This is a genomic window from Bradyrhizobium sp. AZCC 1693 (assembly GCF_036924745.1).
Classification (GTDB): Bacteria; Pseudomonadota; Alphaproteobacteria; order Rhizobiales; family Xanthobacteraceae; genus Bradyrhizobium.
Map to the genome: position 1 here is coordinate 7,497,034 of NZ_JAZHSD010000001.1, position 57,167 is coordinate 7,554,200.

The following is a 57,167-nucleotide window of genomic DNA, read 5'->3' on the forward strand; positions in this document are numbered from 1 at the left end:
AATCCCCGTTCGCGATTTATGTGGCCGACGGCGCCATGAGGGTGCCATCTGACCATCGCGTTCACGGGGCAACGCTATCGGACAGAGGTGGAAAATACCGTTGTCGCGAAGCCCGGATTTGAGCGGTCGCGTTAACGGATCGTTCAGCCTGATCAGGCCTCAGCCGTCACGCCACCTCGGCGGCGGCGGGGGAGTTGAGGAATTTGGCCTCGAACTCGCTTGCCGGCATCGGCCGTCCGAAGAAATAGCCCTGTCCCTCTTCGCAGCCCATCCTGACCAGGAAGTCGGCCGTGGCCCGGTCCTCAATGCCTTCGGCGATGACGGAGAGGCCCAGTTGCTTGCTAAGCCCGATGGTCGAACTGACGATCGCCGCGTCATCGGGATTGGCCAGCAATCCGAGTACGAAAGAGCGGTCGATCTTCAGTCCATCGAGCGGGAATTTCTTCAGATAGCTGAGGCTCGCAAAGCCGGTGCCGAAATCGTCGAACACGAGGCGAACGCCAAGCGCCTGAATTTTCAGGAACGTATTCAGCGCGCTCTGCTCGTCGTGGAGCAGGATGTCTTCGGTGACTTCGAGCTCGAGGCTGGTTGGACTTAAACCGGTGCGGGCAAGAGCCTGCGCGACCGAGCTTGCGAGGTCACCGGACTGGAGTTGGGAGGGCGAAAGGTTGACGCCGATCCGGAGTTTTTGTCCGGCGCGCTCCCAGGCGGCTGCCTTGGCGCAGGCGGTTTCGAGAACCCACTCCGCTATCCGTTCGGAAATCGGTGAGGTGTTGACAACCGGCATGAATTCTCCCGGCGAAACCAGGCCCCGCTCGGGATGACGCCAGCGGATCAGGGCCTCGGCGCCGATCAGGCTGCCGTCGGCCAGATGAATTTGCGGCTGGTAGAACAGTTCGAATTCATGGCGCTCCGCGGCCAGCACCAGCTCCGCTTCCAGCGTCAGACGAGTTTCCAGTTCGCGGCGGATCGAGTCCTCGAACAGCACGTGACCGCCGCGGCTGGTCGCCTTGGCGCGGCTCAGCGCCAGATGAGAGTTGCTCAGGAGTTCAGCCGCCGTTCGCCCGTCGGACGGGAAGACGGCGGCGCCGATGCTGACCCTGACGCGGAGGTGACGCGTGCCGGCGAGCAGCGGCTCGTCGAAGCCCGCACCGATCTGCTCGGCAAAACGACTGACGTTTTGGCCGATAGCGTTGGTCGGAACCGCGATGGCGAATTCGTCTCCGCTCAGGCGCGCGATCAGGCCGGCCGTCGGCATCGCCGCCGTCAACCGTTCTGAAATGGCGCGAAGGACGAGATCGCCGATGGCATGACCGAGCATGTCGTTGACCTGCTGGAAGCCGTCGATGCCGATAACCAGCAGCGCTACCTTGCGGCCGTCAGCCCCGGCTCTGGCAATCTTCGCTTCAAGTTTGGCGTGAAGGGTATTGCGATTGATAAGGCCGGTCAGCGTGTCATGTTCCGCGAGATATCGAATTCTCTCGGCTTCGCGCTTGCGCACCGAAACGTCGCGAAGGATCGCGCCGAACTGAAATCCGTCGGTGCCCTGCCAGCCGGAGAAACTGGCTTCGACCGGAAACACCTCGCCATCGCTGCGGCGTGCGTCGAACTCGATCACCGTGCCGGCGGCGAGGTCTGCGGCATCCCTGACGGAAAAAGCTGGCGTATCGGCATCGCGGGCGCAAATCCAGTCAAACGGCCGGCCGATCATCTCCTCGGCCTGGTAGCCGAAGATAGCCGTCGCGCCGGGATTCCAGACCGTGATCAGGTAATTGGAATCGGTGCAGATCAGGCCGTCGCCGAGCGACATCGCCACGCGTTGAAAGCGGCTCTCGGCGACCCTGCCGAGCAGATCGCGGATGTCGATTTCGTCGAGCGCGATGGCAGCGATGTAGACGATGATGGCGATCTGAAACAGCGACGTGTCGAGAATGAGCGGGAATGCGGCCTGAAGGGTAAACGCGCCTGCCTCGATGGCGACAGCCGTTGCCGCGAGCAGCGCCACTCGCTTGCCGGCGGAAAGGCGGCGCCATGAGAACAGCATGAGCAAGGCTAGCAAGGCGAGGCCGGTCAGCGTGACGACGTGCGAAGTCCATTGTAGCGCGCGGTTCTGCAGCAGCGATTCCGCGGCCAGTGTCTGCAGCACGGGCCCGGACACGATCACGCCGTTCGGGACGCTGAAGCGATCGCCGAGTTCGAGCGCCGTGCCGCCGACGATGACCTTCTTGCCCTGCAGCTTTTGCAGTGTCGCCGGGTCGCCGCGCAGGACGTCGGCAAAGGACACTTTGGGGATTCCCGCGGTCCGGATGCTGAAGTCGATCAGAAAGGGCGTGCGCTTTTCATCGTATTGGCCGGCGAGCACGGCGGCCATCGCGGGCACGAATTTGCCGTCCAGCTTCCCGCCGAACGGGTAACGGCGGACGAGGCCGTCGGGTCCGACCTCGACATTGACGAGCGACGGCCAGGAATGTTCGGCGAATTGCTGCAATGGGCGATTGACGTGAAGCGTCGTCCTGTCGGTGCGGGGCTGCTGGAAGGCGGGCAGCACGACCGATCCGCCGGCGCCCTGGAGGGCTTCGGCAAAGTTTCGGTCCGACGACGCGTCGGAGGGCGTGGAGAAGTCGACATCGAGTGCGATGTCCTGGACGTCTGCCTTCTGAAGCTGCCGGATCAATTCGGCGTGGAGCAGGCGCGGCCATGGCCAGACGCCGATCCTGTCGATCGATGATGCGTCGATCGCGATCACCACAATATCGCCAGAGGCCTGTCGCGACTGCCAGCCGAACCGCAGGTCGGCCAATGCGTGGCGAAGCGAATCGTGCCAGCCGCCTGCCAGGACGATTGCCAACGCAATCATCACGAAAATATGCGGCCGGTATCGTTTCACGCGGTCACCATTCGGGTGTTCGAGTTTGAGGAGTCGTTCGGTTCCGGGGATCGCCAACTGTCGCAGTTGATTATGCGGCTAGTGGCCTCTTCCGTTTCCGCCGCCGTTGTTGGCATGACCGTTGCCACGGCCGCTCCCGTTAGCTCCGTTGCCGCTTCTGCTGGCGGCATTATCGTTGCCGCTGTTGTTGCCATTGCCGCTGTTGGCGTTGCCTCCGGCGACGGCCGCCACCGCGCTTGCATTGCCTCGACCGGCGGCACTCGCGGCAGCGCCGTTGCCATTATCTCCTTGACCATTGTTGGCGATGGCCGAGTCGGAGCCGGATGAGTTCCAGACCGTATTGGTGTCGGCCACGCCCCGCGCCACGCCCCCTGAAGACGTAGCGGCATGGGCGAGGCCGTTAGTGACGCGATGGAAGTTCACTCGAACTTCGCCGATTGACGAGGAGATCCGGGTGACGCCGTGCTTTGCCGGCTGCACGCTTGCATGCCGCAACGGCTGGACGCCCTGTCCATTCGTGGCGTGGCGGATTGCGGTAAAGCCTCCGCGCGGCACCGGAATGCGCTCGACCGACGGCGCGCGCGGCTTGCCTTGTTCGATCGGAGCGAGGGTGCCGGTGCCGCCCAGCGAAAGGCTGGTTTTGCCGTTGGCGAACGCCGTCGCATGTTGGCCCGCCATCACCTGGGCGATCTGACCCGATTTGAAATCTGCAACTTCAACCTGACCGCGGACCACGTCGACGGTGGTCTTCCCCGCGTTGACGGTGACGCGGAATCGCGTGCCCTTCACCACGGCCGCGAGGTAGGGAGTCTCGACCTCGAAATGCTTGACGTTGCGCTTTTCGACGTCGAGCAGGATTGAGCCTGCCTGCTGCTTGATCGTCGTCGAGAGTCCTTCCTTCTTCTCCGCGGGGACGCCGACCACGGAATTCGGCGAAACCAGGATCATTTCGTCGCCTCGCTTCAGCAGCACGCGCCCGGTGCGGCCGGTGCTGATGGTGTCCCCTGGCTTCAGCACGTCCTCCTGTCTCAGCGCCGCCTGCTGCACGCCGCTGCCCGTGAGCCAGACCTCGCCGGAGGATTTGCTGACCGTCCAGTCGCCGCCGTCAGCGGCGAAAGCGACGGAAGCCGCCGCCAGCGCGAACATGGTCGCGAGTGCTCTTGAGACGTGAGGGGTCGCACGCATGAAAACTCTCTCCGATTGCCGCTTTGTCCCGGCGATTACCGGAAATGTTTCAACATTGAGTGAGCGGGAATGGTGAACTGCGCGAGCCTCGTTAACGATTCATTGACCATAAAATTTTAAGAAAAATCATATGGGTAGGGGTTCCCCTAACGATTGGCGCTTGGCGTCCGTACTTGTACGGAAGTGCGCCCGTGCGGCTTTATCCCGGCACCGCCTGAGCACCGCAGGCTTCGTCCTCTGGACCCTGATCGCCTGCCTTCCGGCGCAGGCGCAGCAGGCGAACCAGCCGGGTTATGATCCGCGGCAGACGGAAAAACGTTTCGATGACCAGCAATCGAGCCAGGGCGCGAACGGGAGGCCGCGATTGCCGTCGCCGCAATTCGCCCGGCCGGAGGGGCAGGGGGATCCCAAGCCTCTGTTCGTGCTCCGCCACGTCTCGATCGCCGGCGCCGTCGCGATCCCGCAGGGCCGGCTGGTGACGACGTATCGACCCTACATCGGGAAAAAGGTATCGCAGGCCGATCTGGCGACTATCGCGGCCGCGGTCAGCGACGTCTATCGCGCCGAAGGCTTTCACCTCAGCCGGGCGATCGTTCCTCCGCAGGACATCCAGGGCGGCCAGCTTCGCATTCAAATCATCGAAGGCAGCATCACGGAACTGACGCTGAAGGGAGACGGCGTCGAACAGTTCGGCGTCCGGCCGATGCTCGAGGCCGTGCTGACTGAACGGCCCTCGCAGCTTGCGACGCTCGAACGGCAGTTGCTGCTGATCAACGGACGGCCCGGCGTGCGGATCGAGGACACCGCGATCGAGGAGATCGGCACCGCCAGCGGCCATTTTCGGCTGATCCTGTCTTTGAAAACCTGGCACTTCTTCACGTCGTTCGGCGTCGACAATCTGGGCTCGTCGTCGGTCGGACCGTGGCAAAGTTATGGGACCGCGGCGTTCAACTCCTATCTCGCGCCCGGCGATTCCCTGGTGTTGAACCTGTCGACCACGCCGGGCGATCCGCGGCAGCTCGCGTTCGGCCGCCTGTCCTACGACCTGCCTGTCGGCACCGACGGCGCCCGTATCGGCGCGTCGGGCTACTACAGCGAGGTGTGGCCCGGCGATTACCGCCATCTCTACAGCGACAACATCAAGACCGAGGCGTTCGAAGTTCGCGGCAGCATCGCTCCGCTGCAATCGCAGAAATCGAGCCTGACGCTCACCGCGGCGGCCGGTTTCACCAATGCCACCGAAAACGATGTGTTCGGCCTGATTTACGCCGACCGCATCCGCACCGCGAGCCTCACGTCGGACTACCGGCTGCAGGACAGTTTCGGCGGCGCCAATTATCTGACGGTAAATTATCGCCAGGGTCTCGACATTCTCGGCGCCTCGCACCGCGACGACGACTATCTGTCGCGCGACGGGGCGTCCGGCAAATTCTCCGCGCTGAACCTCTGGTTCACGCGCTACCAGACGCTGTCGGATGCGTGGTCGCTGAAAATCGCCGCGGCCGGCCAGACGGCGTCCGGCCCGCTGTTCACCTCGCAGCAATTCTATCTCGGCGGCATCGCGTTCGGACGCGGCTATGGCAGCGCCGAGATCAGCGGCGACAACGGTCTGGCGGGATCGGCTGAATTGCGCTTCGATCAGAAAACGAACCTTCAATATCTGACCGGCTACCAGCTCTACAGTTTCGTCGACAGCGGGGTGGCCTGGAATGACGGCTACCGCCTGAGCGACGGCCTTTCGCTGACATCGGCCGGCGGCGGCGTTCGCTTCTTCCTCGCCGATGGCCTGCAGGCCGACATCGGCGTTGCCGCGCCGCTCAGCTATCGCGCGCCGGATAATCCCACCCGCGGCGCACGGGTGCTGTTCTCGCTGACGAGCGCGCTGAAGCTTTGTCCGGTGCGGGCGACGACGCGCTGCCTGTAGCCGCTAGACCGGCTCGTAGCTCTCGGCATTGCAGGTATCCTCGGCTTCGACCTTTTGGCGATCGGCGATCACGCCGCCGGAAATCTCGACACGATAGGTTTGCGTGCCCAGCGGTTTGCCGGTCACCGAAACCACTTCGGCCTTGACGCAGGCGGTCCAGCCCGGTCCGCGGAGATTGGGGCGCGGCTCGGAAACGCGAACACTGGTCGGTTGCGAGGCCGCCGTGAATACCGCGTCCAGTTTCTCCTTCAGCACGCGCTTGACGTCGGGCACCGGCTCGAGCGCAGGCGGCTCGGGCGCCTTGGCGCGCATGAACTCGGGCACCGGCGAGCGGACGTCGGCAAAGCCGCACCCCGCAAGCGTCAGCGCCGCGCCCGCCATCAGCGCTATGTGAACCACGATCCGCCGCATCCGAGGGCGTTTTACCCCGGAGACGTCGTTTCGGACAGTGCTGGGCAGAATAACGATTCCGCGACTGTGATTCACATCACTGCGCGGGGGCTTGGGGCCTGCGACAAGATCGCCGTTGAATCGGGCTTTTCGCACGCCTCACATGGCGTGGCCGGCTTGAACCTTTGGCTTCGGGGCCATGACCAATCCGTAGCCTGCATTGCCGGGAGGTGGCATCATGTTCCGTCACGCACTGCTCAAGTTGATGATTCCCGCGGCGGTTCTTCTGGGAACACAGTCGGCTTCTGCCGAAGGCCGCCTCGCGCTGGTGATCGGCCAATCCGCCTATCGCTCGGTGCCGGCGCTGCCCAATCCGGCCAACGACGCCAGGGCGGTCACGCAATTGCTGACCGATTCCGGCTTCGAGGTCTCGACCGCGGCCGATCTTTCGCAAGGCCAGATGCGGGAGGCGGTCAGCGACTTCGCCGGCAAGGTCGCGGCCAGGGGCGCCGACACCGTAGCGCTGGTGTTTTATGCCGGCCATGGGCTGCAGATCGACGGCGAGAATTTTCTGGTTCCGATCGACATCGATCCGAAGCGGGAAGCCGACATTCCGATCCAGGCGGTGCGCCTCAATGATATCCTGAACACGCTGACGTCGGTGCCGAGCAAGATGCGCATCCTGATGCTCGACGCCTGCCGCAACAATCCATTCCCGGACCTCAAGACCGCCGGCAGCGGGCTTGCCATCGTCGATGCGAAGATCGGCGCTCCCGGCACCTTCCTGTCGTTCTCGACGTCGCCGGGCGCGGTCGCGGAAGACGGCTCCGGCTCCAACAGCCCGTATACGAACGCGCTGCTCGCGGCCGGCAAGGAGCAGAACATTCCGATCGAGGAGACTTTCAAGCGGGTGCGGCTTGCGGTGAACAAGGTCACCGAAGGTCGGCAGACCCCGTGGGACAGCTCCTCGCTGACCGAGGATTTCCGCTTTTCGGGCACATCCGTCGCCGGGCCGAAGCCTGCCGCGGCTCCGAAGAAGTCGGTCGCCGAGTGGACCCGCGACCTGAAGGGCAAGCCGGTCGAGGCGGCGAACGAGCTGATTGTGGCCGACGGCACCGACGAGGCGTATGAGGCCTTTGCCGGTCTCTTCCCGCAGACGGCGCTCGGGCGGCTCGCGCGCGACTGGCTGGTTCGGCACCGGCGCATGGTGGCGTGGAACGACGCAGTGCTCATCAACACCGCGTCCGGATATCGCTCCTTCCTGGCGAAATTCCCCGACAGCGATCTCAGCGCGACCGCGCGCAAGCTGGAGCAGCGGCTGCGCAACCGTCCCGAGTTCACGCCGGCGGTCGCCGCCGCCAACGCCGCCGTGCCGCAAAACGTTGCGCTGGCCGGGCCGACATGTCCCTGCAACGTGCAGCCGCCGGAGCAGCAGCCGCTGAAGGTCAATGCGCCGGTCAGGCGCGTCGAGCCGGATCCGCCGAAGAAGCGGGTCGATCGCAAGCCGCCGCGTCGGCGCGAGCCGGATGACGAGGTTGTGGTTGTTCGCCGTCGTCCGCCTCCGCCCGAGGTGTACGAGCCATCGCGACCGCCGGTCAGCATCGGCATCGGGATCGGTCTCGGTGGGTTTGGCGGCGGCCGTGGCGGCCACTATGGCGACCGCCGCGGTGGATACTGAGGTGGCGATAGGGTAATCGATCCCGCAAGCGTTGCGTCGCGCTTGCGGGGTAGGATGCGAAATCGGGTTCGTCTGTTCATTTCCTTCGTTGCCATCTTCTGCGCCGTCATCCCGCTACCGGCTTTCGCATGGGAGCATTGGGGCGGCGATCGCGGCGGTTCGCGGTTTTCGCCGCTCAACCAGATCACGCCTGATAATGTAGGCAATCTCGTCCGCGCCTGGGAGTTTCGTACCGGCGATCTCGACGCCCGCGCGCCCGAGGTAATGAAGCGGACCAAGTTTCAGGCCACGCCGCTCTTGGTCGAAGACAGCCTGATCTTCTGCTCGCCGTTCAACGAAGTCATCGCGCTCGATCCCGGCAGCGGCGCGCAGAAGTGGCGGTACGATCCGAAGATCTCGACCGCGCAGCGACCGGCCAACCGCTACACTTGCCGCGGCGTGGCCTATTGGGTCGACGAGCGCGGGGCTGAAAATGCCGCCTGCCGCACGCGGGTGTTCATGGGCACCAACGACGTGCGCGTGATCGCGCTCGACGCCAGATCCGGCATTCCCTGCGCCGATTTCGGCACCAATGGCGAGATCAGGCTGGAGACCGGTGTGCTGGAGTGGCCGGGCGAATTCCAGATCACGTCGGCGCCAGTGATTGCCCGCGGCGTCGTCATTGTCGGCTCCGCGATTGCGGACAATCGCCGGGTCGAGGCGCCGCCGGGCACGGTGCGGGCATTCGATGCTCGGACCGGACAGCCGCGCTGGAGTTTTGATCCGCTGGTGCACGGCGGCATCATCGCCGGCCACACCAATGTCTGGGCGCCGATGTCGGTGGACGAGGAACGCGGCCTGGTGTTCCTGCCGACGTCTTCGCCGAGCCCGGACTTCTGGGGCGGCAAGCGGCCCGGCAACAACGACTACGCCAATTCGGTCGTGGCGCTGCGCGCCGAGACCGGCGAGCGGGTCTGGTCGTATCAAACCGTGCATCACGATGTCTGGGATTACGATTTGCCGGCGCAGCCGACGCTTTCGCGGATCGATACCGGCGCAGGCCTGCGCGACGTCGTGATCCAGCCGACCAAGCAGGGATTTGTATTCGTGCTCGACCGCGATACCGGCAAGCCGGTATGGCCGGTGGAGGAACGCGCGGTGCCGCAAGGCGGCGCCGAAGGCGAGCAGCTCTCGCCGACGCAGCCGTTTCCAACCCACGTGCCACCGCTGCTGTCGCAGCAGATTTCGGCCGACGACGTGTTCGGCCTGATTCCGTTCTGGGAGCGCGGTGCCTGCCGCGCGCAGGTCGCGTCGGCGCGTAACGAGGGTCTCTATACGCCGCCGTCGACGCAAGGCACGATAGTGTTTCCGATGACCGGCGGCGGCGTGAACTGGGGCGGCGCCGCCTTCGATCCCGTCAACCAGATCCTTTACGCCAACATTTCGCGGGCGATCCATATCGTCAAACTGATTCCGCGCGAGGCCACGCAAGGGTTCGAGCCGCCGCCCGGGCACGATTTCGGACGGCAGCAGGGCGCGCCGTTTGCGATGACGCGCGCGGTCACGTTGTCGCCCTTGGGGCTGTTGTGCAACAAGCCGCCCTGGGGCGAGATGGTGGCGGTCGATCTGAAGGGTGGCAAGATTCTCTGGCGTTCCCGCGTCGGCACCACCGAGGATCGCGCGCCGCTCGGCATCGCCTTTCCGTTCGGCACGCCGCTCGTCAGCGGCGTCGCGATCACCGCCGGCGGTCTCGTCTTCACCGGCGCGATGGATGCTTATTTGCGCGCCTTCGACGCGCGATCGGGGCGGGAGCTGTGGCAGGGCCGGCTGCCGGTGCCGGGTGTCGCCAATCCCATGACCTATCTATGGAAGGGCGAGCAATATGTCGCGATCGGCGCCGGCGGTCATTCGGAGTCGGGCACGACCATCGGCGACAGCGTGGTGGCGTTCCGCCTGGCGCGGCCGGGCGAAGCGCCCTCGCTGTGGTCGCGCACCATCGACCGGCCCGGCGGGCGGTTCATGAGCGGGGCGATCGCGGTTGGGCTTGTGGTCGTGGTGATGGCGATGCTGGTGTGGCGCTGGCGGCGGAGCAGGGTGGGGAGGGCGTGAGGGTGGATTTCCGATTCGAATCTCAAGCAACTCTCCGCTGTCATCGTCCGGCTTGACCGGACGATCCAGTACGCCGCGGCTTATCGGTTTGATTATTGGCGTCTCTGGAATACTGGGTCACCCGCCGGAGCCTGTCATCGGGCGCGCATTCGCGCGACCCGTTGGCGGGTGACGACGACTTGAATATGAGGCGGCGATCTCGCGACGCATTGCGCCCGAGGTTTGCATCGTTGTTTGCCCTCCTCGAAATCAGATGGGGCAGTCTCGGCGAGGAACTAACGGCTTCATGTGGACTTGAATCCGAAAGGCCAGGCCTCCATGCTGGTCTGGCAAGTCCGCCGGTCAGTCGCCGACACGCCTGAAGGTGGGCTGTGCTCAACTCGGAGAAAACGTCGTGGCTGAACCCAGCAAACAGGAAATCGACGCGCGAGCGTATCAGCTTTGGGAGCAAGCCGGTCGGCCCGAAGGTCGAGAAGCTGAATTTTGGCACTTGGCTGAACAAGAGCTGCGCAACGAGGACAAAGGGTCGCCGATACGCACCCCTGACACGCTGTAACGCAGCCGAACGACATCGCCGATCGGGCGCGCGAGACCGATAGCGGAGGTGCGTCTTGGCCATCAGGCAAATTCGGGCTTGTGCTCAAAAGACAACGGCAAGCGACTAGCGTGTCAGGCCACTCTCATACGCTAGAAGGCGCTCGGTCAGCCCTTCCGCATTCGACAACGCGACGAGGTGGCCGCCGGGAATTTCCTCCACCTCCTTTCCGAGCCTTTCACGCGCGACACGCCGTTGAAATTCGATCGGGAAAAAACGGTCGTCTCTCCCCGCAAGAACATGAATGGGAATTTCGGGCCAGCGCTCGAAGCGACAAGCCTCGCCGAAAACGGTCTCAGCTTCCTCGCGTGGTTGTTCCGGGCCGGCGCGCAGCACGTCCTGCGGCACGTCGTGCAGAAAGTACGTTCCCACATCGAATTCCGTCGCATAGCCGCGGCGCGCCGCAGCTTGTTCTCGCGCTTCGGCCGCTCCTGTTGCGCCCCACCATGCACCAGCGGTCTCGTCGGGCTCGGGGATCATCGCGTTGACGAACACGACCATCCGCACGGGCGCACGCGCGCAAACAAGGGGCGCCGTGAAACCCGCTAGCGACTGAGCGACTAGAATGACGTCGCTTCGTTCCGCGATCGCGCGGATGACGATGTCCGCATACGCCGCGAGACCGGCGTGCCTGTCGTCGCCAGGCAGATCGATCGCGATGGGTTCGTGCCCCGCCGCGCGAATAAGCGGGACCACGCGGTGCCAATACCAAGCCATGCCGCCTGCCCCGGGGACAAGGACGAATGATGCCATATGAGTTCTCCTCCGTTGCTGCAGGATTAGTTGCTCAACGAGCTTGGCTTGCTTGATCAGGATTGATCTTGCAATGATGTCGGCTCGTTGCGAAACCAAAATCGAGCGGCCGGGCTGATTGTCGGCTCTGGGTCATTCGCGTCGGTTTGACCGGACCACGGCGACTTCCGGTCTACCCCGGTGAACGACATTCTCAGGATAGGCGGGCATGCCTCAAAGGTGGGCCACAACCCGACATCACCCGCTGGTCAGGACAGGGAAGGCGGGACCGCGGCGGCCGGCGCACCATGGATTATCTCCCACGCCGCGGAGGCCCTGCGTGCTATCGTTCTGAGTATCGAAAATATTGGCCTCAGCCCGGGACGGAGTTGCCATGAGTCGGCGTGAATTCATCGACGTTCTCGACGGCGCCTCCATCGCGTGGTCGCTCGCCTTCCCTGATGCGAGTGGGCAGGAATTGAGAAAGGCCTATCGAGCGGGCTTTCTAGCATTGTCTCAACTCAAATAGGATATTCTGGACATGTCGACGCTCACCCCGCATGGCGCGTGCTTGCTGTGGAGGCCGGAATTGATCTGGCTGAATGCCGTTTCCGACGCCATGCTCGCCGGCACCTTCTTTGCGACCGCGTTCGTCCTCGGGTTCTTCGTGTGGCGGCGCCGCGATCTCATGTTCCGCGGCGTGTTCGGGACATTCGCCGTCTTCGTCACGGTCTGCGGGATAACCCGCCTGCTGTCGATCCTCACTTTGTGGGTGCCGGCCTACGACATCGAAGGCCTCACCAAAGGCTTCCTGGCGCTGATATCGGTCGGGATCACGGCGGCACTGCTGCTGTCGCTGCCGCGGATCCTGGTGCAGCCGTCACGCACGCAACTTCAGCAGGCCAATGCGGCGCTTGAGGAGGAAATCCGACACCGGCGCAAGGCCGAGGCCATGGTTAAACGTTTTCAGGAGATAGAGGCCAACGAGGCCCAGGTCCGGCAAGCGCAGAAGATGGAAGCCGTCGGCCAACTCACCGGTGGTGTTGCGCACGACTTCAACAACATTCTGACCGTAATTACCGGAACCATCGAAATCCTCGGCGAGGCGGTCAAGGATCGTCCGCATCTCGCCCAGATCACCGATATGATTAGCGCCGCCGCAGCGAGGGGGGCCGACCTGACGCGGCATCTGCTGGCCTTCGCCCGTCGACAGCCGCTGCAGCCGCGCAACACCGACGTCAATGCTCTGGTCATCGATGTGGCGCGGTTGCTACGACCGACCCTCGGCGAACAGATCGAAATCCAATCGATGCTGGCGCACGATTCCGCGCCGGCCCTGATTGATCCCAGTCTGCTCTCGACTGCGATCCTTAACCTCGCACTGAATGCGCGTGACGCCATGCCTGATGGCGGCAAGCTGACGCTCGAAACCAGGAATGTCGTGCTCGACGAGAATTACGCAAGCATGAACAGCGAGCTTAAGCCGGGCAACTACGTCATGATCGCGGTGAGCGACACAGGGGAGGGAATCCCCGGCAGCCTGCTCGACAAGGTGTTTGAACCCTTCTTCACCACCAAGGAGGTCGGAAAGGGATCGGGGCTGGGTCTCAGCATGGTCTACGGCTTCGTCAAACAGTCGAACGGACATATCAAGATCTACAGCGAAGAGGGCCACGGCACCGCCGTGAAGCTTTACCTGCCGGAGGCGGCGGGTGTCCCAGACGCGCTGGCCGCCGAGGCTGGCATCTCGGGGGGCGAACACGGCGACGAATCCATCCTGATTGTCGAGGACGACGCGCTGGTCCGCGAATACGTCGTGACGCAGATCAGCCGTTTCGGGTACCACACGCTGGCCGCCGGCAATGCCGCCGAGGCGCTGGCAATCATTGATGGTCCCGAACGCATCGATCTGCTGTTCACGGACGTGATAATGCCCGGGGGACTGAACGGCCGTCAGCTCGCGACCGAGGCGCTGAAACGGCGCCCGGAGCTCAAGATACTTTATACGTCTGGATATACTGAGAACGCCATCGTCCATCATGGCCGGCTCGACGCTGGCGTTCTGCTGCTGCCGAAGCCTTACCTCAGCTCCGATCTCGCGCGGATGATCCGGACCGCGCTGGCATCGTGAATTCTTCTGGACCACGTGACTTCCGGTCTACCCCGGTGAACGGACATCATCAGTCACAACCGACTTTTGCAACAAAACCTTCACAGCAGCGGACGTTTGATGCGTCGACTACAACACCTGAAAAACATCTAGCGTTCGCGCATTCGCAGAAAGCGAGCCGCTGGCGATCGAGCAGATGTGGTTCATCCAACTGTACTTTTCCGAACTCGTCTGCCTCCTGACGACTAGCATCCGCCACAAGTTGCGAAGTGTGATGTAAGCCTTTCGGTTTAACTCGCCTACGCCGGAAGTATGCATCAGCGTGCCCATGTCCTTCCGGCAAATGGTGGACAGCCACAATCATGAGCAACCCGGACAGGTTCGTCGATCATTTCAAGCATTGTACACCGTCGACGTGGGGTCATCCGCGTCGGTTTGCTTTCGATTCTAGGCTGCTTTGCCCAGGCGCGGCTCTGTCCCAGCCAGTAGCCGCTGAATGTTGGCACGATGGCGCACAATCACGTAAATGCTGCCTGCAATCACCAGTAACCGATAGGGCAACGGCTGCTCCAAGCCGCAGATCAGGGCGATCGCAGTCAACGCCGCCAGCATCGAACCAAGGGAAACAATCCGAACAATCGCCAGCGCAACGCCAAAAGCCGCCGCAGCACCTAAGCCCACCGGCCAAGACATCGCCAGCAGCACGCCGAGCCCCGTCGCAGCAGATTTGCCACCTGTAAAATTCAACCAAATCGAACGGCCATGCCCCAACAACACGGCAAGTCCGGCCAAACAAACAACCCAAGGCATCAAGGTTTGCAGATCAAGCGCTGCCGGTGGCGTGACAGACGGCAATGTATAGAACCAGGGATAAAACCAGCGGGCAAAGACGATCGCCGCCGCACCTTTCAACACATCTACCAGGAGCACCGCCAACGCAGGCCATTTCCCCAGGGTTCGCAAGACGTTCGTTGCCCCAATGGATTTGGAGCCATGCTCTCGGATATCAATGCCCTTGAGCAGTTTCCCTGCCAGATAGCCCGTGGGCGTAGAACCGAGGAGATAAGCGATCGCCAATCCAGCCACACTCGCTATCCAGAAAACCATGTGGTTCACCTCGACGCTCTATTTTCAGGGCCGCGATGCGCGCCGCACGATGGCGGATTACGCTTTCGCTAATCCGCCCTGCCGCTTCGTTACAGCATCGCGAACGCGCTCGAGACCATCGCCACCGGCTTGCTGTCGGTGGCGGAAAGCAGCGTGACGCGGCCAAAACTCATGGTGCGCCCGAGGCGGACCACGCGGGCATCGGCCAGTACGTCGGAGGCCGAGACCGCGCGCATGAAATGCGTGGTCTGGTCGACCGTCGTCATTGGACGATAGCCGCGGTTGGCGGCGAGGTTGGCGATCACCATCGAAGTATCGGCGAATGCCATCAGCGCCTGGCCCGAGACCGTGCCGCCATTGCGGCACAGCCGCTCCGAGAACGGCAGGCGCAGGATCGCGCCCGGCTGCCAGTCGACGGCATCGCCTGATGGGGCAAAGTCGAAGCGCTCGATCGACAGATTGAGATCCATCACCCAGGGCGCAAATACCTCGCCAAGCACGCGCCTGGCTTCCGCGATGCCGAATTCCGTTGCTGGTGGCTGTTGTTGCATGAACGCCCGTTTCCCGCCTGATATTTTGTTGCCGGCCTATTGTAGTGGCCATTGCGGCGAAGGGAACACTGGCGGCGGGCCACAAATATGGCACGAAATCCTGCGAGTCCGGCCCGCGCTTCTCGGGCGCGTGGCCGCGTCGAACCAAAGGCTGGCGGCCCCAATGCTTGGCGAGGCGGTTGAGCCGGTGGTATCCTTCCCGGAAACGCAAAGTCAGCGTCCCAAAGGAGAGCGTCATGAGAATGCTGAGCGCGGCCGCAGTGGTGGTGTTGTTGATGGCGCCGGCCTACGCACAGATGTCGACCCCCAATATCAACCTGATGCCGGAGTTCAAATCCCAGACACCGGAAGAAAAGGAGGCGGATGCGATCAAGGAGAAAGCCTATAAGGATTCCTTGAGGAAGATCCCCGACGCCAAGGCCTCTTCCGATCCCTGGGGCACCGTGCGCAGCACCGACGCGCACAAGGACTCAGCGAAGGCCGCAGCGGCGCCCAAGAAGAGCAAGACCGGCAGCAACAGCCAGTAAGCTTCGCGTGGCGAGTAGGATTCGTTCGCGGCTACCCCTATATTCGACCTGTCGTCCTATGTCTGGAGTTACGACATGGTCTTTCGTCCGCGCGATCTCGCGAGCCGGATGGCCGGCCAGCGCAAGCCGGACGACGGCTATCTGCGCGAGACCTTTACGCTGCCGCGCGACAAGGCCAGGGCGAGGGCGCGCGACTTTCTCGATCGCTATCCCAAGGCGGCCTATATGAGCTCGGTCGAAAGCTGGCGCGAGCTGCCCGACGGCGACATCGAGTTCACGATGCGCCGGCTCGCGAGCGCCGATTAGGCAACCTCCGGCGCGCGCACCAGAATTGGAACCAACACCTCGATTTTTGCCTGATTCCGATAACTCGGTATTCAGGTATTCCGCCTAGTATTTCCCCGCGCAGGAGAAATCATGGCGAGAGACCGCAAAGATCTGGGTGCCCGCAAGTTCGTACGGATCGACTTGCGCAAGCGGGGATTCCTGATTCCGGCGCCGGATGCGCCATGGATCGAGTGCTACATCCTCGATATTTCCGAGAACGGCGCCTGCCTCGACGTGGGCGACCTCGCGGTGCCAAAAGTGTTCGGCCTTTCGCTGACCGCGGGCGGCGAGGTGCGGCGAGTATGCACGTTGATCTGGCGCAGGGGCGAATTGGTCGGCGTCCGATTCATCTCCGCCCGGGAGCTGCGAAAGGGCGTCGCGCCGGCCGGCGAGTCGGAGGCCGCTGCCAAGAAGGCGCACGCCTAGACCCTTTCCGGTTCTCAGAACCGGGCTCTGGATTCTTGTTTTGACGCGTTTTCTTGACGCGAACCGGTGTCCATCCACGGATCAGGTCCGAGAGCGTGCTTCGCTCGAAAACGCTATAGCGCTTTTCAATCGGTGTCCTGCAGCGTCTCCGCGACCAGGCGAATCCGGAATACCGGCTTCCTGGATTCATCCAGCAATTCCATCTGCCACTGGGCGTTTTCGGAGAGTCTTCGGGAAATGTCGGCGATCATGTCGCCGCAGACGCCGGTCATCTCCTTCCAGGCGGCGTTGAGATCGGCAAACTCCGCGCCGTCGTTGTTGACACATGCATCCTCGCCATGTCGAACGCTGAAGAAGAAGATCGGCATGGCAATGGACCAACGTCAAATGGGCCGCCGTTGGCCCTGAGAATGCGCAAATGCAGGTGGAGTGGATTCCTGGCACGGGGAAAGATCAACCCCGGGTTTTTACGGGCCAATTCCCGTTACCGTGCATATAAGTCGCGTTTAGTTTTAATATGCTGGGGCGACCGGGCGGAAGGGGCCGCCGAGCGGGCTATTCCCGTTCCGCTTTTTTCAGCTCCCGATCGATCCGAAGCTGGACCCGCCGGATGGCAAGCAGATTGAGCTTGGCTTCGGTCTTGCCCGAGACGACCCTCTCGCCGATGCGGAATTGCCATCTCCAGGTGCCGGGAGCGACCGCCGTCACGGTGTATTCGACGCCCTTGTAAATCATATAAAATCCCGCCGCGGCCCCAAACCGCTTCAAATCCTTCATACTTAAGGTTGTTGCGATAAATCAATACAACTATAAAACTATGCGAGACTTGTGCGCCGGTTGGACCGGCGAAGGGAGCGGAAAGGGGCCGGGAATAGCCCCGAAAAAGCCCGTGCGAACCCCAATCAGAACGTCAGTTGGCGCGCTGCGTTTTCCCGTTCCTCTGCATAACGGGAGCGGAACCTCAAAGTTCCATGGCTCATGCGCTGACGAATATCGTTGCCGCGCCCCGGCACGGCAGAAATTCCCCTGTAAGCGCTTCAACCCCGCGCGCGCCTTCGAATTCCCGGCCCGTTGCCGTGCGCGCAAAAAGCACTACGCCGCGCAAGCGGAATATGGTCGCTTGGCGGCGCAGGCCTAATCCCCGAGTGATGCAATGTCCCAGGCAAGATTTTGTCTGGGCGGAACGAAAAAGGTTCAACGGCCCCGGACGAAATTGCCGGGCAATCCGCGCGCTGAAACGGGGCCTTGCGCGCGCCTATTCCTGGCGCGTTGGATAAGGCTGCCGCGGTGGCATATGGGTTCTCGACGGCGCGTCCGGCCGGACCGGCGGCGGCACCCGCGAGGGCTCCGGAGCGCGGTTGAGGCTCACGAGCCATGTGAGGAGATGGGCGCCAAGCTGTTGAAGCATCGGCAGGGAGGGTTCGTGGGTAACGGCGGCCTGTATGTGCATGCAGCAAGACATAGCGTGCGCGTCTTGACGGACGGTTCAGGTGAAACTGCAAGCACGCCTAAAATTGTACCTGAAATTGTAAGTGACGCCGTCAGGTCTCGATTGGGCATGAATAACAATGAGGCCGCCCTGTCCGGCGGCCTCATCGCGAGAGCTAGCTTTCCGGCTGCTCTACATCAGGCGGCCGGGGGCTGGCGTCCGGCGCCTCTTCACTCCTGGCCGAAAGGTCGGCGGCCTTTTCGAGAAAGCCTGCGGCGACGTCCGGATCCGTGGTGGCCATTGCAAACTTCAAAAAGGTTGCTGCTTGTTCCGTTAGATATTTTTTTCCCGCCACAATCTGGTTCCCCGTTACTACCCGTTACTCTCAGTCGCTTCCGCTCCGATTACGCACTGCGGCGGAATCCGTTCCGGACAAAAGGTACAAAAGTGAACTTGAGGCAGCGCCAGGAAATGGAACCCGGCGGGCGTTCGGCGCCGGGCACAAAAGGGCAGGGCCGGAGGCGTGCGCCGGGTTCGCGGCGTCAGTCCTCGCCCAGGAGTTTTCCGGTTCTCTTGTGGATGAAATGAAGCCGGGTACAGGCGAGGCAGATGACGGAAACATGGGAATTGGAACTGGCCTCGTCCTCCGGCGAGGTTGCCGGAAGCCAATGCTGCACATTGGTGCCCAGCCGAGGGCATTTGAAAAGGATATGTCGGCCCATACACGGGAATATGCAGAACTTGTTTGGCGGGTCACCTCCGTATGGTTGCGTAGTTGGACGGTTCCAGCCGGGGAAATGCGAGATCGCGCCCTGCTTGGCGGCAGGCGGAAAGCGCCCCTCGCGGTGCTGGCCTGTTTCGACCCCTGGTGGCCGGTTTTGCAGTTACAGTTTTGCAGTTAACGGTGGCCCAATTTGATTTTGGGCTTAGGCTTGACTGCCTCACAACAAGATGAGGCAACGCCCATGAAGTCTCTCTCAACCAGGAGTTTCATCACAGGTTCGGCAATCTGTATGGCGTTTGCAGCTTTGGATGGAGCCGCCCTGGCGGAGTCACTGGGTTATCAATGCCGCGCCGCCGTCCGCGCGGAAATGAAGGGACCTGATTGCCGGATGGCGCTCCCCCCTAGCCCGACCAGTCACTGCAATATACCTGCTAACGCCGAGGTCGAGGTTATGGACAATAAAATCAATGAATGCGTCAAGCGGGGTGGTCCGCGACGACAATCAAAAACCGGATCATGATGGAGGTCCAGAGGCCGCCTGGCATCGAACCACGCCCCGGAAGGGCGTCTGGTCAAAACAGAACACGTAACGCAGCCTTACTTCTAGACGTGCTTTGATGGTTGAAGCCCCGGCGACGAAAGCCATTCGCTCATATGCGAGCCGGTTTCGGCTTGGCGGGCTCTGCGCAAAAGCGCCTCTCGTACAGCTGCGGATTCCGGGGATTGCGGCCAGGGATTCCGATTGAACGCGACCATGCGGTCCGATCGAATGCGGCCACCTGTTCCGACGAAGGCGGCCGGGGTGTCGTTGCCGGCGTGAGGAGTTGGGTCAGCTTTTCTTGGCGGCGTCAAGATTGGCACGTTGGGCAGCTATTTTTCGCATGCTGTCTCCTTTGAGGATGAGGCGGTGAGCGTTGTGGACGAGGCGATCGAGGACGGCATCGGCGATGGTCGGGTCGGCGATGACCTCGTGCCAATGCTCGATCGGCACCTGGCTGGTGATGATGGTCGATCCACGCTGGTGGCGATCGTCGACGACTTCGAGGAGATCGCGGCGCTGCTCGCCAGTAAGCGGGGCAAGGCCCCAATCATCCAGGATGAGTAAATCGACCCTCGATAGCGTCTTAAGGAGCCGCGCGTAGCGTCCGTCGCCGCGGGCAAGGGCCAGAGCTTCGAACAGCCTTGGCAGGCGATGGTATAAGACCGATCGATTATCGCGGCATGCCTTGTGGCCGAGCGCGCAGGCGATCCAGCTCTTGCCGACGCCGGTCGGCCCGGTGATGAGCAAATTTTGCTTGCGGCCGATCCAATCGCCATCGACGAGCTTGGCAAAGAAGGCGCGGTCGATGCCGCGCGGAGCGCGCAGATCGACATCTTCGACGATTGCGGTCTGCCGTAGCGAGGCGAACTTCAGGCGCACGATGAGCCTTTTGTTCTCTCGCTCGGTTGCTTCGCGATCGATCATCAGGCCGAGGCGCTGCTCGAAGGTCAGCGCGGTGACGTCCGGTTGGCGTTGCTGATCATCGAAGGCCTTGGCCATGCCGGCGAGCCCGAGAGCGGCGAGACGTTCGTGGGTGTGGTTGCTGAGCATAAGGTCTCCTTGTTGCTGGTCAGTGGTAGTAGCCGCGGCCACGGATGTTGCCGTGCTGGATGGGATCGGCGTCGGGGGTGGTGTCGGGAAGGAAGGCCTTGTCCAGGCCGGTCTTGAGGATCGAGGCGATCGACCGATAGCTCGCTGAGCCGATGCTGATCCCACGGCGGCATGCGGCTTCGAGACGTTGCGTCCCATAGGTCTTTTCCAACCGCAGGATGCCGAGACAGGATCGGAAGCCCTGCTCGGGATGCGGCTTTGTCCGCATGATCGCCTCGCACAGCGCGATCGTGGACGGACCGATCTGCTCGGCGGCGGCCAGCAGACGCGCCGGCGTCCAGAAGGCGTATCGGCGATGCGCGCTCGGCATGTGCTCGGGGATCGTGGTGTGGCGGCGCTTCACGCCCGAGCGGGCGTGGCTGGCGATGCGGGTGCCGCGATGGAACACCTCGATGGTAGCCTCGGTGGCCCGCACCTCGACGACCTGGCGGATCAGGCGGGATGGCACCGAGTAGAAGTGTCCCTGAACTTCGACGTGGTAATCCGGTGCCACGCGGGCACGACGCCATTCGGCGTACTGATAGGGCTCGGCCGGCAGCGGCATCAGCGCCGGACGATCGATGGTGTTGAAGAACTCGCGGCGGCTGGCACCGAGCTTGCGCATCAGGCGGGCGTTGAGTTCGTCGACCAGGATGCGGATCGCGACGTTCAACTCGGCGAGCGAGAAGAAGCGCCGGTTGCGCAGCCGGGCCAAAATCCATCGCTGGACGATAAGAACCGCCGCCTCGACCTTGGCCTTATCGCGCGGCTTGCGCGGCCGGGCCGGCATAATGGTGGTGCCGTAATGGGCGGCGAGATCCTGGTAGGTCCGGTTGACGCCCGGCTCGTAGCGGCTCACCACCGTCACCCCGGCCTTCAGATTGTCGCAGACGAGCGCCTTCGGCACCCCGCCCAGGAAGCTAAGCGCATCCACATGGGCGCCGATCCAGTCGGGCAGCGTCTCGCTGAACCGGGCTTGGGCAAAGGTGTAATTCGACGCTCCCATGACCGCGACGAAGATCTTGGCGGCGCGCACCTCCCCGGTGAGCCCGTCGAACACCGGCATGGTATCGCCGGCGAAGTCCACGAACAGCTTTTCGCCGGCCGCGTGGGTCTGTCGCATGGTCGCCGTGACCCCGTGGCGCCATTCGACGTAGAGGTCGCAGAACCGGCTGTATCCGTAGCCGTCGGGATGATGACCGCGGTATTCCTCCCACAGCAGCGCCAGCGTCACGCCGCGGCGGCGCAGCTCGGCATGGATCTGTCCCCACTCCGGAAGCGGCTTCGATCGCGGTGGGTTATAGCCAGCCGGCGCAAACAGCTTGCGCTCCAGCGCGGTGTCGTCGAGCTCCTCCGGTATCGGCCAGGTGATGCCGATCACCGCGGCGCGGCGGACATACTCCGCGATCGCCGTGCGGCCGATCCCGACCGATCGGGAGATCACCCGATCGCTCGCCCCACAGGCATACTTCAGGCGCAGAACTTCTCGAATCTTCCGCATCGGCAATCTCTCGGCGGGCATCAGACCTCCCATTGCGTGGACCGCAAAAGGAGGACCTTGCCCCGTTCAGATTGCCGACAACGCGCCCCGTCTCACCCTATCAACAGGGTGGCCGCCTTCGTTCGGATTGGCTGGCCGCTTTCGATCGGAATCGGTGACCGCTTTCCGTCGGAATCGGTGGCCGCCTTGCCTCGGATTCCGCATACAGCGCCAGGTGGAAGCAATTTGGCTTCCTTGCGTAGGCGCTTCGCCTCTTTGGCAAGTCGTTCTTCAAGGGATTGAGTCTGCTTGAAACGGCGACGCTTCATGACACAACCTCGTAGTTTTTTGCGGGTCCTAACCGCAGGGTTTTGAGGAAATACCGATCCTAATATGCCGTCGCCGGGCGATCCGTTCCCAGGTGAACAATTCACAAATTAGGACACCGCTAACTCTGAATTAGGACACGGGGCTCGGAATACGGACAGTACCGACCTTCGCGAAAAGAACATATTGCGAACATGGAACAAAGGTGGTACAGGATTCCTATACGCCATCGAATCCCGAAACCTGCCACCGCCCGTTTGTCCCGCTCGCGAATCCCCGCCATAAGGAGCACGTATTATGTCCGCCACTGCCCTGCGTATCGTTGAAGGATCCTCCATGGATAAGACCAAGGCCCTGTCCGCCGCGCTCTCCCAGATCGAGCGCCAGTTCGGCAAGGGCTCGGTGATGAAGCTGGGCAAGAACGACCGCTCGATGGACATCGAGACCATTTCCTCGGGCTCGCTTGGACTCGATATCGCGCTCGGCGTCGGCGGGTTGCCGAAGGGGCGGGTGGTCGAAATCTATGGGCCGGAATCGTCGGGCAAAACCACGCTGGCGCTGCACACGGTGGCGGAAGGGCAGAAGAAGGGCGGCATCTGCGCCTTCATCGACGCCGAACACGCGCTCGATCCGGTCTATGCGCGCAAGCTCGGCGTCAACATCGACGAACTCTTGATCTCGCAGCCCGACACCGGCGAGCAGGCGCTGGAAATCTGCGACACGCTGGTGCGCTCCGGCGCGGTCGACGTGCTGGTGGTCGACTCGGTGGCCGCCCTGGTGCCGAAGGCCGAACTCGAGGGCGAGATGGGCGATGCGCTGCCGGGGTTGCAGGCGCGGCTGATGAGCCAGGCGCTGCGCAAGCTCACCGCCTCGATCAACAAGTCCAACACCATGGTGATCTTCATCAACCAGATCCGCATGAAGATCGGGGTGATGTACGGCTCGCCGGAAACCACCACCGGCGGCAATGCCTTGAAATTTTACGCCTCCGTCCGCCTCGACATCCGCCGCATCGGCGCGATCAAGGAGCGCGACGAAGTCGTCGGCAACACCACCCGCGTCAAGGTGGTGAAGAACAAGCTGGCGCCGCCCTTCAAGCAGGTCGAGTTCGACATCATGTATGGCGAGGGCGTCTCCAAGATGGGCGAGATCCTCGATCTCGGCGTCAAGGCCGGCATCGTCGAAAAATCCGGCGCCTGGTTCTCCTATGACAGCCAGCGGCTGGGGCAGGGACGCGAGAACTCAAAAGCGTTTCTCAAGGCCAATCCCGACATGGTCGCCAAGATCGAGACGGCGATCCGCCAGAACTCCGGCCTGATCGCCGAGCAGATCCTCGCCGGCCCCGCCGAGCGCGACGCCGATGGCGAGGAGCCGGCGGAGGAATAAGTTTCCGACGCTTCAGGCCGATAAGGCTTGAAACGCGACAGACGGGCGCTGCGGACGTTGAGTTGCCGACGTCTTCAGCGCCCGTTTTGTTTCCGCGAATTATTTGTCTATTTGCGCCGTCATTCCGGGATGGTCCGAAGGACCAGACCTCAGATGTGCAACTACGCATCGGGGAATCTCGAGATTCCCCGATGCGTAGTTGCACATCTGAGGTTCGCGCTAAAGCGCGCCCCGGAATGACGGCCTTTCGGCCGTCACTCAGCCGCTTGCGCGTAGTCCGCGACCGGCGGGCACGAGCACACCAGATTGCGGTCGCCATAGACATTGTCGACCCGACCCACCGGGCTCCAGTATTTGTCCGTGCGCGAGACGCCGTCGGGGAAACAACCCTTGGCTCGGCTATAGGCGCGGGCCCACGCATCGTCGGCGATGTCGTGCACGGTGTGCGGGGCGTGGCGCAGCGGCGAGGCCTCGACCTTCCAGCGGCCGGCCTCGATCTCCGTGATCTCGCTTCGGATCGCGATCATGGCGTCGCAAAAACGATCCAGCTCCGCCTTCGATTCCGATTCGGTCGGCTCGATCATCAGCGTGCCCGGCACCGGGAAACTCATGGTCGGCGCGTGGAAGCCATAGTCGATCAGGCGTTTGGCGATGTCGTCGACGGTAACGCCGCTGGTCGTCTTTAGCGCACGGGGATCGACGATGCATTCATGGGCGACGCGGCCTTTTGCGTTCCGGTAGAGCACCGGGAAATGCGGATCGAGCCGGTTCGCGATATAGTTGGCGTTCAGGATCGCGATCTCGGTGGCGCGCCTCAATCCTTCGCCCGACATCATCAAAATGTAGATGTAGGAAATCGTCAGGATCGACGCTGAGCCGAACGGCGCCGCCGACACCGGCCCGACGGAAGCCGGCTCCGTGCCATCGGTTGCGGGATGCCCCGACAGATAGGGCGCGAGGTGGGCCTTGACGCCGATCGGCCCCATGCCCGGGCCGCCGCCGCCATGCGGGATGCAGAAGGTCTTGTGCAGATTGAGGTGGGAGACATCGGCGCCGTAATCGCCGGGTCGCGACAGCCCGACCTGCGCGTTCATGTTGGCGCCGTCGAGATAGACCTGGCCGCCATGGCCGTGAACGATGTCGCAGATATCGCGGATGTGCTCCTCGAACACGCCATGCGTCGAGGGATAGGTGATCATGACGGCGGCGAGGTTTTTCGAATGCTTCTCCGCCTTGGCGCGGAGGTCGTCGACGTCGACATCGCCGCGCGCGTCGCAGGCGGTCACCACCACCTCCATGCCGGCCATGTGGGCGGAGGCCGGATTGGTGCCGTGGGCGGAGGAGGGGATCAGGCACACCTTGCGATGAGGCTCGCCGCGGGCGGCGTGATAGGCCCGGATCGCGAGCAGTCCGGCATATTCGCCCTGCGCGCCCGAATTCGGCTGCAGCGAGATCGCGTCATAGCCGGTGATGTCGCACAGCGCTTTCTCAAGCCGTCTGAACAACACATGATAGCCCTTGGCCTGCTCGGACGGCGCGAACGGATGCAGGCTGCCGAACTCAGGCCACGTCAATGGAATCATCTCCGTGGTCGCGTTGAGCTTCATGGTGCAGGAGCCCAGCGGGATCATGGCGCGGTCGAGCGCGAGGTCGCGATCGCTGAGCTTGCGCATGTAGCGCAGCAGTTCGGTCTCGGAGCGGTGCGCGTGGAACACCGGATGGGTGAGGAAGGCGCTGTCGCGCTTCAGCCCCGCCGGCAGCGTCTCGCGCGCGCCGACCTCGATGTCGGCATAGCTCAGCTTGCCGCCGAACGCGCGCCACACCGCTTCGACGGTCGCTTGCGTCGTGGTCTCGTCCAGCGCGATGCCCAGCCGGCCTTCACCGATGCGCAGATTGATTGCTTCAGCATGCGCCCGGACGACGATCTCGCCTTGTCTGGTACCCACATCCACCGTCACGGTGTCGAAGAACGTCTCGCTCTTCAATGCAAAGCCAAGCTTGCGCAAGCCTGCCGCCAGCACCGCGGCGCGGCGGTGCACCGTTCGCGCGATATGCGTCAGCCCCTCCGGGCCGTGATAAACCGCATACATCGAGGCGATCACCGCCAGCAGCACCTGCGCGGTGCAGATGTTGGAGGTGGCCTTTTCGCGGCGGATGTGCTGCTCGCGGGTCTGCAGCGCCAGCCGATAGGCCGGCGCGCCCTTCGAATCCACCGACAGGCCTACGATGCGGCCGGGCAGCGAGCGTTTCAGCGCGTCGCGTACCGACATATAGGCCGCGTGCGGGCCGCCATAGCCCATCGGCACGCCAAAGCGCTGCGCCGACCCGATGGCGATATCGGCGCCGAGCTCGCCGGGGGAGGCGATCAGCGTCAGCGCCAGCAGATCGGCGGCGATCACCGCAAGCGCGCCCTTGGCGCGCAGCGCTGCGATCGCGGGCCTGAGGTCGCGCACCGCGCCTGATGTGCCCGGATACTGCAACAGGCCGCCGAACACTTCGGCCGTGTCGAGATCGGTGACGGGATCGCCAACGATCAGATTCCACCCCAGCGGCTCGGCGCGGGTGCGCAGCACCGCGAGCGTCTGCGGATGCACCTCTGAATCGACGAAGAACGATTTTGATTTCGCCTGCGCCGCGCGCTCGGCGAGCGCCATGGCTTCGGCAGCAGCCGTGCCTTCATCGAGCAGCGAGGCGTTGGCGACGTCGAGCCCGGTGAGGTCGCAGATCATGGTCTGGAAGTTGAACAGCGCCTCCAGCCGGCCCTGGCTGATCTCCGGCTGATACGGCGTGTAGGCCGTGTACCAGGCCGGGTTCTCCAGAATGTTGCGCTGGATCACCGCGGGCAGGATGGTGCCGGAATAGCCCTGGCCGATCAGCGAGGTGAACACCTGGTTCTGCGCGGCCAGCTCGCGCATATGCAACAGCGCTTCGGTTTCGCTCAACGCCGGCCCGAGATCGAGTGCGGCCTTCTGCCGGATCGAGGACGGCAGCGTCTGGCCCATCAGTTCGCTTAGGCTCTTCGCGCCGACGCTGTCCAGCATCGCACTGATGTCGCGGGGCGAGGGGCCGATATGCCGGCGCACGAAATCGGTGGCGGCCTCAGTGGTAGTCTTGAGCGGCGCGTTCATCGCAGTTTCCCTGGTTGATTGTCATGCCCCGCGAAGGCGGGGCATCCAGTACGCCGGGAAGCCGGCGATTAGGCCGATAGGCCGCGGCGTACTGGGTCGCCCGGTCGAGCCGGGCGATGACAGTGAGTGTGTGGTCGTAAAGTGGTTCATCACCTCACGCCGTGTGCTTGGCGTAAGCGGCCTCATCCATCAGGCCGCCGAGTTCGCTTTTGTCGGCGATCTTGAGCTTGAAGAACCAGGCCTTGCCGCCGGCGTCGGAATTCACCAGCGCGGGCTCGGCGGCGAGCGCTTCGTTGACCTCCAGCACCTCGCCCGAGATCGGCGCGTAGACGTCGGAGGCGGCCTTGACCGATTCGACCACGGCGGCGGCTTCGGCCTTCTTCAAGGCTCGGCCGACCTTGGGCAGTTCGACGAACACGACATCGCCGAGCTGGGACTGCGCGTAATCGGTGACGCCGATGGTGGCGACATCGCCCTCGATGCGGAGCCATTCGTGGTCTGATGTGAACAACGTCGTCATGAAGCTTCCTCAGCGTTTGCAGAACTAGCGTTTGTAGGTGTTGGGAACGAATGGCATGGCCGCGACCTGCAGCGGCAGGCGCTGGCCGCGAACCTCGGCAAATATTTGGGTGCCGTTGGCGGCGAGCGATGTCGGCAGGTAGCCCATCGCGACCGGCGCATTGAGGCTCGGGCCGAAGCCGCCCGAGGTGACCTTGCCGATCGGCTCGCTTGAAGCCGCATCCGAAAACAGCAGCGCGCCCTCGCGCACCGGCGCGCGGCCTTCGGGGCGCAAGCCAACGCGGCGGCGAGATGCGCCTTTTTCAAACTGCGAGAGGATTTTTTCCGCACCGGGAAATCCGCCGGCCCGGGCGCCGCCATTTCGGCGGCTCTTCTGCACCGACCATTCCAGCGCGCCCTCGACCGGCGTCGTCGTGATGTCGATGTCGTGGCCATAGAGACAAAGGCCGGCTTCCAGCCGCAGGCTGTCGCGGGCCCCGAGCCCGATCGGGAGTACCTCGGGGTTTTCCAGCAGCGCCGTCACCAGCGCTTCGGCCTGTCCGGCCGGAACCGAAATCTCAAAGCCGTCCTCGCCGGTATAGCCGGAGCGCGAGACGAAGCAGTCGAAGCCGGCAACCTTGCGCGGGCCGGAATCCATGAACCGCATCGCCGAGGCGTCTGCACAAAATTTCGCCAGCGCGGATTCCGCCTTCGGCCCCTGCAGCGCGATCAGCGCGCGATCGGTCAGCGAATCGATGACGCAGGTCTCGGAGAGATGCGCGCGTAAGTGCGCCTCGTCCTCGGCCTTGCAGGCGGCATTGACGACCAGAAACAGATGGTCGCCGAAATTCGCCACCATCAGATCGTCGAGAATGCCGCCGTCATTGTTGGTGAACTGGGCGTAGCGCTGCCGCCCCGGCGCCACCGCGACGATGTCCTGCGGCACCAGCCGCTCCAGCGCCAGCGCCGCATCCGCGACCTGGCCTGATTTGGGACGCAGCGCGAGCTGGCCCATATGGGAGACGTCGAACAGCCCGGCGGCGCTTCGCGTGTGCAGGTGTTCTTTGAGCACGCCGGCCGGGTATTGCACCGGCATCTCATAGCCCGCGAAGGGAACCAGCTTGCCGCCGCGCGCCAGATGGAGCGCGTGCAACGGGGTGCGTTTAAAGGGAGATTCGTCGTGTGCCAGCATCCGTCAGGCCCTCATGGGTTCCGGAGACCACCCCCGAAAAACCCAAAGAAAGCCCCATCTGTCGCTGTGCCTGAGAGTATTATCCCGTCGGCGGACGCCCTGGGCCCAAGCTGCCCGGCGTCACTTTCCAGATGCTATTTCGTCACGCGGTCCGTTTGCCTGAGAGTTTCCGGGGCGGTTGCTCCTTCGGCGCCGGCGCTTAAGCCGATCTCTCCCGACGTGACGTCTTACAGATAAGAGGGAAACACAGCCCTGCCAAGCCTGTCAACGCAGCCGCAGCATTATCAACGGGATGTGCGCGCCCATCTTGTGTGCTGCGGCAAGCCTATGATCCGCCTGCACAGTTTCTGGACACCGCAGGCCGCCTTGTCTAAAAGCGTTCCGCCGGAAGATTAAGGTTATTTGCAACCGGACCCGGCCCTATTTTCCGATTGGATGAACATGAGCGGCGTCAACGAGATCAGGTCGAAATTCTTGGATTTCTTTGCGGAGAACGGCCACGAGATCGTGCCGTCGTCGCCGCTCGTGCCGCGCAACGACCCGACCCTGATGTTCACCAATGCCGGCATGGTGCAGTTCAAGAACGTCTTCACCGGCGTCGAGAAGCGGCCCTACCAGCGCGCCACCACCTCGCAGAAATGCGTGCGCGCCGGCGGCAAGCATAACGACCTCGACAATGTCGGCTACACCGCGCGGCATCACACCTTTTTCGAGATGCTCGGCAATTTCTCGTTCGGCGATTATTTCAAGGATCGCGCGATCGAGCTTGCCTGGAACCTGGTCACCAAGGAATTCGGCCTGCCGAAGGATAAGCTGACGGCGACCGTCTATATCGACGACGACGAGGCCTTCAATCTCTGGAAGAAGATCGCAGGGCTCCCGGAGTCGCGCATCATCCGCATCGCCGGTTCCGACAATTTCTGGCAGATGGGCGACACCGGTCCCTGCGGCCCGTGCTCGGAAATCTTCTTCGATCACGGCGACAAGATCTGGGGCGGGCCTCCGGGATCTGCCGAGCAGGACGGCGACCGCTTCATCGAGATCTGGAATCTCGTGTTCATGCAGTTCGAGCAGCTCGAGGGCGGCGAGCGCAACCCGTTGCCAAAGCCCTCGATCGACACCGGCGCCGGGCTGGAGCGCGTCGCGGCCGTTCTTCAAGGCAAGCACGACAACTACGATATCGACCTGTTCGTCGCCCTGATCCGCGCGATCTCGGAATTGACCGGCGCCGACCCGCAAGGCGAGCAGAAGGCCTCGCTGCGCGTGATCGCCGACCATCTGCGCGCCTCGTCGTTTTTGATTTCCGACGGCGTGCTGCCGTCCAACGAGGGCCGCGGCTATGTGCTGCGCCGGATCATGCGCCGCGCCATGCGCCACGCGCAGCTCCTTGGCGCGCGCGAGCCGCTGATGCATCGGCTGGTGTGGGCGCTGGTGCGCGAGATGGGCCAGGCCTATCCCGAGCTGGTGCGCGCCGAAAAGCTGATCGAGGAAACGCTGCGGCTGGAAGAGACGCGCTTCCGCAAGACGCTGGAGCGCGGCCTGTCGATCCTCGACGAGAAGAGCGCTGGCCTGAAGAAGGGCGACATGTTCGACGGCGATACCGCGTTCACGCTGTACGACACCTACGGCTTCCCGCTGGATCTCACGCAGGATGCGCTGAAGTCGCGTGGCATCAGCGTCGATCAGGCTTCGTTTACCGACGCGATGGAAAAGCAGAAGGCCAAGGCGCGCGCGTCGTGGTCGGGCTCGGGCGATACGGCAAGTGAGAACGTCTGGTTTCCGCTGCGCGAGAAGCTCGGCGCCACTGAGTTCCTTGGCTACGATACCGAGAGCGCCGAAGGCGTCGTGACCGCGCTGGTGAGGGACGGCAAGGATGCCGACAGCCTGAAGACGGGCGAGAGCGGCGCGATCGTGCTGAACCAGACGCCGTTCTATGCGGAGTCCGGCGGTCAGGTCGGCGACACCGGCCTGTTGACCGGCGAGGGCGTCAAGTTCCGTGTCACGGACACCCAGAAGAAAGCCGGCGATCTCTTCGTGCACATCGGCACGGTGGAGCAGGGCACGCTGAAAGTCGGCACTCCGTTGCAGCTCGAAGTCGATCACAGCAGGCGTTCATCGATCCGCGCCCATCACTCGGCGACGCATTTGTTGCACGAGGCGCTGCGGCAGGTGCTCGGCGACCATATCGCGCAGCGTGGCTCGCTGGTGGCGCCGGACCGCCTGCGCTTCGACTTCGTGCATCCAAAACCGATCACGGCGGAAGAGCTCGCCCGCGTCGAGGATATCGCGAACGAAGTCGTGCTCGAAAACGACGAGGTCACGACGCGGCTGATGGCGGTGGATGATGCCCGCGAAGCCGGCGCGCGCGCCCTGTTCGGTGAAAAATACGGCGACGAGGTCCGTGTGGTCTCGATGGGGAAGGGCCCGCGCGAGCAGGGCCAGAACGCACTCGGCTGGTCGGTCGAACTGTGCGGCGGCACCCATGTGCGCCGCACCGGCGATATCGGCCTGATTTCGGTGACCGGCGAAAGCGCGGTGGCCTCCGGCGTGCGGCGCATCGAGGCGCTGACCGGGCGTCATGCGCGCAAGCACGCCAACGATACGATGGCGATCGCGAAGACCGCGGCGTCGGAGCTGCGCACCTCGGTCGACGACATGCCGGCGCGCATCGCGGCGCTAATGGAAGAGCGCAAGAAGCTCGAACGCGATCTGTCGGACGCGCGCAAGAAGCTCGCCATGGGCGGCGGCGCAACCGATGGTGGGGCGGTGGCCGGCGGCGTGCGCGAAGCCGGCGGCGTCAAGCTTTTGGCGCGTGCGGTCGAGGGCGTCGAGACCAAGGACCTCAAGAGCCTGGTCGACGACGGCAAGAAGCAGATCGGCTCCGGTGTGGTCGCGATCGTCGGCGTCACCGAGGACGGCAAGGCCGGCCTCGTCGTCGGCGTCACTGCCGATCTCACGGCGCGCTTCAACGCCGTGGAGCTGGTGCGCAAGGGTTCCGAAGCGCTCGGCGGCAAGGGCGGCGGCGGCCGGCCCGACATGGCGCAAGCCGGCGGCCCCGACGGCGCCAAGGCGAATGCCGCGCTGTCGGCGATCGAACAGGCGATGGCCGGCGCCTGAGCGCCGACAAGCCAGCGCGTGGACTCATAAGCACATAACACGGCCCGAATGCTGCTGGCTCGACCCGGTCGCAAGCGACCGGGACTGGAAGTCGCGCGCCTGAAGGCGAATCTCGGTGAGCTCGAAATAAACAATCTCTGAACTGCTCGTTCGGCCGGCGTTCACATCAACCCTTTAGGGTCTCCCCCAGGAACAGAAACTACCCGGCCGTGGAACCGACTCCACGCCGCTTAGTTACCTACGCAAGGACACACTCACATTGGAGACGATGGCGAGAAGCGATAACGCCCGCTCCGTCCGTTTCCATCGACAAGAGTGAGGCCGTCCAAGCGGCCTCTCTGTTCATCCGTACATAGCAACTGGAGGATCGGGAAATGTTGAATGGAATGCGCAACTATGCGTTCGGCGCCGCAGCGGCAGCTGCTCTTTTTGTAATTCCGATCTCGGCCTTTTCCCAATCGATTGAGGTTGGACCGGGAGGCGTCCGAGTGTACGACGGTCGAGGAGGACAATGCGAGCAATTGCGGCGTGCCTGCGAAAACAAGGATGCGCTAGGGGAGCGGGGCGAAGGAAATTGCCGCAGATACCGGGAGACCTGCCAAAGGCCAGTTCGGCGCGACGTGTGCGGCGAACTAAGACAGGCTTGCCTCAACAAGGATGAGTTGGGCGAACGAGGCGAAGGAAATTGCCGCAGATATCGCGAGACCTGTAGAGGTCGCTTTTGAAGGTCGCTAATTCTTGGTGTTGCAGAGTGGTCCGGCATCGCTCGGCAGCACCCGCGCACCGGTCATCCCGGAGGTCGCCTTGGTTGGCGGCCTCGTTCATATCAGGACAAGCCTGCGATGTTGCCTGTTGGCACATCGCACGCGCTGCGGAATTTGGTGCAGAAGTAGCGGACATCGATTGAGGCGCGCCAATCAAGCCGAGCAGGATGTGATCCTGGCGCATCCATCGCGCCTGCAAATGGGAGCGGTAGAAGGCTGACGCCACATTCATTCGTCACGCTGCAGCCAAATTCGTGGTGATGCTGGAGGGAATCCACGTTGATCGAACGCGCGATGGCGCCGCGGACGTTGCGGGCATCATTTGGTAGCGGCATTCCTGCAGATAACCCGATCGCTGGACTTACACGACAGCCGATTTTTGGCGTTCGGGCGAGAGGTGCCAGGATGATCTGGTGGATGATAAAGCGATCTCTATTGGCGTCGATCGTCTTCGGTGCCTCGGTCTGCGTGGCTTCGGCGCAGGACGCCAAGGTTTCAGTCGAGATGATCGGAGTGGGGAGCATGAGTTGCGCTCACTGGCGGTCTACGGAAGAGCGTCTATTGGAGGGGACGGTCTGGATTCACGGTTTCTGGACGGGACTTAATTACGTTGCCGCGGCGAGTGGCCAAACACAGCCGAAGATCAGTATGTCGTCGATCGTGGCGGAAGTCGAAAAGGCATGCGCCCGGAAGACATCCCAGACGTTAGCCAGCGCCGTATGGACGACGTATCTTGGGGCCAAGCGGTAGGGACTCTGATTGTCCGGGCGTCAATGAAGAACTTTGAAGCGCCGCGACCCGTCGGGTTTCAGACAGAGCACTCCAGGTCGATCGAACGATGATCCCACGCCCGTTCTGACGAGCCGTTCTCCTGCGCTCAGATGATTCCGTTGCGCGGTATGCGGTGCCGCTTTCGTCATTTTGATTCTCTTGCGGGAACCCAGAGGCACGGGAAAAGTTGGCAGTTGAGCCTCGATCCTGGAAGGGGACGATGATCCGCCCGATATGCGCCGCCATGGCGATCACCTGCTTATCTGTACCGGCATTCGCCGAAACCTGTGCTGCTTCTCGCTATGGCTACGGCGGCGGCCGTACCGCATCGGGCGAGCGGATGAATCCAAACGCGATGACCGCGGCGCATCGCGCCAGACCATTCGGCTCTCACGTCACAGTCACTTCGCATTCGACCGGGCGAAGCGTCACCGTCCGGATAAATGATCGTGGTCCGTTCGTGAAGGGACGGTGCATCGACCTATCCACTGCGGCCGCCCGTGTGCTTGGCATGAGCGGGACTGTGATGGTCTCCCTCCGCTGAGATAGAAGAGTACAAGTAGCAAGCCGCGCCGTGCAGGCCGGCGGGCCTGACGGCGCCAAAGCGAGCGAATGACCGACAGCGGACGCCGGGTCGGGAGAGTGCGATGCACGGTTCTATTGCTCGGCCTGTTGCTAATTCGGCCTCAGGGCGAGCATAGTTGCGCCCTCACAATTCCGGATAGGTTCATCGGCGTTGATGATATGGACTCTCCCGGTCAACGCTGGTGATCCGCGGTTCGGACAACCGGAGTGCCGCCATGTCTATTACGGCTTCCAGCGAAACACACCGCCAACACACGTTCAATTCTGCTGAAATGGGCGCCATCGCTCATCTCTACCGCGGCGAAGTCTACCGTTCGACGATCTGGAGAACGCGGCTCGACAATACGACCAACTGGGCGATCGTCACAATGGGCATCGCCTTGTCGACGACCTTTTCGAGTCCGGAGGCTTCACCCCTGCCACTCCTGCTCGTAGGCCTGCTCATCGCCGTGTTTCTCGGCATGGAGGCGCGACGTTATCGCTACTTCAATGTCTGGCGCGCCCGCGCTCGATGGATGGAGATGAATTTCTACGCGCCAATATTCACCGGTGAAGCCCGCGACGACAGCTGGCAGGTGATTCTCGGGCGCGACTACACTGCGCCGCGCCACCACATTTCGTTTGTCCGCGCGGCGGGACGGCGGCTGCGTCGCAACTACGTCTGGATTCTCGCCGTCCAGGTGATTGCCTATTACGGCAAGATCGCGATCCATCCGACGCCTGCGTCGACCCTGGCGGAATTTGTCGATCGCGCCGCCGTCGGACCGATCCCCGGCTGGGTCGTTCTGATGGTTGGCTTTGCCTACAATTTCGGCTGGCTGGCGTTCGCGCTCGGCACGATGTGGCTTGATAAACGCGAGCACGGGGCCGCGGGCGACAAGGTGGCGATGGGTTAGCGATAGCGCGAAGCGTGTCTTCGCGCCAACTGTCCCGACCATGACGGAAAACGCGTTCAGCCCTTGCGCAGGAACACGTAATCCGCGGAGTAGGGCGCGTTGCGATAGCTGCCCGCCTTGTCGCAGTCGCCCTCGAGCTTGCCGCCCGCCGTATTGATCCGCTGCACGGTAGTGACGCCGGAGAGGATGCCGGTGCCGCGCCCGGACGTCACGGTCAGCTTCAGCCAGGGGATATCGTTCGCTGTCGCGCCGGGCGCGTTGCCGACCGCCTTGCCGACGACGGCGCTGGAGTCGATGTGCTCCCAGTTCGGTCCTGTGTAGTGCCGGCCGACGGTCTTGCCATCGAGCAGCAAGGTTGCGATCGGCTCGCGGAATGCCCAGGCCAGTTTGCCGTCGCTGGCAGCCTTGCATTCGTAGACCTGCGCGCCCTCGGCGTGGAGCGTAAGCACGACCGTTTCGCCGGGCGCCGCGATGGCGTCGGGAAGAGGCGTCTGGGCGGAGGCGCCGAAAACTGACGCCGACGCTAGAAGCAGAGCGAGTGCGGTATTCCGGATAGTCGGCATCATGAATCCATGGTGTTGGCCCCGAAGGACCAACACCATTATCAGCCAATTATGCCATCGCGTTGGCGAGGTTGTCCGAAACCTCCGGTTGGTAGCGTCGTATCAGCCCTTGCGCAGGAACACGTAATCGGCCGAGTAGGGCACGCTTTCATAGGTGCCTGCCTTGTAGCAGGCGCCATTGAGCTTTCCACCCACCGTGTTGATCCGTTGCACTGTCGTCGCCGGACTGAGGACACCGCTGCCGCGCCGGGAAGTCACTCCGAGCTTCAGCCAGGGAATGTCGTTCGCGACGGTGCCTGGGGCCGTGCCGACGACCTCGCCGACCACCGCGCTGCCGTCGATGTACTCCCAGTTCGGTCCGGCATAATGCCGACCGACCGTCTTACCGTCCAAAAAAAGCGTCGCGATCGGCTCGCGAAGCGCCCAGGCGAGTGCGCCGTCGGCGCTGGTCTTGCATTCGTAGACCTGCGCGCCTTCGGCATGCAGCCTGAGCATTGCTGTTTCACCCGGAGCTGCGATGGCCTCGGGAAGGGATGTCTGGGCGGTCGCGTTGACGAGCGACCCGGTGAGAAAGATGGCAGTGAGTACGGCGTTCTTAGGGAACGACACGGTAATGCTCCGTCGTTGGTTTTCTAGAGCATGCTTCAACTGAGTTGAATCATGCTCGTCGATCATCTTCTTGTTTGAGCATGATCTCCGCGCAAACGCGTTCCGCGTTTGTCGCGAGGGAAAACCGGTGTCCACTTTTCCGGATCATGCTCTATCACTGCGAGCCAACGGGCCGCGCGAACGCGCGCCCGACGACAGGCTCCGAACAATCCATCGTGCCCCAAACGGAGACATGGATTGTTCGTCGCTCTGCCCCCTTGCGCAAACGCTTCGCGTTTGTCGGAGGCAATGATGTGGTGGGAGTTGTGAAAGGCGGCTTTAGGCCGCCATCGCCTTGGCGAGGTTGTCCGAAACCTTGTCGAGGAAGCCGGTCGTGGACAGCCAGCGCTGGTCGGCGCCGACCAAAAGCGCGAGGTCCTTGGTCATGTAGCCTTCCTCGACGGTCGCGACGCAGACCTTTTCCAGCGTGTCGGCGAACTTCGCCAGTTCCGGATTGTTGTCGAGCTTGGCGCGGTGGGACAGGCCGCGGGTCCAGGCGAAGATCGACGCGATCGAGTTGGTCGAGGTCTCCTTGCCCTTCTGGTGCTCGCGGTAGTGCCGGGTCACCGTGCCGTGGGCGGCTTCGGCTTCCACCGTCTTGCCGTCGGGCGTCAGCAGCACCGAGGTCATCAGGCCGAGCGAGCCGTAGCCTTGGGCAACCGTATCCGACTGCACGTCGCCGTCGTAGTTCTTGCAGGCCCAGACATAGCCGCCGGACCATTTCAGCGCCGAAGCGACCATGTCGTCGATCAGGCGGTGTTCGTAGGTGAGCCGCTTGGCCTCGAATTCCTTCTTGAATTCGCGGTCGTAGATGTCCTGGAAGATGTCCTTGAAGCGGCCGTCATAGACCTTCAGGATCGTGTTCTTGGTCGAGAGGTAGACGGGATAGCCGCGCAACAGGCCGTAGTTCAGCGAGGCGCGGGCGAAGTCGATGATGGAATCGTCGAGGTTGTACATTTCCATCGCGACGCCGGCGCCGGGGGCCTTGAACACTTCCCGCTCGATCACGGTACCGTCCTCGCCGACGAACTTCATCGACAGCGTCCCCTTGCCGGGGAACTTGAAGTCGGTGGCGCGGTACTGGTCGCCATAGGCGTGGCGGCCGATGATGATCGGCTTGGTCCAGCCGGGGACGAGGCGCGGCACGTTCTTGCAGATGATCGGCTCGCGGAAGATCACGCCGCCGAGGATGTTGCGGATGGTGCCGTTCGGCGACTTCCACATCTCCTTCAGGCCGAATTCCTTCACCCGGGCCTCGTCGGGGGTGATGGTGGCGCATTTGACGCCGACGCCGACCTTCTTGATGGCGTTGGCGGCGTCGATCGTGACCTGGTCGTTGGTCTGGTCGCGGTACTCCATTCCGAGGTCAAAATACAGAAGCTCGACATCGAGGAACGGGGTGATCAGCTTGTCCTTGATGTACTGCCAGATGATCCGGGTCATCTCGTCGCCATCGAGTTCGACGACGGGGTTGGACACCTTGATTTTTGCCATGATGGAGGGGGCCTTTTCTCGGAAAACCGCGCGTTTCGGCGGGGTGGAGTGATTATACGGGGCCTATAGCACCGCAAACCGGCCGGCGAAAGCCAAGCCGTTATGCAGTTTAAGCCCATCCTTTAGATTAGATTGCCGCAGGTCAGAACGCCGCCTGGGTCGCCGTTCCCGCCACCACAGGTCACGAACAGCCCGCAGATCAGGGCGCCCGGCAGGCTGGAGCCGGTCCGCCGCCAGGTAGCTCATCTATGTGTCCTGAGCGTCCTTTAGTCCGCCACTTGGTCCGCGACGCCGAGGGGATCCCAATGCTCGTTCAACACCGCGCGAATACGCTGCCAGTTCTCCAGCGACTGGTGCTTGTTGTGCTCGCTCGAAATTTCAGAAAATCAAGAGGTACGTCCTGATTTGGCAATTTGAGCGTACTTCACCGCAAGGAGCGCTTTTCAAGCTTTGACCGGGCGCCAAACAATCGCACTAACCTCGTTATTTTACTTGAGAATTCTGGCCGCTTTGGTGAAAAGCGGCCAACCATGAGGTTTTGATCAGGCGTTCTGCAGGCCGATCCAAAATCTCCAGAACTTGAATCAGAAAGTGAAGTCACGAATGTCCGGTTCGGGCACCGATAAAACCAAGTCTGGTTGGGACTTAGCCGGACCCGTTGTGATCCTCGTCGAGCCGCAGCTCGGTGAGAATATCGGCATGGCGGCGCGCGCGATGGGCAATTTTGCGCTTTCTCGTCTGAGAATCGTCAACCCGCGCGACGGCTGGCCGAACATCGCCGCGCAACGAGCGGCGGCCGGCGCCGACCAGATTCTGGAACAGGCGCAGTTGTTCGACACCGTCGAGCAGGCGGTCGCCGACCTGACCTTGCTGTTTGCTGCGACGGCCCGCGCCCATGACCAGGCCAAGCCGGTGGTCGCCCCGGTGGAAGCGGCGGCCGAGATCGTGGCCCATGTCGGCGGCGGTGGCGGGGCCGGCATCCTGTTCGGCCGCGAGCGTTACGGCCTGCAGAACGAGGAGGTGGCGCTCGCCAACCGGATCATCACTTTTCCGGTCAATCCGGGTTTTGCCTCGCTGAACCTGGCGCAGGCGGTGCTGCTGATCGGCTATGAGTGGTTCAAGCTGTCGACCGGCGGTGACCTGCCCTTCGCGATGCCCGAGCGGTCGGAGCCGGCCTCGCAGCACCAGATGCAGGCCTTCTTCGACAACCTGGTCCGCGAACTCGACAAGGTCGAATTCCTGCGCCCGCGTGAAAAGCGGGAGACCATGCTGGTGAACCTGCGCAACATCTTTACCCGGATGGACCCGACCAAGCAGGACATGCACACCCTGCACGGGGTGGTGATGGCGATCGCGGAAGGGCGCAAGGGGCCGACCAAGGGCGGCGTGCTCGACGGCGAACAGGCCACAAGGCTGCGCGCGCTCCTGGCCGAGCACGGGCAAGGGCCGGCGGCGCCCGGTGACAGCTCGACCGTGCGCGGGCTCGCCCGGCTGCTGCGGCGGAACCCGACCGATGCCGAGCGGGTCCTGTGGCAGGCGCTGACCCGCGACCGCCGCTTCGCCGGGCAATTCAAGCGTCAGACCCCTGTCGGGCGCCACATTCCGGATTTCGTCTCCTTCGTGCACCGGCTGGCGATCGAACTGGTCAACGCCAACGAGTCGGAGGCGATCGTCGCCGACCGCGCCGGGCGGAAGACGTGGCTGGAGGCACGCGATTACCGCGTGATCGAGATGCGGGTTGACGATGTCGAGCGCGATCTGGCGGCGGAACTCGTGCGGCTCGAGGCGAAGCTGCTCGCGCGCAGCTAGGCGGGCCTATCGGGCAAGCCGGCCGGCGCTCCCTGTCCCCGAGCGCGCAAACGGGATAAGCTTGCCCCTGCAGTCCAATCGAATACGCGAACGGGAGGTGTGCGATGGCTACATCCGACTGGCGTCTCGAAGGCGAATGGATCAAGAACTGCAATTGCGCGTTTGGCTGCCCCTGTGATTTCAATGCCCGGCCGACCCAAGGTTATTGCAAGGGCACGGTCGGCATGCGGATCACCAAGGGACATTTCGAGAAGACCAAACTCGATGGGCTCGTCTTCGCGGCTACCGTCCATTTCCCCGGGGCACTGCATGAGGGCAATGGCCAGTTGCAGCCGATCATCGACGAGCGCGCTACACCGGAACAACGCGAAGCACTTTTCAATATCATGTCGGGCCAGAACTCCGCCGAAGGCACGCTGTTTCAGATCCTCAGCCTGATCGTGACCAAGATGCATGAACCGTTGTTCGTGCCGATCGAGTTCGAATTCGACAAGGACGGGCGCGTTGCGCGTATGGTGGCCAAGGGCGTGCTGGAGACCGAGGTCGAGCCGATCAAGAATCCGGTGACGGGAGAGCCTCACCGCATCCAGGTCGTGATGCCCGAGGGCTTCGAGCACAGGGCGGCCGAGGTTGCCTCGGCCAACATCCGCTCGACCGGCGCCATCAAGTTCGACACCAAGGGCACGCATAGTTCGCTCGCCAATGTCGTCCAGACGCCGGAGGGTGTTGCGGCCTAGCGCTGCGCCCTAATCTCTACGCGCCCAGTAGCGGGTGGGTTCATGACGGGCACTTCAGCGCTTGAACAGACCCTGCGACACGATCGCCTGATCGTGGCAATCGGAATAGCCACAGTGGTTGCGTTCTCCTGGGGCTATCTGATTGCCGGCGCCGGCATCGACATGAGCATGGCCGACATGCCGATGGACCCTGAGCCGTGGTCGCCGGACCAGGCATTGGTCATGTTCGCGATGTGGTGGGTGATGATGATCGCGATGATGGTTCCCAGCGCCGCGCCCATGGTCCTGCTGTTCGCCGCCATCAAGCGCAAGCAAGAGACCGCGGACAGTCCCGTTATCTCAAGCTGGCTGTTTCTCGCTGGCTATCTCGTGATCTGGGCAGGTTTTAGCCTCGTCGCGGTCTCGGTGCAGTGGGGACTCGAACAGGCCGGGTTGCTGTCCGGCATGATGGCGAGCACCAGCAATTTGCTCGCCGGGATGATCCTGCTTGCCGCCGGGCTCTATCAACTGACGCCGATCAAGCGCGCCTGCCTGCGCTACTGCCAGAGCCCGGTGCTGTTTCTCTCTGAATACTGGCAACCGGGCGCCATGGGCGCGTTGCGCATGGGCTTTCGGCACGGCGCTTACTGCGTCGGCTGCTGCTGGTTCCTGATGGCGCTGCTCTTCGTTGCCGGCGTCATGAACCTCGCCTGGATCGCTGCCGTCGCGATCTATGTCGCCTTCGAGAGGCTGCTGCCGCGCAGCGAATGGCTTGGCCGCGCCGCGGGCGTGGGCTTGATCGTGGCTGGCGGCGTGGTGCTTGCGCGCGCTTTCGGTGCCACGGCCTTCGCGTCTCTGTAGCAACCGTCAGACGGCGGCCAGCTCGGCGGCATTGCCGGTCCGCTTCGGCTTCCTCACCTTCGAAGGCCCGAACAGATTGCCCGCGGCAAGGCCTGCGGTGTCGGCGACGCCGGGATCCAACCGCGCCACTCTGGCGTTCCTGACGTCAGGAGCGTATAGTATTGGGACAGTTGGTGGTCGCGCGGATGTTGGTTTTCTCAGGCAGATTAGGGCTCGCATTGGTATTGGTGGTGTTCTGTCTCGGCGGGCGAGCGGCCTCCGCCCAAACAGGCCCTGTGGGTTATTGGATCCCGGGTTGGCCGATGGGATTCGGTGGCGACCTTGCCGCCGGTGACAGCCCTAACAGTTACGGGAACTTTCCGAGCTTTGACTTCAGTGACCGAGGCGGCGGCTTTTCCTATGCGCGCTACAATTTTCCGAACGGCTTTTTTGTCGGCAGCCAACGCAGCGACATCGGCTTGAGCGGCATCAGCCAGAATGCATTTGGCAATTTCGGCTCGCTCTACACGGAAGGAGCGCAGTTCGGCTACAGCTTCAAGAACGCGAGCGGGTTGCCCGTCACTTTCTATGCCGGTTTCGACACCTTGAAATACAATACCGGCCTCGGCAGCCCTTTCGCTCCTTTCGACAACCAGTCCGGCACACTGCCTGCCTATAGCGTGAATGCGGGCATCGAATTCCGGCCGACGTCGAATCTCAGCCTGTCCCTCGGGGTTGGCTACGTCCAGCAGTCGGGCGACATCAATTCGCTCGTGCTGCCCGGCGCCTCCCCGCTTGCCATCGGCGGCCGCCGCTAACGCGGCGGACGTTGGGTTATCCCCAGCGCCTTGATGCGCGACGCCAGCGTGGTCGGCTTGACATCGAGCATTTCCGCAGCACCGCCAGGGCCGAACACCTTGCCGGTGCAGGCCGCAAGCGCGGCGAGAATATTGGCGCGCTCGTGGGCGCGCATTTCGGAGGCGGTCAAAACAGCCGGACGGGCGTCGGCCTTCACGCGCGCCGAGCCGGGGGCGGGCTGAGCGCCGGATGAATCGGGGAGGTCGATGCGCAGCCGGCCGTTCTGCGCGAGGATCGCCGCGCGTTCGATGACGTTCTGCAGTTCGCGGACGTTGCCGGGCCAGTCGTAGCGCGAAAGCCTGCGCGCATCGCCTTCCGACAATCGAAGCTCGGATTTCAGCGCCTTGCTCTCGCGCGTCAAAAAGTGCTGCGCCAAGAGCGGAATGTCCTCGCGCCGCTCGCGCAGCGGCACGGATTCCACCGGAAAGACGTTGAGCCGGAAATAGAGGTCTTCGCGAAACCTTCCGCGCTGCACCTCCTGCTTGAGATCGCGGTTGGTGGCGGCGATCAGGCGAACGTCGACGGCGCGGGTGCGCTCTTCGCCGACGCGTTCGAAATTGCCCTCCTGCAGCACGCGCAACAGCTTGCCTTGCAGCTCCAGCGGAATTTCGCCGACCTCGTCGAGAAACAGCGTGCCGCCGTCGGCGAGTTCGAAGCGGCCGATGCGGTCGCGCATGGCGCCGGTGAAGGCGCCTCTGATATGGCCGAAGAACTCGCTTTCAAAGAGTTCGCGCGGGATCGCCGCGCAGTTGACCCGGATCAGCGGGCGGTCGCGGCGGCTGCTGGCCTCGTGGATGGCGCGCGCGATCAGTTCCTTGCCGGTGCCGGATTCGCCTGAAATCATCACGGCTGCCGAGGTCGGCGCCACCAGCTTGACCTGGCGCAACGTCTTCTGGATCGCCTCGCTCTGGCCGATGATGCCGCGCGGGTTGGTCTCGATCCGGATTTCTTCCTGCAAATAGGCGTTTTCCAGCTCCAACCGCTCGCGCAGGCGATCGACTTCGGCGAGTGCCGCATGCAGCTTTTCGTCGGCCTCGCGCCTTTGGCTGACGTCGCGGAACACGATGACCGCGCCAACGACGACGCCGCGGTCGCGGATCGGCGTCGAGGTGTATTCGACCCAGACCGGCGTGCCGTCCTTGCGCCAGAACACCTCGCCCTCGACCTGGTGCACGGCGCCGTCACGAAACGCCGCGTAGATCGGGCAGTCATGATCGGGATAGTGCCGCCCGTCATGATGGGTGTGATGAACGATCGGGTGGATTTCCTTTCCGACCAGCTCTTCCGCGCCCCAGCCCAGCATGCGCTCCGCCGCCGGATTGACGAAGGTGGTCTTGCCCTCTGCGTTGACGCCATAAATGCCTTCGCCGGCGGCGCGCAGGATCAACTGGTTTTCGCGTTCGATATCCTGGAACACCCGCTCGACCCGCTGCCAGGTCGCGATCCCGCCGCGCATGTGATCTTCGGCCGCCGCATCGACATAGCGGCGGCGGCGCGCGTCGAGGTCGCTCATGGTGAGCAGCACCAGCGAGCGGCCGTCACCCGGCACAAGCGAGCCGGCATATTCGAGGCTGAGCGTTTGCCCGGTGGCGTGGCGCGGCGTCAGTGCGTTGGTCCAGTACGCGCCCTTGTCGAGCACGGCCTGCGTGAACACGATCAGCGCCGGCAATTGTCCGCTATGCAGCGCGCTGACCTTGGTTTGTCGCAGCAGCGCGCGGTCGTAGCCGAGCAGGGTGCAGGCGGCCGGATTGGCATCGAGGATCAGGTCGGCATGGGGATCGAGCAGCAGCGTTGGCTCGACTGCGAACTCGAACGCTGTGGCGCGCAGTTCGACGTCCTGCGGCGGGGCGGTTGAACCGAGGGCAAGATCCATCCGGTCGATACTCCGAAATTTCGTAATTCGACTACGACTTTTCGTGTATCACGAATTTTCGTAATGGCCAATCTGCACAAAATCCCTGCGATATCAGCGCGATCGCCCAAAGACGCGGCTGGCATGTGCCTTGCTTAATTAGGGTGCAACGTCGCGCAGGAGGGCTGATGTCTACCTTCGACAACCCATTCGATCCCAACCGCCGTCTTCGTGCCGGTGGCTGCAGTTGCGGCCAGCATGTCAGCGAAGCCGAGCACCAGGCCGCCCAACTGCAGATCCAGTCCGCCACCGAGAGCGAGCAAAAGCGCTACGAAGGCGTGGTCGCCTCCGCCGTGATGCGCGCGATGTTTCCGCAGGACGTCGCGCGGCGCGCGTTTCTGAAATCGGTGGGCGCAGCGACGGCGGTAGCCGCCGTGTCGCAATTCTTTCCGCTCAGAACCGCGACCGAAGCCTTCGCGCAAGGCGGGCCGCTCGAGAAGAAAGACCTCAAGGTCGGCTTCATCCCGATCACTTGCGCCACGCCGATCATCATGGCGGCGCCGATGGGCTTCTATGCCAAGAACGGCCTGAACGTCGAAGTCATCAAGACTGCCGGCTGGGCGGTCATCCGCGACAAGACCATCAACAAGGAATATGACGCGGCCCACATGCTGTCGCCGATGCCGCTCGCCATCACCATGGGCGCCGGCTCCAATCCGCTGCCCTACACCATGCCTGCGGTCGAGAACATCAACGGCCAGGCGATTACGCTGGCGATGAAGCACAAGGACAGGCGCGACCCGAAGAGCTGGAAGGGTTTCAAGTTCGCGGTGCCGTTCGACTATTCGATGCACAATTACCTGCTGCGCTACTATCTCGCCGAGCACGGCATCGATCCCGATACCGACGTGCAGATCCGCGCCGTGCCGCCGCCGGAAATGGTCGCCAACCTGCGCGCCGACAACATCGACGGCTTCCTCGGGCCCGATCCGATGAACCAGCGTGCGGTGTTCGACGGCGCAGGCTTTATCCACATCCTCACCAAGGATATCTGGGAAGGCCATCCGTGCTGCGCCTTCGCCGCGTCGAAGGAATTCATCACGGCGATGCCGAACACCTATGGCGCGCTGCTCAAATCGATCATCGAGGCGACCGCGTTCGCGCACAAGGCGGAAAACCGCAAGCAGATCGCGGAGGCGATCGCGCCGGCGAATTATCTCAATCAGCCGCAGATCGTGCTGGAGCAGATCTTGACCGGCACCTTCGCCGACGGTCTCGGCAACATCGTCAAGCAGCCGAACCGCGTCGATTTCGATCCGTTCCCGTGGCAGTCCTTCGCGGTCTGGATCATGACCCAGATGAAGCGCTGGGGGCAGATCAAGGGCGACATCGACTACGCCGGCATCGCTTCGCAGGTCTATCTCGCCACCGACGCCACGCGGCTGATGAAAGATGCCGGCCTGACGCCGCCGACAACGACGACCAAAAGTTTTTCGGTGATGGGCAAGACGTTCGATCCGGCCAAGCCGGAGGAATATCTCGCAAGCTTCAAGATCAGGAAGGCGTCGTGAGGGCGGGGGCCCAACTACGTTTGCCGCTGTCGTCCCCGCGAACGCGGGGACCTCAGCGTGAGCGCCACTTGCGCTCATCGCGTCGCCGTGTCGGCGCTTTTAGGCACGATGTTAGAGGCCTTCCTTCATTATTAGCGCCGCGGAGTATGGGTCCCCGCGTTCGCGGGACGACATGCTGAGAGACTATCCACAATGACATCATCCCTTCGCTTCCGCGCAGCCGTCGTTTCGATCGTGCTGTTCGCCGCGTTTCTCGGCATCTGGCATCTCGCGACGCGCGGCACTGGCGCGACCGCGGCGATGAGCCCGGAATACGCAAAATTGATGGGTCTGACGGCAACGCAGGGCAAATCGGCGATGCCGGGCCCAGCAGATGTCGGCGCCAAATTGTGGGAGCACCTCAGGCAGCCGTTTTACGACAACGGGCCGAACGACAAGGGGCTCGGCATCCAGCTCGGCTATTCCATCGCCCGCGTCGGCCTCGGTTATTTCCTCGCCGTCATTGTTGCGATCCCGCTCGGCTTCCTGATCGGCATGTCGCCGTTGATCAGCAAGGCGATCGACCCGTTCATCCAAATCCTCAAGCCGATCTCGCCGCTCGCCTGGATGCCGCTGGCGCTCTACACCATCAAGGATTCCTCGATCTCGGCGATTTTTGTCATTTTCATCTGCTCGGTCTGGCCGATGCTGCTCAATACCGCGTTCGGCGTTGCCGCGGTGCGCAAGGAATGGATCAATGTCGCGCGCACACTGGAGGTCGGCACCGTCAGGCGCGCCTTCACGGTGATCCTGCCGGCGGCGGCGCCGACGATCCTCACCGGCATGCGGATTTCGATCGGCATCGCCTGGCTGGTGATCGTCGCGGCCGAGATGCTGGTCGGCGGCACCGGCATTGGCTACTTCGTCTGGAACGAGTGGAACAACCTCTCGATCACCAACGTCATCATCGCGATTCTGCTGATCGGGATCGTCGGCATGCTGCTCGACCAGATCCTGGCGCGGTTCACGCGCATGGTCACGTTTCCGGAATAGCGTAATGACCGACAAATTCATTTCCATCGAAGGCATCGCGCGGCGTTATCCCGGTGTGGATGGCGCTACGACCGCCGTGTTCGAGAACCTGTGGCTGTCGATGGGCCGCGGCGAATTCGGCTGCGTGATCGGTCACTCCGGCTGCGGCAAGACGACGGTGCTGAATATTCTCGCCGGTCTCGATCAGCCGAGCGAGGGCGCCGTCATCGTCGACGGGCAGGCGATCGAGGGCACCAGCCTCGACCGTGCGGTGATCTTCCAGAGCCACGCGTTGCTGCCGTGGCGCACCGTGCTCGGCAACGTCGCCTATGCCGTGACCTCGAAATGGCGCAACTGGGACCGCTCACGCGTGCAGGCGCATGCGCAGAAATTTATCGACCTCGTGGGCTTAACCGGCTCCGAGCACAAGCGTCCGTCGGAGCTGTCAGGCGGCATGAAGCAGCGCGTCGGCATTGCGCGCGCGCTCTCGATCACGCCAAAAATCATGCTGATGGACGAGCCGTTCTCGGCGCTGGACGCGCTGACGCGCGGCACGCTGCAGGACGAGGTGCGGCGCATCTGCCTGGAGACCGGACAGACCGCGTTCATGATTACCCATGACGTCGATGAGGCGATCTATCTCGCCGACAAGATTTTCCTGATGACCAACGGCCCGGGCGCCGTGCTGGCCGAGATCGTGGAAAATCCGCTGCCGAAGGACCGCGGCCGCATCGATCTGCACCGCCATCCGCTCTACTACGCGCTGCGCAATCACATCGTCGATTTCCTGGTCAGCCGCAGCAAGACGTTTACCGCGACGATGACGGATCACGATCCGCGCAATGTGCCGACCGTGCGGCCGGGCAAACCCGAACTCATCATTACGTCGGCAGGCGAGGATTCAATAGAGGCGTCATGGCCGAGCTTGTCCCGGCCATCCACGTCTTCCTAAAGTTAGCCAAACAAGTACGTGGATGCCCGGGACATTCTTGGAAAAAGATGCGCTTCGCGCTTTCGCCCGGGCCGGACCAGATTGAAGCAAAGGAGACCAAACATGAAACGCGAAGACCTCACCGAAAAGCTGCTCGACATCAAGCGCGAGAAGGGCTGGAGCTGGAAACACATCTGCGAAAAGATCGGCGGCTATTCGGAGGTGCTGATAACAGGCGCCATTCTCGGCCAGATGAAATTGACAAAACCGCAGGCCGCCAATGCCGGCGAGTTGTTCGGGCTTTCGAAATCCGAAATCGCCATGCTCAACGAAGTTCCGATGCGCGGCACTGGAACGCCGATGCCGCCGACCGATCCCTTGATCTATCGCTTCTACGAACTGGTGATGGTCAACGGCCCGGCATGGAAGGCGCTGATCGAGGAAGAGTATGGCGACGGCATCATGTCGGCGATCGACTTCGACATGGTGATGGAGCGCCTGCCCAATCCCAAGGGCGACCGCGTCAAGATCACGATGTCGGGCAAATTCCTGCCGTACAAATATTACGGCGCGAGCGGGAATGTGCCGGAGTACGGGTTCAAGGAGGGGTGATTTGATCTTGCCGTCATTCCGGGGGCGCGAAGCGAACTATGGTGCGCAATTGCGCACCATAGTTCGATGCTTCGCATCGCCCCGGAATGACGGGGAGAGACCGGTCACCTGAACGCGGCCCGCACTTCCTTGATCGGCGCCATCTCGCGCACATAGGTGAATGCGCCGTGATCCTTCATCTCGCGGGCGCTCCTTAGGAAGGCGGCAAGCGCGTAGCGGGCCATCGCGCCGCCGACGCTGATGCGCTTGACACCGGCTTCGGAGAGTTTCTGAAGCGTCAGCGTCGGGTCGGCAAAGCCCATCACCAGGTTGAACGGCTTGCCGACCGACGACACCACGGTGCGGATGGTGTCGATGTCGTGAACGCCGGGCGAATACAATACGTCGGCGCCAGCCGCCTCGAACGCCTGCAGGCGCTTGATGGTGTCGTCGAGATCTTTGCGGCCGTGCAGGAAATTCTCCGCGCGCGCCGTCAGCGTGAACGGGAAGGGGAGCGCACGCGCCGCTTCGACGGCCGCCTGCACGCGTTCGACCGCGAGCTGGAAATCGTAGATCGGCGCGCGAGGATTGCCGGTCGAATCCTCGATCGAGCCGCCGACGCAGCCTGCTTCGGCCGCGCGCGCGATCGCTTTCGCCGCGGTCTTCGGATCGTCGGCGCCGCAATTTTCCAGGTCGGCGTTGACGGGCAGGTCGGTGGCGTCGGCAATCATCCGGCAGTTCTCGATGATGGCATCGAGGCTGACAGTGGCGCTGCCGAGCGTATTGGCAAGGCCGAGGCTCGTGGTCGCGAGCGCCTCGAACCCCATCGCGGCGAGCAGCTTTGCCGTGCCGGCGTCCCAGGGATTGGGAATGATGAAGGCGCCGGGGCGCGCATGCAGCGCGCGGAACGCTTCGGCTTTTTCCATCTGGGTTCGCATCGGCAATCTCCGCTTGGTTGGTTGGCCGGTTCTGGCTGGCGGCGAAACTAGCGGGCTATCTCTCATCAGCCAAATTTGTTATTTCTCTACACATCATCAGCTTTTTGCATGGACGAAACATGGACAGCGATGCGCTTCTGACCTTCCTGACCGTTCATCGCCGCGGCGGCATTTCGAGCGCGGCAAAGGTGCTGCACCGCTCGCAGCCGGCGATCTCGCGGCGCATTGCGCTTTTGGAGCGGGAGCTCGGCGTGCCGCTGTTCGAGCGGATCGCGGGGCGCACGATGCTGAGCGATGCCGGGAGGGTGATGGTGCCGTATGCCGAGCGCGCGGTCGCAGCAGCCCAGGATGCGGAGAATGCGGTTCGCGCGCTGGCGCGGCCGAATTCAGGGCCGATTGCGCTCGCGGTGGTCGGCACGCTGGCCGGCGGGCGGCTGTCGGCGATCTTGAAACGCTTCGCGGCGGAACACCCCGAGGTCGAATTGAGCCTGCGCACCGCAACCAGCGCGGAGGTCAGCGATCTGATCCGGCGCGGCGAGGCGACCATCGGCCTGCGCTACGACCGCGACCGCTCGCGCGATCTTGATTGCGAATTGCTGTTTGCCGAACGGTTGCAGGTGGTGTGCGCGCCGGAACATCCGCGCGCCGGCCGCCGTGTGGCAAGGCTCGCCGATCTCAGCGGCGAGCGCTGGATCGCATTTCCCGTGGTGCCGGGGCGGCGCGAGATCACCGCGTCACATGTGTTTGCGCTGTTTCAAACGCATGGATTGGGTGAAATCGACTGGACGCCGGTCGACAGCCTGACCGCGCAGAAGCGCCTGGTCGAAGCCGGCCTCGGCATCGCGCTGCTGTCGGAGAGCAATGCCGCGGAAGAACTGCGCTACGGGACGATCGCTGCGATCGGCGTGCGTGATCTCAAGGCGAGCCACGACGTCGTGACAGTAACGCGCCGCGGCGGATTTTTGAGCGCGGCGGCGCGGCGATTGATGGAGATCGTTCGCAGGGAATATTCAAAGACGCGAGTGGCGAATAGCGAGTAGCGAATGGAATTTTCCTATTCGCTATTCGCCACCCCCCATTCGCTACAGCTCAGGTCCCCGCCTTCACCTGGGCGGCGGCCTGCGCCATCAGCTCGTCCATCTTGACGCGGACCTCGGTGGCGGTGACGGCGACGCCCTTGGCGGTCAAATCCTTCACCACCTTGTTCTGGACGTCCTTGTCGCCGGCTTCCTCGAAATCGGCGGCGACCACTTCCTTGGAATAAGCCGTGGCGGCATCGCCCGACAGGCCGAGCTTCTCGGCTGCCCAAAGACCGAGCAGCTTGTTGCGGCGAACCTCAGCCTTGAACTTCTGCTCCTCGTCGAGGGCGAATTTCTTCTCAAAACCTTCCTCGCGCTTGTCGAAAGTGGTCATTCTTCGGTTCCAATCCCCGCAAAAGGTAAATAAGGCGGCGTTGTCGCGGCCCGATCGCCTACCTAGATAGAGGGCGCGAATCGGTAAAACAACGGGCCGTTAGGCCGCAGGCAGCCGGGATAAGTTGGCCCCAATTGGGCCGGGTCGATTGTGCTGGATGGGCCAATCGGATAGGTTGCCATCAGGCGAGGTTCTTGTTCTGTTTCCGGTCGCTTTTGTTCGGGACTTCGCCTTCACGGCAGCTCCGTCGTGGTCGCTAACCCTTGTCATCCGGAGCACACCAATTTCATGGATTTCAACAAAACACGGTACATCCCAATGAGCCGTCGACGCCGCATTTATGAAGGCAAGGCCAAGGTCCTGTATGAAGGTCCGGAGCCGGGAACCCTGATCCAGCACTTCAAGGACGATGCGACCGCGTTCAATGCGAAGAAACACCAGGTGATCGAGGGCAAGGGCGTCCTCAACAACCGGATTTCGGAGTACCTGTTTCAGCACCTCAACGACATCGGGGTGCCGACCCATTTCATCCGCCGCCTCAACATGCGCGAGCAGTTGATTCGCGAGGTCGAGATCGTGCCGCTGGAAGTGGTGGTGCGGAACGTCGCCGCCGGCTCGCTGTCGCAGCGCCTCGGCATCGAGGAGGGCACCCAGCTGCCGCGCTCGATCATCGAGTTCTATTACAAGAACGACCAGCTCAACGACCCCATGGTGTCGGAAGAGCACATCACCGCGTTCGGCTGGGCGACGCCGCAGGAAATCGACGACATCATGGCGCTCGCCATTCGCGTCAACGACTTCCTCACCGGGCTGTTTCTCGGCATCGGCATCCGTCTGGTCGATTTCAAGATGGAATGCGGCCGGCTGTTCGAGAACGAGATGATGCGGATCATCGTCGCCGACGAAATCTCTCCCGACTCATGCCGGCTGTGGGATATCAAGTCGAACGAGAAGCTCGACAAGGACCGTTTCCGCCGCGACCTCGGTGGCCTGCTGGAAGCCTATACCGAGGTGGCAAAGCGTCTGGGCATCCTGATGGAGAACGAGCGTCCGGCCGGTACCGGTCCGGTGCTGGTGAAGAGCTGAGGTTGAGATCGTGAAGGCACGCGTTACCGTTACGTTGAAGTCAGGCATTCTCGACCCGCAGGGCAAGGCCATCGAAGGCGCGCTGAAATCGCTCGGCGTCGATGGCGTCGCCAGCGTCCGCCAGGGCAAGGTGTTCGACATCGAGCTCTCGGGCGCCGACAAGGCCAAGGCAGAGGCGGCGTTGAAGGATGCCGCCGACAAGCTGTTGGCGAACACGGTGATCGAGAATTACCGGGTCGAAGTTCTGGGATGAGGATGTGAGCGGCCGGGCTTTGCCGCTCACAGCCATCCCGCGCGGCGGAATCGCCAATACAATCCGCCGCAGGCGATCAGCATCAGTCCGAGCACCGTGAAATATCCGAACTCCCATTCCAGTTCGGGCATGTGCTTGAAATTCATCCCGTAGATGGCGGCCACCGCGGTCGGCACGGCGATGATGGCGAGCCACGAGGCCAGCTTCTTGGAGACGGCGGTCTCCTGCGCCTGGGCCGACCAGAAGGCTCGCCTCGAAGGCGAACGCCAGCACCTCGCGCATGGAGTCAGTGCGCTCCTGAATGGTCCTGACGTGGTCGGTGACGTCACGAAACAGCGCCTGCATGGTCGAACGCACCATCGGCAAATTGTCGTGTTCGAGCCGGCGGCAGACCTCCACCAGCGGTCCAATCGCATTGCGCAGCCGCAGCAGGTCCCGCCGCAGCATATAGAGCCGTTCGACCTGGCTCCGTGTGATGGGATTGGCGAGCACGTCGTCTTCGATCGCCTCGACCTCCTCGTGGATCGTTTCCAGAACGGGAGAGTAGTTGTCGACGATGAAATCGAGGATGGCGTAGAGAATATAATCCTCACCGCGCGCGAGCGCCCGCGGACAGCTCTCGCAGCGTTCGCGCACCGGCGCATATGACGTCGATGCCCCATGGCGCACCGAGACGAGGTAGCCTTCGCCGACGAACAAATGGGTTTCGCCGAACGCGATCCGGCCCTCGATCAGTTGCGCCGTTCGCGCCACAATGAACAGGCCGTCGCCATACTGCTCGATCTTCGGCCGTTGATGGGCGTGGTTGGCGTCCTCGATCGCGAGATCGTGCAGGTCGAACTGCTGCTGCACGCTCTTCAGCAGCGCCAGATCCGGCTCGTACAGACCGATCCACACGACGTGCCCGGGCTTGCGGCGCCAGCTCGACGCCTCCTCGATGGCGATATTGGCGATCCGGCGGCCATCGACATAGACACCGGCCGCGACGACGCCCTCGGACGCCATCCGCTCGGTCGCGGCGCTCGCCAGCGACGGGACATTCATGGTTTCCATCCCTGAGCGATTGTTGTTGAACGTGGCTGCGATGCAGGCCGTTTTAGCGACGCTAGCACTGGCAAACCCGGCGTCAATTGGTTATGGGACTACCTGGTCGGCGCTCGGCCGACGATCTCGCTTGCAGCCGGCAACAGCCATGAAATCTGTCGTTCTCGTATTTTCCGCAATCGATCGCACCTTCCCCAGGCTTCCATTACAGGTTGCTGCGATCGCTTTCCTCGCCACGCTCCTTGCCACGCTTGTCGTTCACCCAGCCATGGCGCAGGCGCCGGGATCTACCAGGGTCATGATCCGCAATCCCGACGTGGCGAAGTGGGCAGGCAGCCGCATTTTTTCAGCACCAGCTCCAGTGAGTTCTTGTGCCGGCCGCTCGCCTGTCCTGCGCCCTCCAAGGTGACAGCGCGGATCTCGGCCAGCCCGACACGAAGTCCCGACCGTCAGGCGTTGGCGAAATATGCCAGCCAGAATATCCCGGCGGCGGTCGAACAGGCCAACCTGAATGCGGCCTCCAGCCTGGCGCCGGGCCGCAAGATCGAGCGGCTTTCCAGCACGGCCACCGAGGTGCGCGGCTATCCGGCGATCGCGCAGGAGATGCGCTTCGTCGGCGGCAAAGAGCCCGTCTATATGAGCAAGGTGACCATGTTCGTGAAATCGGCGCTGGTCGATATCGCCTCCTACTCGCCATCGCGCGAGACCGCGCGGCGTAACCGCGACCTGTTCGTCGGCGCGATGCAGGTCGAGGACATTCCGCTACCGCGATAAGAGTCCTGCCGGCAAAGCACTGGCGTATTCCACAATCCGGAACTATAGGTTTGGAAGAACCGGCTTGGCAGGCCAAGGTTGCGGGGTGGGGACTTCGATGGGATTGGTGGGGGCCGTGTTTCGGCTGGCGGCGATGGCCGCGGCGACGATTTGGCTTGCGGGCTGCATGACCGCGGCCGTGGGGCCGGAGCATCCGGGGACCCGGGTTCGCTACAAGTCGCCCGATCCGCAGAAATGGATCGGCAGCCAGTCGTTTGGCGACAGGCGCGCGACTTTCCGCTGCCGTCCGCTGGCATGTCCGGAATTGTCGATCGTCAGCATTCGTACGTCGGCCAGCCCGACACGCAGCCCCGATCCGCAGGCCCTGCAGAAATTCGCGCAGGAGAGCGCCCAGCTTGAGATGACCAAGACGGGTGAAGCTTCGGCCGAAGGGGGAAACCGGGTGCGGGATCTCTCGCTGCTTTCCACCCGCGTCGCCAATGTGAAAAACTTCCCGGCCGTCCATTGGGAGTATCAAGGCAGCTCAGCCGACAACAGGACGGTCTATATCGTCCGCAAGATGATGTTCGCCGGCAGCAGCGCCATCGACGTCATTTCCTCCTCCCTTGGCCTCGAGGTCGCTCGCCGTAATAGCAACGATTTCGTGGGTGTCCTGGAGATCGAGGATTTTGCCCCGCCCGCCGTTGTGGCGGCAAGGCCATGAAATCGGCCGCGTTGGCGGTTCCTGCGGGGTGGGGACCCCTATGCCGCGGCTGTTCAAAGTTCGGCGTCTGACGGTAGCGCCCGGCGGCAGAAAAGAATATGTAGTCAGCGCGACGCACCAGCACTGTTTCGTCCCACCGCCTGAAACCCCGGTAACGCCATGAAATCCGCCGTTCTCGTCTTTCCCGGAATCAATCGCGAGCGCGATATGGCGCGCGCGCTCAAGCTGGCCTCCGGCCAGGAGGCCGCGATGGTCTGGCATGCCGACACCGCGCTGCCAAAGGGGACCGATCTCGTGGTCGTGCCCGGCGGGTTCTCCTATGGCGATTACCTGCGCTGCGGCGCCATCGCCGCCCGCGCGCCTGTGATGGACGCCGTGCGCAAATTCGCAGCCGACGGCGGCCTCGTGCTCGGCGTCTGCAACGGCTTCCAGATTCTCTGCGAAGCGGGCTTGCTGCCCGGCGTGCTGATGCGCAATGCGCGGCTGAAATTCATCTGCCAAGATGTGCATCTGCGGGTCGAGCGCTCGGATACGCCGTTCACGCGCGGCTACAACGCCGGCCAGGTCATTCGCGTGCCCGTCGCGCATGGCGAGGGCAATTACGAAGCCGACGAAGAGACGGTGAAGCGTCTGGTAGGCGAGGGGCGGGTGCTCTATCGCTATTGCTCTGCTGACGGCGTTGTCGACGAGGAGTCCAACATCAACGGCGCCGCGGAGTCGATCGCCGGCATCGTCAACGAGCGCGGCAATGTGCTCGGCATGATGCCGCATCCGGAAAACCACGTCGAAGACATCATGGGCTGCACCGACGGCCGCGGCCTGTTCGCAGGCCTTGCCGCGCATCTGGAAAAAGCAGCGTGAAATCATTTGCAGTGAAACTGGCGGCCGCGCTTGTGGCATTGCTGGCGGTGTCCGCCGCCCAGGCGCAGGACTATCCCAAACGGCCCATCAGCATGATCGTGCCGTTCGCGGCCGGCGGCACTTCCGACGTGATCGCGCGCGTGGTCGCCGAGGAGATGGCCAAGTCGCTCGGGCAGCCGATCGTGATCGAGAATGTCGCGGGCGCCGGCGGTTCGACCGCGCTGACACGCGCGGCGCGCGCGGAAGCCGACGGCTATAGCATCGCCATCGGCAATGCCGGCACCAGCGCCGCGGCCTATACGATCTATCCGAAACTGCCGTTCACCCCGGAATCCTTCGTGCCGATCGCGGTCGTCGCGAAGACCTTCGGCATCGTGGCGATACGCAAGGATTTTCCGGCGAAGAACCTGCAGGAATTCATCGCCTATGCGAAGAAGAATCCCGGCAAGGTCAATCTCGGCCATGCCGGGATCGGCTCATCGAACTACCTGATCTGCAAAAGCTTTGAACACGCGGCCGGCATCGAGGTCACGCTGGTCGGCTATCGCGGCGCGGCGCCTGCGTTGACGGACGCGATCGGCGGCCAGATCGACGGCGTCTGCGACTCGGCCGCCTCGGTGTCGCAGGCGATTGACGACAAGCTGGTGAAGGGCCTGGTCGTGGGTTCGACGGTGCGGCTTTCAACCTTGCCCGATCTGCCGATGTCGTCGGAAGCGGGCCTCCCTGAATTCGAGGCACAGGGCTGGAACGGCCTGTTTGCGCCAAAGGGCACGCCGCCTGCGATCATCGCGAAACTGAGTGCGGCAGCCAGGACCGCCGTCGAGAGCGAGGCGGTGAAGAAGCGCTTTCACGATCTCTCCACTGTAGCGCCCGACGCCAACGAGCTCGCGCCCGAAGTGCTCGGGCAGTTGGTGACGCGCGACGTCGCGAAATACAAGAAGCTGCTCGAAGAGAAGAAGTAGCACCCGGCGACTTCGCTGATGAAAAAGCCCCGCCAAGCGGGGCTTTTTACTACCTGCCGGGTGTCGCGCCGGGTGCTGCCGGCGTCAACGTCGAACCACTGGGCGAGGGATTGAGTAGATTGTTTCCCGACGGGTTCAGTCCGCTGTTCCGTCCGGCAGCTGCACTGCCGGCGTTATTGGTCATGCCGGTGTCGGCGTTGCCGGTCGTCGCACTGCCGGTAGTCGTTCCACTGGTGGAAGGTCCCGTCGTCGTGCTGCTCGTTGCCGCGCCACCCGTGGCCGAACTTCCGCCTGCCGAGCCGCCAGTGGATTGCGCGAGCGCGCAAGTGCCCGTGAATGCCAGCGCTGTCGCCAATCCCAATGTTGCGAGTTTCATGATCGCTCCTTTTCTTGGCTTGCGTCGGGGCAAACGAGGTCCGCGCAGCCCGCGTTCCTGCCTGCCGATCACAGTTCGTTGCTGTTCCCATGAAGATTTCAACTGGCCACAAATGTGGAATCGCAGTGGTGCTTCTGTGGAATCGCCAGCCGATATTTCAAACTCAATCACAACTGAAGATTGTCTGATTGAACTTGCCGCGCTATCAAGGCCACCAAGGACCGTCCATCCCGTTCGCCTGGAATGCGCCATGCCTGTTGCTCTCGTCGTTTTGCTGCTCGATATCACGCTGATCTATCACGCATCGAGGACCGAACGCCTGCAGCCCTGGGCCTTCATCATCCTGATGATCCCGCTGGTCGGAGCACTCGCTTACATCGTCGTCGAACTGGTGCCGGAGTGGTTTGGCAGTGCCGGTGCGCAGCAGGCGCGCAAGCGCATTGCCGGCAAGCTCGATTCGGAAAAGCTCTATCGCGAGCTATCCGATCGGCTCGCCAACACAGACACTGTTGCCAATCGCGCCGCGCTGGCAGCGGAGTGCCTGAGGCTCGCGAGATTCGACGAGGCGGTGCGTCACTATGATCACATCCTGATGCTGCCGCTGGGTGGCGAGCCAGCCTATGCGCTGGGCAGGGCGCAGGCCGAATTCGGTCGTAACCGTCCGGCCGAGGCACTCGCCACGTTGGATGATCTGCAAAACGCTGGCCGGGCTTTGAATCGGCCGAGGCGCATTTGCTCTATGCGCGTTCGTTGGCAGAGGTCGGGCGGATCGACGAGGCGCTCGAAGAATACTACGCGCTGGTGCCGTACGCCCCCGGCGCGGAGGCACGGGTCCGCTACGGCATGCTGCTGCGCATGGTCGGCCGCGACGCCGAGGCCCGAGTAGTGTTCAACGAACTGCTGCTTCAGATGAAGCGCGCGCCCAAATATCTGCGCGAGGCGCAGGCGGAATGGCTGTCGATCGCCGAAAAGCAGTTGCTGATCTGAGTTTGCGAAAGCGTCGCAGTCGATGGATGACTATCGTCTGGGCCGCTTGAGCCAGCGCCGATACGCATCTTTCGGAATCGTCATCGCCGCTACCCCCGCCATGACAAGCACCAGGCCAAGCGCCAGGTTCGGCGGCACGGATTCGCCGAGCAGAACCACCGACAGGCCGACGCCGATCGGGATGCGCAAGTAGCCTTGCGCGTTGGTGGTCAGCGTGCCGAGCCGCGTCAGGCACATGTAGAACAGGCCGCAGACCTAAGATCGTCGCTGATGGTCTGCTGCTGGGCCTGCAGCGCGTCAGGTGGCAACGGCGCCTGTGCCTAAAGGCTTCCTCCACTTCACCCGCTTGATGGTGCCTGAGAACGTGAACAGCGACCGTTCGCCGGATTTCAGCACGCCGCGCAGGAAAATCAGCGAACCGCCGGCGCGGGT

General features: G+C 63.0%; 52 protein-coding genes, 2 pseudogenes and 2 riboswitches (1 of these 56 running past the window's edge). Of the genes and pseudogenes, 28 read left to right on the forward strand and 26 right to left on the reverse strand.

Features of this window, described 5'->3' with window-relative positions:
* Positions 1-166 precede the first annotated feature (166 nt).
* Both V1293_RS35565 and V1293_RS35570 read right to left on the reverse strand, forming a co-directional pair.
* Positions 167-2,887: an EAL domain-containing protein gene (locus V1293_RS35565; RefSeq protein ID WP_334516422.1), complete on the reverse strand. Its 2,721-nt coding sequence runs from the start codon at positions 2,885-2,887 to the stop codon at positions 167-169.
* Positions 2,888-2,965: 78 nt separating this feature from the next.
* A complete protein-coding gene (locus tag V1293_RS35570; RefSeq protein WP_334516423.1) occupies positions 2,966-4,072 on the reverse strand; it encodes a FecR family protein in 1,107 nt (368 codons plus the stop codon).
* A 214-nt stretch (positions 4,073-4,286) separates the two neighbouring features.
* Between V1293_RS35570 and V1293_RS35575 the strand changes: the two genes are divergently transcribed.
* Positions 4,287-5,996 carry a ShlB/FhaC/HecB family hemolysin secretion/activation protein gene (locus V1293_RS35575; protein ID WP_334517059.1) on the forward strand — a complete coding sequence of 570 codons (1,710 nt, stop codon included), beginning with the start codon at positions 4,287-4,289 and terminating at the stop codon, positions 5,994-5,996.
* 3 nt (positions 5,997-5,999) lie between these two features.
* Here the strand turns inward: V1293_RS35575 and V1293_RS35580 are convergent, their stop codons facing one another.
* Complete coding sequence (locus V1293_RS35580) at positions 6,000-6,395, reverse strand: hypothetical protein (protein ID WP_334516425.1); 396 nt, start codon at positions 6,393-6,395, stop codon at positions 6,000-6,002.
* Positions 6,396-6,624: 229 nt separating this feature from the next.
* On the opposite strand from V1293_RS35580, the gene V1293_RS35585 reads away from it, so the two are divergent.
* The 3 genes from V1293_RS35585 to V1293_RS35595 all read left to right on the forward strand — a co-directional run bounded on the left by V1293_RS35585 (position 6,625) and on the right by V1293_RS35595 (position 10,708).
* Positions 6,625-8,064 (forward strand): caspase family protein, encoded by a 1,440-nt coding sequence (locus V1293_RS35585; RefSeq protein ID WP_334516427.1) that lies wholly within the window; start codon positions 6,625-6,627, stop codon positions 8,062-8,064.
* Positions 8,065-8,118: 54 nt separating this feature from the next.
* Positions 8,119-10,152 (forward strand): pyrroloquinoline quinone-dependent dehydrogenase, encoded by a 2,034-nt coding sequence (locus V1293_RS35590; RefSeq protein ID WP_334516429.1) that lies wholly within the window; start codon positions 8,119-8,121, stop codon positions 10,150-10,152.
* 394 nt (positions 10,153-10,546) lie between these two features.
* Complete coding sequence (locus tag V1293_RS35595; protein WP_334516430.1) at positions 10,547-10,708, forward strand: DUF2934 domain-containing protein; 162 nt, start codon at positions 10,547-10,549, stop codon at positions 10,706-10,708.
* Between the two features lie 105 nt (positions 10,709-10,813).
* Here V1293_RS35595 and V1293_RS35600 read toward each other — a convergent pair whose 3' ends face one another.
* Complete coding sequence (locus V1293_RS35600) at positions 10,814-11,500, reverse strand: alpha/beta fold hydrolase (protein WP_334516432.1); 687 nt, start codon at positions 11,498-11,500, stop codon at positions 10,814-10,816.
* Between the two features lie 520 nt (positions 11,501-12,020).
* Here V1293_RS35600 and V1293_RS35605 point away from each other — a divergent pair.
* Positions 12,021-13,610 (forward strand): ATP-binding protein, encoded by a 1,590-nt coding sequence (locus V1293_RS35605; RefSeq protein WP_334516434.1) that lies wholly within the window; start codon positions 12,021-12,023, stop codon positions 13,608-13,610.
* Between the two features lie 426 nt (positions 13,611-14,036).
* Here the strand turns inward: V1293_RS35605 and plsY are convergent, their stop codons facing one another.
* Both plsY and V1293_RS35615 read right to left on the reverse strand, forming a co-directional pair.
* Complete coding sequence (plsY, locus tag V1293_RS35610; RefSeq protein ID WP_334516435.1) at positions 14,037-14,696, reverse strand: glycerol-3-phosphate 1-O-acyltransferase PlsY; 660 nt, start codon at positions 14,694-14,696, stop codon at positions 14,037-14,039.
* An 89-nt stretch (positions 14,697-14,785) separates the two neighbouring features.
* Entirely contained in the window at positions 14,786-15,247 is a 462-nt protein-coding gene (locus V1293_RS35615) for a PaaI family thioesterase (RefSeq protein WP_334516437.1), read from the reverse strand.
* A gap of 236 nt (positions 15,248-15,483) precedes the next feature.
* On the opposite strand from V1293_RS35615, the gene V1293_RS35620 reads away from it, so the two are divergent.
* The 3 genes from V1293_RS35620 (at position 15,484) to V1293_RS35630 (ending at position 16,527) form a co-directional block, all read left to right on the forward strand.
* Complete coding sequence (locus V1293_RS35620; RefSeq protein WP_334516439.1) at positions 15,484-15,774, forward strand: hypothetical protein; 291 nt, start codon at positions 15,484-15,486, stop codon at positions 15,772-15,774.
* A 75-nt stretch (positions 15,775-15,849) separates the two neighbouring features.
* Positions 15,850-16,080, forward strand: coding sequence for a hypothetical protein (locus tag V1293_RS35625; RefSeq protein ID WP_334516440.1), 231 nt, complete (start codon positions 15,850-15,852; stop codon positions 16,078-16,080).
* Between the two features lie 111 nt (positions 16,081-16,191).
* Entirely contained in the window at positions 16,192-16,527 is a 336-nt protein-coding gene (locus V1293_RS35630; protein ID WP_334516441.1) for a PilZ domain-containing protein, read from the forward strand.
* Positions 16,528-16,652: 125 nt separating this feature from the next.
* Here V1293_RS35630 and V1293_RS35635 read toward each other — a convergent pair whose 3' ends face one another.
* The 6 genes from V1293_RS35635 to V1293_RS35660 form a co-directional block, all read right to left on the reverse strand.
* Positions 16,653-16,895, reverse strand: a complete 243-nt coding sequence (locus tag V1293_RS35635; RefSeq protein ID WP_334516442.1) for a DUF6894 family protein — start codon at positions 16,893-16,895, stop codon at positions 16,653-16,655.
* Positions 16,896-17,082: 187 nt separating this feature from the next.
* Positions 17,083-17,262: a hypothetical protein gene (locus V1293_RS35640; protein ID WP_334516444.1), complete on the reverse strand. Its 180-nt coding sequence runs from the start codon at positions 17,260-17,262 to the stop codon at positions 17,083-17,085.
* An 869-nt stretch (positions 17,263-18,131) separates the two neighbouring features.
* Positions 18,132-18,311: a hypothetical protein gene (locus V1293_RS35645; protein WP_334516445.1), complete on the reverse strand. Its 180-nt coding sequence runs from the start codon at positions 18,309-18,311 to the stop codon at positions 18,132-18,134.
* Between the two features lie 1,198 nt (positions 18,312-19,509).
* Positions 19,510-20,271 (reverse strand): IS21-like element helper ATPase IstB, encoded by a 762-nt coding sequence (istB, locus tag V1293_RS35650; protein ID WP_334507425.1) that lies wholly within the window; start codon positions 20,269-20,271, stop codon positions 19,510-19,512.
* A 19-nt stretch (positions 20,272-20,290) separates the two neighbouring features.
* Positions 20,291-21,832, reverse strand: coding sequence for an IS21 family transposase (gene istA, locus V1293_RS35655; RefSeq protein ID WP_334507423.1), 1,542 nt, complete (start codon positions 21,830-21,832; stop codon positions 20,291-20,293).
* Positions 21,833-21,903: 71 nt separating this feature from the next.
* Positions 21,904-22,119: a hypothetical protein gene (locus V1293_RS35660; RefSeq protein WP_334516446.1), complete on the reverse strand. Its 216-nt coding sequence runs from the start codon at positions 22,117-22,119 to the stop codon at positions 21,904-21,906.
* Between the two features lie 295 nt (positions 22,120-22,414).
* Between V1293_RS35660 and recA the strand changes: the two genes are divergently transcribed.
* Positions 22,415-23,503, forward strand: a complete 1,089-nt coding sequence (gene recA / locus V1293_RS35665; protein WP_214488537.1) for a recombinase RecA — start codon at positions 22,415-22,417, stop codon at positions 23,501-23,503.
* A 254-nt stretch (positions 23,504-23,757) separates the two neighbouring features.
* Here the strand turns inward: recA and gcvP are convergent, their stop codons facing one another.
* From gcvP to gcvT, 3 genes are all read right to left on the reverse strand, one after another.
* A complete protein-coding gene (gcvP, locus tag V1293_RS35670) occupies positions 23,758-26,631 on the reverse strand; it encodes an aminomethyl-transferring glycine dehydrogenase (RefSeq protein WP_334516448.1) in 2,874 nt (957 codons plus the stop codon).
* Between the two features lie 154 nt (positions 26,632-26,785).
* Positions 26,786-27,151, reverse strand: a complete 366-nt coding sequence (gene gcvH / locus V1293_RS35675) for a glycine cleavage system protein GcvH (protein WP_334516450.1) — start codon at positions 27,149-27,151, stop codon at positions 26,786-26,788.
* Positions 27,152-27,175: 24 nt separating this feature from the next.
* Positions 27,176-28,321 (reverse strand): glycine cleavage system aminomethyltransferase GcvT, encoded by a 1,146-nt coding sequence (gene gcvT / locus V1293_RS35680; RefSeq protein WP_334516452.1) that lies wholly within the window; start codon positions 28,319-28,321, stop codon positions 27,176-27,178.
* 55 nt (positions 28,322-28,376) lie between these two features.
* Positions 28,377-28,455, reverse strand: a riboswitch (glycine riboswitch).
* A 3-nt stretch (positions 28,456-28,458) separates the two neighbouring features.
* Positions 28,459-28,549: riboswitch (glycine riboswitch) on the reverse strand.
* 213 nt (positions 28,550-28,762) lie between these two features.
* On the opposite strand from gcvT, the gene alaS reads away from it, so the two are divergent.
* Positions 28,763-31,438, forward strand: coding sequence for an alanine--tRNA ligase (gene alaS, locus V1293_RS35685; protein ID WP_334516454.1), 2,676 nt, complete (start codon positions 28,763-28,765; stop codon positions 31,436-31,438).
* An 826-nt stretch (positions 31,439-32,264) separates the two neighbouring features.
* On the opposite strand, the gene V1293_RS35690 is transcribed toward alaS, so the two are convergent.
* Positions 32,265-32,726 (reverse strand): hypothetical protein, encoded by a 462-nt coding sequence (locus V1293_RS35690; protein WP_334516456.1) that lies wholly within the window; start codon positions 32,724-32,726, stop codon positions 32,265-32,267.
* A 491-nt stretch (positions 32,727-33,217) separates the two neighbouring features.
* Between V1293_RS35690 and V1293_RS35695 the strand changes: the two genes are divergently transcribed.
* Together V1293_RS35695 and V1293_RS35700 are read left to right on the forward strand one after the other, a co-directional pair.
* Positions 33,218-33,517, forward strand: coding sequence for a septal ring lytic transglycosylase RlpA family protein (locus V1293_RS35695; protein WP_334517061.1), 300 nt, complete (start codon positions 33,218-33,220; stop codon positions 33,515-33,517).
* A gap of 256 nt (positions 33,518-33,773) precedes the next feature.
* Positions 33,774-34,454 (forward strand): DUF2270 domain-containing protein, encoded by a 681-nt coding sequence (locus V1293_RS35700; protein ID WP_334516457.1) that lies wholly within the window; start codon positions 33,774-33,776, stop codon positions 34,452-34,454.
* A 56-nt stretch (positions 34,455-34,510) separates the two neighbouring features.
* Here the strand turns inward: V1293_RS35700 and V1293_RS35705 are convergent, their stop codons facing one another.
* The 3 genes from V1293_RS35705 to V1293_RS35715 form a co-directional block, all read right to left on the reverse strand.
* Positions 34,511-35,017 (reverse strand): DUF3455 domain-containing protein, encoded by a 507-nt coding sequence (locus tag V1293_RS35705; protein ID WP_334516459.1) that lies wholly within the window; start codon positions 35,015-35,017, stop codon positions 34,511-34,513.
* A 102-nt stretch (positions 35,018-35,119) separates the two neighbouring features.
* Entirely contained in the window at positions 35,120-35,692 is a 573-nt protein-coding gene (locus V1293_RS35710; protein WP_334516461.1) for a DUF3455 domain-containing protein, read from the reverse strand.
* A gap of 252 nt (positions 35,693-35,944) precedes the next feature.
* Entirely contained in the window at positions 35,945-37,159 is a 1,215-nt protein-coding gene (locus V1293_RS35715; RefSeq protein WP_334516463.1) for an NADP-dependent isocitrate dehydrogenase, read from the reverse strand.
* A 603-nt stretch (positions 37,160-37,762) separates the two neighbouring features.
* Here V1293_RS35715 and V1293_RS35720 point away from each other — a divergent pair.
* The 3 genes from V1293_RS35720 (at position 37,763) to V1293_RS35730 (ending at position 40,545) form a co-directional block, all read left to right on the forward strand.
* Positions 37,763-38,968: a TrmJ/YjtD family RNA methyltransferase gene (locus V1293_RS35720; protein ID WP_334516465.1), complete on the forward strand. Its 1,206-nt coding sequence runs from the start codon at positions 37,763-37,765 to the stop codon at positions 38,966-38,968.
* 104 nt (positions 38,969-39,072) lie between these two features.
* Positions 39,073-39,705 (forward strand): DUF1326 domain-containing protein, encoded by a 633-nt coding sequence (locus tag V1293_RS35725; protein WP_334516467.1) that lies wholly within the window; start codon positions 39,073-39,075, stop codon positions 39,703-39,705.
* A gap of 42 nt (positions 39,706-39,747) precedes the next feature.
* Positions 39,748-40,545, forward strand: coding sequence for a DUF2182 domain-containing protein (locus V1293_RS35730; protein ID WP_334516468.1), 798 nt, complete (start codon positions 39,748-39,750; stop codon positions 40,543-40,545).
* A 6-nt stretch (positions 40,546-40,551) separates the two neighbouring features.
* On the opposite strand, the gene V1293_RS35735 is transcribed toward V1293_RS35730, so the two are convergent.
* Positions 40,552-40,674 carry a hypothetical protein gene (locus V1293_RS35735; protein WP_334516469.1) on the reverse strand — a complete coding sequence of 41 codons (123 nt, stop codon included), beginning with the start codon at positions 40,672-40,674 and terminating at the stop codon, positions 40,552-40,554.
* Between the two features lie 32 nt (positions 40,675-40,706).
* Between V1293_RS35735 and V1293_RS35740 the strand changes: the two genes are divergently transcribed.
* Entirely contained in the window at positions 40,707-41,342 is a 636-nt protein-coding gene (locus tag V1293_RS35740) for a hypothetical protein (protein WP_334516471.1), read from the forward strand.
* Here the strand turns inward: V1293_RS35740 and V1293_RS35745 are convergent.
* Positions 41,339-43,255 carry a sigma 54-interacting transcriptional regulator gene (locus V1293_RS35745; RefSeq protein ID WP_334516472.1) on the reverse strand — a complete coding sequence of 639 codons (1,917 nt, stop codon included), beginning with the start codon at positions 43,253-43,255 and terminating at the stop codon, positions 41,339-41,341. The two genes, V1293_RS35740 and V1293_RS35745, sit on opposite strands and share 4 nt — an antisense overlap.
* Positions 43,256-43,422: 167 nt before the next feature.
* Here V1293_RS35745 and V1293_RS35750 point away from each other — a divergent pair, with 167 nt between their 5' ends.
* From V1293_RS35750 to cynS, 4 genes are all read left to right on the forward strand, one after another.
* Positions 43,423-44,805, forward strand: coding sequence for a CmpA/NrtA family ABC transporter substrate-binding protein (locus V1293_RS35750; RefSeq protein WP_334516474.1), 1,383 nt, complete (start codon positions 43,423-43,425; stop codon positions 44,803-44,805).
* A 192-nt stretch (positions 44,806-44,997) separates the two neighbouring features.
* Positions 44,998-45,837: a nitrate ABC transporter permease gene (gene ntrB / locus V1293_RS35755; RefSeq protein ID WP_334516476.1), complete on the forward strand. Its 840-nt coding sequence runs from the start codon at positions 44,998-45,000 to the stop codon at positions 45,835-45,837.
* A gap of 4 nt (positions 45,838-45,841) precedes the next feature.
* Positions 45,842-46,768: an ABC transporter ATP-binding protein gene (locus tag V1293_RS35760; RefSeq protein ID WP_334516477.1), complete on the forward strand. Its 927-nt coding sequence runs from the start codon at positions 45,842-45,844 to the stop codon at positions 46,766-46,768.
* Between the two features lie 102 nt (positions 46,769-46,870).
* A complete protein-coding gene (gene cynS, locus V1293_RS35765) occupies positions 46,871-47,359 on the forward strand; it encodes a cyanase (RefSeq protein ID WP_212421546.1) in 489 nt (162 codons plus the stop codon).
* Positions 47,360-47,463: 104 nt separating this feature from the next.
* Here cynS and V1293_RS35770 read toward each other — a convergent pair whose 3' ends face one another.
* Positions 47,464-48,276, reverse strand: a complete 813-nt coding sequence (locus tag V1293_RS35770) for an isocitrate lyase/PEP mutase family protein (RefSeq protein ID WP_334516479.1) — start codon at positions 48,274-48,276, stop codon at positions 47,464-47,466.
* Positions 48,277-48,395: 119 nt separating this feature from the next.
* Between V1293_RS35770 and V1293_RS35775 the strand changes: the two genes are divergently transcribed.
* Positions 48,396-49,316, forward strand: a complete 921-nt coding sequence (locus tag V1293_RS35775; RefSeq protein WP_334516481.1) for a LysR family transcriptional regulator — start codon at positions 48,396-48,398, stop codon at positions 49,314-49,316.
* Between the two features lie 49 nt (positions 49,317-49,365).
* Here V1293_RS35775 and V1293_RS35780 read toward each other — a convergent pair whose 3' ends face one another.
* Positions 49,366-49,689 (reverse strand): DUF1476 domain-containing protein, encoded by a 324-nt coding sequence (locus V1293_RS35780; RefSeq protein WP_334516483.1) that lies wholly within the window; start codon positions 49,687-49,689, stop codon positions 49,366-49,368.
* A 318-nt stretch (positions 49,690-50,007) separates the two neighbouring features.
* Between V1293_RS35780 and purC the strand changes: the two genes are divergently transcribed.
* Both purC and purS read left to right on the forward strand, forming a co-directional pair.
* Entirely contained in the window at positions 50,008-50,775 is a 768-nt protein-coding gene (gene purC / locus V1293_RS35785; protein ID WP_171708996.1) for a phosphoribosylaminoimidazolesuccinocarboxamide synthase, read from the forward strand.
* A 10-nt stretch (positions 50,776-50,785) separates the two neighbouring features.
* The gene (gene purS / locus V1293_RS35790) at positions 50,786-51,028 is read left to right on the forward strand and encodes a phosphoribosylformylglycinamidine synthase subunit PurS (RefSeq protein ID WP_334516485.1); all 243 of its coding nucleotides are present in this window, start codon (positions 50,786-50,788) and stop codon (positions 51,026-51,028) included.
* A gap of 26 nt (positions 51,029-51,054) precedes the next feature.
* Here the strand turns inward: purS and corA are convergent.
* Positions 51,055-52,072 (reverse strand): annotated as a pseudogene (gene corA, locus V1293_RS35795) (magnesium/cobalt transporter CorA).
* 369 nt (positions 52,073-52,441) lie between these two features.
* Between corA and V1293_RS35800 the strand changes: the two are divergent.
* From V1293_RS35800 to V1293_RS35820, 5 genes are all read left to right on the forward strand, one after another.
* Positions 52,442-52,846 carry a hypothetical protein gene (locus V1293_RS35800; protein ID WP_334516487.1) on the forward strand — a complete coding sequence of 135 codons (405 nt, stop codon included), beginning with the start codon at positions 52,442-52,444 and terminating at the stop codon, positions 52,844-52,846.
* A 133-nt stretch (positions 52,847-52,979) separates the two neighbouring features.
* Complete coding sequence (locus V1293_RS35805; protein ID WP_334516489.1) at positions 52,980-53,549, forward strand: hypothetical protein; 570 nt, start codon at positions 52,980-52,982, stop codon at positions 53,547-53,549.
* Between the two features lie 159 nt (positions 53,550-53,708).
* The gene (purQ, locus tag V1293_RS35810) at positions 53,709-54,410 is read left to right on the forward strand and encodes a phosphoribosylformylglycinamidine synthase subunit PurQ (RefSeq protein WP_334516490.1); all 702 of its coding nucleotides are present in this window, start codon (positions 53,709-53,711) and stop codon (positions 54,408-54,410) included.
* Complete coding sequence (locus V1293_RS35815; RefSeq protein ID WP_334516491.1) at positions 54,407-55,372, forward strand: tripartite tricarboxylate transporter substrate-binding protein; 966 nt, start codon at positions 54,407-54,409, stop codon at positions 55,370-55,372. Before purQ ends, V1293_RS35815 begins: the two co-directional genes overlap by 4 nt.
* A 110-nt stretch (positions 55,373-55,482) precedes the next feature.
* The gene (locus tag V1293_RS35820; protein WP_334516492.1) at positions 55,483-56,634 is read left to right on the forward strand and encodes a hypothetical protein; all 1,152 of its coding nucleotides are present in this window, start codon (positions 55,483-55,485) and stop codon (positions 56,632-56,634) included.
* A 131-nt stretch (positions 56,635-56,765) separates the two neighbouring features.
* On the opposite strand, the pseudogene V1293_RS35825 reads toward V1293_RS35820, so the two are convergent.
* Positions 56,766-56,981: pseudogene (locus V1293_RS35825) on the reverse strand (EamA/RhaT family transporter); the annotation flags it as partial.
* A 51-nt stretch (positions 56,982-57,032) separates the two neighbouring features.
* Positions 57,033-57,167 carry the 3' end of a PaaI family thioesterase gene (locus V1293_RS35830; protein ID WP_334516494.1) on the reverse strand. The gene runs 354 nt beyond the window's last position, so the window shows 135 of its 489 coding nt (coding positions 355-489); its start codon lies beyond the right edge, outside the window; its stop codon occupies positions 57,033-57,035.

Coding starts and splice junctions, on each gene's coding strand:
- V1293_RS35570 (WP_334516423.1), bottom strand. CDS start 4,072: ATGCGTGCGACCCCTCACGTCTCAAGAGCACTCGCGACCATGTTCGCG.
- V1293_RS35585 (WP_334516427.1), top strand. CDS start 6,625: ATGTTCCGTCACGCACTGCTCAAGTTGATGATTCCCGCGGCGGTTCTT.
- V1293_RS35590 (WP_334516429.1), top strand. CDS start 8,119: ATGCGAAATCGGGTTCGTCTGTTCATTTCCTTCGTTGCCATCTTCTGC.
- V1293_RS35600 (WP_334516432.1), bottom strand. CDS start 11,500: ATGGCATCATTCGTCCTTGTCCCCGGGGCAGGCGGCATGGCTTGGTAT.
- V1293_RS35605 (WP_334516434.1), top strand. CDS start 12,021: ATGTCGACGCTCACCCCGCATGGCGCGTGCTTGCTGTGGAGGCCGGAA.
- plsY (WP_334516435.1), bottom strand. CDS start 14,696: ATGGTTTTCTGGATAGCGAGTGTGGCTGGATTGGCGATCGCTTATCTC.
- V1293_RS35615 (WP_334516437.1), bottom strand. CDS start 15,247: ATGCAACAACAGCCACCAGCAACGGAATTCGGCATCGCGGAAGCCAGG.
- V1293_RS35620 (WP_334516439.1), top strand. CDS start 15,484: ATGAGAATGCTGAGCGCGGCCGCAGTGGTGGTGTTGTTGATGGCGCCG.
- V1293_RS35625 (WP_334516440.1), top strand. CDS start 15,850: ATGGTCTTTCGTCCGCGCGATCTCGCGAGCCGGATGGCCGGCCAGCGC.
- V1293_RS35630 (WP_334516441.1), top strand. CDS start 16,192: ATGGCGAGAGACCGCAAAGATCTGGGTGCCCGCAAGTTCGTACGGATC.
- V1293_RS35635 (WP_334516442.1), bottom strand. CDS start 16,895: ATGCCGATCTTCTTCTTCAGCGTTCGACATGGCGAGGATGCATGTGTC.
- V1293_RS35640 (WP_334516444.1), bottom strand. CDS start 17,262: ATGATTTACAAGGGCGTCGAATACACCGTGACGGCGGTCGCTCCCGGC.
- istB (WP_334507425.1), bottom strand. CDS start 20,271: ATGCTCAGCAACCACACCCACGAACGTCTCGCCGCTCTCGGGCTCGCC.
- istA (WP_334507423.1), bottom strand. CDS start 21,832: ATGCCCGCCGAGAGATTGCCGATGCGGAAGATTCGAGAAGTTCTGCGC.
- V1293_RS35660 (WP_334516446.1), bottom strand. CDS start 22,119: ATGAAGCGTCGCCGTTTCAAGCAGACTCAATCCCTTGAAGAACGACTT.
- recA (WP_214488537.1), top strand. CDS start 22,415: ATGTCCGCCACTGCCCTGCGTATCGTTGAAGGATCCTCCATGGATAAG.
- gcvP (WP_334516448.1), bottom strand. CDS start 26,631: ATGAACGCGCCGCTCAAGACTACCACTGAGGCCGCCACCGATTTCGTG.
- gcvH (WP_334516450.1), bottom strand. CDS start 27,151: ATGACGACGTTGTTCACATCAGACCACGAATGGCTCCGCATCGAGGGC.
- gcvT (WP_334516452.1), bottom strand. CDS start 28,321: ATGCTGGCACACGACGAATCTCCCTTTAAACGCACCCCGTTGCACGCG.
- alaS (WP_334516454.1), top strand. CDS start 28,763: ATGAGCGGCGTCAACGAGATCAGGTCGAAATTCTTGGATTTCTTTGCG.
- V1293_RS35690 (WP_334516456.1), bottom strand. CDS start 32,726: ATGCTCCCCACTCCGATCATCTCGACTGAAACCTTGGCGTCCTGCGCC.
- V1293_RS35695 (WP_334517061.1), top strand. CDS start 33,218: ATGGCGATCACCTGCTTATCTGTACCGGCATTCGCCGAAACCTGTGCT.
- V1293_RS35700 (WP_334516457.1), top strand. CDS start 33,774: ATGTCTATTACGGCTTCCAGCGAAACACACCGCCAACACACGTTCAAT.
- V1293_RS35705 (WP_334516459.1), bottom strand. CDS start 35,017: ATGCCGACTATCCGGAATACCGCACTCGCTCTGCTTCTAGCGTCGGCG.
- V1293_RS35710 (WP_334516461.1), bottom strand. CDS start 35,692: ATGATCGACGAGCATGATTCAACTCAGTTGAAGCATGCTCTAGAAAAC.
- V1293_RS35715 (WP_334516463.1), bottom strand. CDS start 37,159: ATGGCAAAAATCAAGGTGTCCAACCCCGTCGTCGAACTCGATGGCGAC.
- V1293_RS35720 (WP_334516465.1), top strand. CDS start 37,763: ATGTCCGGTTCGGGCACCGATAAAACCAAGTCTGGTTGGGACTTAGCC.
- V1293_RS35725 (WP_334516467.1), top strand. CDS start 39,073: ATGGCTACATCCGACTGGCGTCTCGAAGGCGAATGGATCAAGAACTGC.
- V1293_RS35730 (WP_334516468.1), top strand. CDS start 39,748: ATGACGGGCACTTCAGCGCTTGAACAGACCCTGCGACACGATCGCCTG.
- V1293_RS35745 (WP_334516472.1), bottom strand. CDS start 43,255: ATGGATCTTGCCCTCGGTTCAACCGCCCCGCCGCAGGACGTCGAACTG.
- V1293_RS35750 (WP_334516474.1), top strand. CDS start 43,423: ATGTCTACCTTCGACAACCCATTCGATCCCAACCGCCGTCTTCGTGCC.
- ntrB (WP_334516476.1), top strand. CDS start 44,998: ATGACATCATCCCTTCGCTTCCGCGCAGCCGTCGTTTCGATCGTGCTG.
- V1293_RS35760 (WP_334516477.1), top strand. CDS start 45,842: ATGACCGACAAATTCATTTCCATCGAAGGCATCGCGCGGCGTTATCCC.
- cynS (WP_212421546.1), top strand. CDS start 46,871: ATGAAACGCGAAGACCTCACCGAAAAGCTGCTCGACATCAAGCGCGAG.
- V1293_RS35770 (WP_334516479.1), bottom strand. CDS start 48,276: ATGCGAACCCAGATGGAAAAAGCCGAAGCGTTCCGCGCGCTGCATGCG.
- V1293_RS35775 (WP_334516481.1), top strand. CDS start 48,396: ATGGACAGCGATGCGCTTCTGACCTTCCTGACCGTTCATCGCCGCGGC.
- V1293_RS35780 (WP_334516483.1), bottom strand. CDS start 49,689: ATGACCACTTTCGACAAGCGCGAGGAAGGTTTTGAGAAGAAATTCGCC.
- purC (WP_171708996.1), top strand. CDS start 50,008: ATGAGCCGTCGACGCCGCATTTATGAAGGCAAGGCCAAGGTCCTGTAT.
- V1293_RS35805 (WP_334516489.1), top strand. CDS start 52,980: ATGGCCGCGGCGACGATTTGGCTTGCGGGCTGCATGACCGCGGCCGTG.
- purQ (WP_334516490.1), top strand. CDS start 53,709: ATGAAATCCGCCGTTCTCGTCTTTCCCGGAATCAATCGCGAGCGCGAT.